This is a genomic window from Humidesulfovibrio idahonensis (assembly GCF_054657715.1).
This window is the reverse complement of sequence record NZ_BAAHYE010000002.1, coordinates 503,361-559,269: the sequence shown is the minus strand read 5'-3', so window position 1 is coordinate 559,269 and position 55,909 is coordinate 503,361. Positions and strand designations below refer to the sequence as shown.

Annotated in this window: 56 protein-coding genes (2 of these 56 only partly in view); 33 read left to right on the top strand and 23 right to left on the bottom strand. The window is 63.9% G+C overall.

Going from position 1 to position 55,909, the window contains the following annotated elements; all coding sequences use genetic code 11:
• Nucleotides 1-134 carry the final stretch of a dihydrolipoyl dehydrogenase family protein gene (locus tag ACYQ4W_RS02920; RefSeq protein WP_459852600.1) on the top strand. It extends 1,255 nt beyond the left edge of the window, so only the last 134 of its 1,389 coding nucleotides appear in the window; the start codon falls outside the window, past its left edge; it ends in the stop codon at nt 132-134.
• 21 nt (nt 135-155) lie between these two features.
• Complete coding sequence (locus ACYQ4W_RS02915) at nt 156-707, top strand: hypothetical protein (RefSeq protein WP_459852597.1); 552 nt, start codon at nt 156-158, stop codon at nt 705-707.
• Between the two features lie 120 nt (nt 708-827).
• Here ACYQ4W_RS02915 and ACYQ4W_RS02910 read toward each other — a convergent pair whose 3' ends face one another.
• A complete protein-coding gene (locus ACYQ4W_RS02910) occupies nt 828-1,295 on the bottom strand; it encodes a hypothetical protein (RefSeq protein ID WP_459852595.1) in 468 nt (155 codons plus the stop codon).
• A gap of 403 nt (nt 1,296-1,698) precedes the next feature.
• On the opposite strand from ACYQ4W_RS02910, the gene fusA reads away from it, so the two are divergent.
• The 4 genes from fusA to ACYQ4W_RS02890 all read left to right on the top strand — a co-directional run bounded on the left by fusA (nt 1,699) and on the right by ACYQ4W_RS02890 (nt 6,955).
• Nucleotides 1,699-3,771, top strand: coding sequence for an elongation factor G (gene fusA / locus ACYQ4W_RS02905; RefSeq protein WP_459852592.1), 2,073 nt, complete (start codon nt 1,699-1,701; stop codon nt 3,769-3,771).
• A gap of 95 nt (nt 3,772-3,866) precedes the next feature.
• The gene (locus ACYQ4W_RS02900) at nt 3,867-4,397 is read left to right on the top strand and encodes a DUF2059 domain-containing protein (protein WP_459852590.1); all 531 of its coding nucleotides are present in this window, start codon (nt 3,867-3,869) and stop codon (nt 4,395-4,397) included.
• Nucleotides 4,398-4,581: 184 nt separating this feature from the next.
• Nucleotides 4,582-5,301: a lysophospholipid acyltransferase family protein gene (locus tag ACYQ4W_RS02895; RefSeq protein ID WP_459852588.1), complete on the top strand. Its 720-nt coding sequence runs from the start codon at nt 4,582-4,584 to the stop codon at nt 5,299-5,301.
• Nucleotide 5,302: 1 nt separating this feature from the next.
• Nucleotides 5,303-6,955 carry a ribonuclease J gene (locus ACYQ4W_RS02890; RefSeq protein ID WP_459852586.1) on the top strand — a complete coding sequence of 551 codons (1,653 nt, stop codon included), beginning with the start codon at nt 5,303-5,305 and terminating at the stop codon, nt 6,953-6,955.
• Between the two features lie 85 nt (nt 6,956-7,040).
• On the opposite strand, the gene fliS is transcribed toward ACYQ4W_RS02890, so the two are convergent.
• From fliS to ACYQ4W_RS02870, 4 genes are all read right to left on the bottom strand, one after another.
• A complete protein-coding gene (fliS, locus tag ACYQ4W_RS02885; RefSeq protein ID WP_459852584.1) occupies nt 7,041-7,775 on the bottom strand; it encodes a flagellar export chaperone FliS in 735 nt (244 codons plus the stop codon).
• 19 nt (nt 7,776-7,794) lie between these two features.
• Nucleotides 7,795-9,522, bottom strand: coding sequence for a flagellar filament capping protein FliD (fliD, locus tag ACYQ4W_RS02880; protein WP_459852582.1), 1,728 nt, complete (start codon nt 9,520-9,522; stop codon nt 7,795-7,797).
• Between the two features lie 161 nt (nt 9,523-9,683).
• Nucleotides 9,684-10,574 (bottom strand): flagellin N-terminal helical domain-containing protein, encoded by an 891-nt coding sequence (locus tag ACYQ4W_RS02875; RefSeq protein ID WP_459852580.1) that lies wholly within the window; start codon nt 10,572-10,574, stop codon nt 9,684-9,686.
• Between the two features lie 223 nt (nt 10,575-10,797).
• Nucleotides 10,798-11,769 (bottom strand): zinc dependent phospholipase C family protein, encoded by a 972-nt coding sequence (locus ACYQ4W_RS02870; protein ID WP_459852578.1) that lies wholly within the window; start codon nt 11,767-11,769, stop codon nt 10,798-10,800.
• Nucleotides 11,770-11,892: 123 nt separating this feature from the next.
• Here ACYQ4W_RS02870 and ACYQ4W_RS02865 point away from each other — a divergent pair, with 123 nt between their 5' ends.
• From ACYQ4W_RS02865 to ACYQ4W_RS02850, 4 genes are all read left to right on the top strand, one after another.
• The gene (locus ACYQ4W_RS02865) at nt 11,893-12,411 is read left to right on the top strand and encodes a hypothetical protein (RefSeq protein ID WP_459852575.1); all 519 of its coding nucleotides are present in this window, start codon (nt 11,893-11,895) and stop codon (nt 12,409-12,411) included.
• A 31-nt stretch (nt 12,412-12,442) separates the two neighbouring features.
• Nucleotides 12,443-13,198: an FAD-dependent thymidylate synthase gene (thyX, locus tag ACYQ4W_RS02860; RefSeq protein WP_459852573.1), complete on the top strand. Its 756-nt coding sequence runs from the start codon at nt 12,443-12,445 to the stop codon at nt 13,196-13,198.
• A 153-nt stretch (nt 13,199-13,351) separates the two neighbouring features.
• A complete protein-coding gene (locus ACYQ4W_RS02855; protein WP_459852570.1) occupies nt 13,352-14,212 on the top strand; it encodes a zinc metalloprotease HtpX in 861 nt (286 codons plus the stop codon).
• A 12-nt stretch (nt 14,213-14,224) separates the two neighbouring features.
• Nucleotides 14,225-15,745: a trypsin-like peptidase domain-containing protein gene (locus ACYQ4W_RS02850; protein ID WP_459852568.1), complete on the top strand. Its 1,521-nt coding sequence runs from the start codon at nt 14,225-14,227 to the stop codon at nt 15,743-15,745.
• A 103-nt stretch (nt 15,746-15,848) separates the two neighbouring features.
• Here ACYQ4W_RS02850 and ACYQ4W_RS02845 read toward each other — a convergent pair whose 3' ends face one another.
• From ACYQ4W_RS02845 to ACYQ4W_RS02830, 4 genes are read right to left on the bottom strand one after another with little or no spacing between them, the layout of a single operon-like run.
• Nucleotides 15,849-16,787, bottom strand: coding sequence for an EF-hand domain-containing protein (locus ACYQ4W_RS02845; protein WP_459852565.1), 939 nt, complete (start codon nt 16,785-16,787; stop codon nt 15,849-15,851).
• 5 nt (nt 16,788-16,792) lie between these two features.
• Nucleotides 16,793-18,055, bottom strand: coding sequence for an EAL and HDOD domain-containing protein (locus ACYQ4W_RS02840; RefSeq protein ID WP_459852562.1), 1,263 nt, complete (start codon nt 18,053-18,055; stop codon nt 16,793-16,795).
• Nucleotides 18,056-18,104: 49 nt separating this feature from the next.
• Nucleotides 18,105-18,644: a hypothetical protein gene (locus ACYQ4W_RS02835; protein WP_459852560.1), complete on the bottom strand. Its 540-nt coding sequence runs from the start codon at nt 18,642-18,644 to the stop codon at nt 18,105-18,107.
• Complete coding sequence (locus ACYQ4W_RS02830; protein WP_459852557.1) at nt 18,637-18,855, bottom strand: DNA-binding protein; 219 nt, start codon at nt 18,853-18,855, stop codon at nt 18,637-18,639. The genes ACYQ4W_RS02835 and ACYQ4W_RS02830 overlap by 8 nt, the downstream gene beginning before the upstream one ends.
• Before the next feature lie 288 nt (nt 18,856-19,143).
• Here ACYQ4W_RS02830 and ACYQ4W_RS02825 point away from each other — a divergent pair, with 288 nt between their 5' ends.
• From ACYQ4W_RS02825 to ACYQ4W_RS02800, 6 genes are all read left to right on the top strand, one after another.
• A complete protein-coding gene (locus tag ACYQ4W_RS02825; RefSeq protein ID WP_459852554.1) occupies nt 19,144-19,782 on the top strand; it encodes a hypothetical protein in 639 nt (212 codons plus the stop codon).
• Nucleotides 19,783-20,640: a flagellar motor stator protein MotA gene (gene motA, locus ACYQ4W_RS02820; protein WP_459852552.1), complete on the top strand. Its 858-nt coding sequence runs from the start codon at nt 19,783-19,785 to the stop codon at nt 20,638-20,640.
• Nucleotides 20,641-20,648: 8 nt separating this feature from the next.
• Nucleotides 20,649-21,386, top strand: coding sequence for an OmpA/MotB family protein (locus tag ACYQ4W_RS02815; RefSeq protein WP_459852549.1), 738 nt, complete (start codon nt 20,649-20,651; stop codon nt 21,384-21,386).
• Between the two features lie 186 nt (nt 21,387-21,572).
• Nucleotides 21,573-23,138: a hypothetical protein gene (locus ACYQ4W_RS02810; protein ID WP_459852546.1), complete on the top strand. Its 1,566-nt coding sequence runs from the start codon at nt 21,573-21,575 to the stop codon at nt 23,136-23,138.
• Between the two features lie 746 nt (nt 23,139-23,884).
• Complete coding sequence (locus ACYQ4W_RS02805; RefSeq protein ID WP_459852544.1) at nt 23,885-24,364, top strand: NAD-dependent epimerase/dehydratase family protein; 480 nt, start codon at nt 23,885-23,887, stop codon at nt 24,362-24,364.
• Nucleotides 24,365-24,872: 508 nt separating this feature from the next.
• Nucleotides 24,873-25,622, top strand: coding sequence for a hypothetical protein (locus tag ACYQ4W_RS02800; protein ID WP_459852541.1), 750 nt, complete (start codon nt 24,873-24,875; stop codon nt 25,620-25,622).
• On the opposite strand, the gene ACYQ4W_RS02795 is transcribed toward ACYQ4W_RS02800, so the two are convergent.
• From ACYQ4W_RS02795 to ACYQ4W_RS02785, 3 genes are all read right to left on the bottom strand, one after another.
• Nucleotides 25,598-26,398, bottom strand: a complete 801-nt coding sequence (locus tag ACYQ4W_RS02795) for a sulfotransferase (RefSeq protein ID WP_459852538.1) — start codon at nt 26,396-26,398, stop codon at nt 25,598-25,600. The two genes, ACYQ4W_RS02800 and ACYQ4W_RS02795, sit on opposite strands and share 25 nt — an antisense overlap.
• A gap of 86 nt (nt 26,399-26,484) precedes the next feature.
• On the bottom strand, nt 26,485-27,441 hold the full coding sequence (locus ACYQ4W_RS02790) for a glycosyltransferase family protein (protein ID WP_459852535.1): 957 nt from the start codon (nt 27,439-27,441) through the stop codon (nt 26,485-26,487).
• On the bottom strand, nt 27,438-28,262 hold the full coding sequence (locus ACYQ4W_RS02785; protein WP_459852532.1) for a sulfotransferase: 825 nt from the start codon (nt 28,260-28,262) through the stop codon (nt 27,438-27,440). Before ACYQ4W_RS02785 ends, ACYQ4W_RS02790 begins: the two co-directional genes overlap by 4 nt.
• 342 nt (nt 28,263-28,604) lie before the next feature.
• Between ACYQ4W_RS02785 and ACYQ4W_RS02780 the strand changes: the two genes are divergently transcribed.
• Nucleotides 28,605-29,468, top strand: coding sequence for a sulfotransferase family protein (locus ACYQ4W_RS02780; protein ID WP_459852530.1), 864 nt, complete (start codon nt 28,605-28,607; stop codon nt 29,466-29,468).
• Between the two features lie 65 nt (nt 29,469-29,533).
• On the opposite strand, the gene ACYQ4W_RS02775 is transcribed toward ACYQ4W_RS02780, so the two are convergent.
• From ACYQ4W_RS02775 to ACYQ4W_RS02755, 5 genes are read right to left on the bottom strand one after another with little or no spacing between them, the layout of a single operon-like run.
• The gene (locus ACYQ4W_RS02775; RefSeq protein ID WP_459852528.1) at nt 29,534-30,397 is read right to left on the bottom strand and encodes a hypothetical protein; all 864 of its coding nucleotides are present in this window, start codon (nt 30,395-30,397) and stop codon (nt 29,534-29,536) included.
• On the bottom strand, nt 30,397-31,593 hold the full coding sequence (locus ACYQ4W_RS02770; protein ID WP_459852526.1) for a glycosyltransferase: 1,197 nt from the start codon (nt 31,591-31,593) through the stop codon (nt 30,397-30,399). Before ACYQ4W_RS02770 ends, ACYQ4W_RS02775 begins: the two co-directional genes overlap by 1 nt.
• Nucleotides 31,594-31,600: 7 nt before the next feature.
• Complete coding sequence (locus tag ACYQ4W_RS02765; protein WP_459852524.1) at nt 31,601-32,035, bottom strand: DUF2304 domain-containing protein; 435 nt, start codon at nt 32,033-32,035, stop codon at nt 31,601-31,603.
• Nucleotides 32,036-32,078: 43 nt separating this feature from the next.
• Nucleotides 32,079-32,750, bottom strand: coding sequence for a glycosyltransferase family 2 protein (locus tag ACYQ4W_RS02760; protein WP_459852522.1), 672 nt, complete (start codon nt 32,748-32,750; stop codon nt 32,079-32,081).
• Entirely contained in the window at nt 32,747-34,756 is a 2,010-nt protein-coding gene (locus ACYQ4W_RS02755; protein WP_459852520.1) for a hypothetical protein, read from the bottom strand. The genes ACYQ4W_RS02760 and ACYQ4W_RS02755 overlap by 4 nt, the downstream gene beginning before the upstream one ends.
• A gap of 78 nt (nt 34,757-34,834) precedes the next feature.
• On the opposite strand from ACYQ4W_RS02755, the gene ACYQ4W_RS02750 reads away from it, so the two are divergent.
• The 16 genes from ACYQ4W_RS02750 (at nt 34,835) to ACYQ4W_RS02675 (ending at nt 53,288) form a co-directional block, all read left to right on the top strand.
• A complete protein-coding gene (locus ACYQ4W_RS02750; protein WP_459852518.1) occupies nt 34,835-35,122 on the top strand; it encodes a hypothetical protein in 288 nt (95 codons plus the stop codon).
• Nucleotides 35,123-35,237: 115 nt separating this feature from the next.
• On the top strand, nt 35,238-36,296 hold the full coding sequence (locus tag ACYQ4W_RS02745; protein ID WP_459852516.1) for an autotransporter outer membrane beta-barrel domain-containing protein: 1,059 nt from the start codon (nt 35,238-35,240) through the stop codon (nt 36,294-36,296).
• A gap of 165 nt (nt 36,297-36,461) precedes the next feature.
• Nucleotides 36,462-37,316 carry a sulfotransferase gene (locus tag ACYQ4W_RS02740; protein WP_487247251.1) on the top strand — a complete coding sequence of 285 codons (855 nt, stop codon included), beginning with the start codon at nt 36,462-36,464 and terminating at the stop codon, nt 37,314-37,316.
• Nucleotides 37,313-38,464: a DegT/DnrJ/EryC1/StrS family aminotransferase gene (locus ACYQ4W_RS02735; protein ID WP_459852512.1), complete on the top strand. Its 1,152-nt coding sequence runs from the start codon at nt 37,313-37,315 to the stop codon at nt 38,462-38,464. The genes ACYQ4W_RS02740 and ACYQ4W_RS02735 overlap by 4 nt, the downstream gene beginning before the upstream one ends.
• A gap of 1 nt (nt 38,465) precedes the next feature.
• A complete protein-coding gene (locus tag ACYQ4W_RS02730) occupies nt 38,466-40,256 on the top strand; it encodes a hypothetical protein (protein WP_459852510.1) in 1,791 nt (596 codons plus the stop codon).
• A gap of 98 nt (nt 40,257-40,354) precedes the next feature.
• Nucleotides 40,355-41,143, top strand: a complete 789-nt coding sequence (locus ACYQ4W_RS02725; RefSeq protein ID WP_459852508.1) for a class I SAM-dependent methyltransferase — start codon at nt 40,355-40,357, stop codon at nt 41,141-41,143.
• A gap of 120 nt (nt 41,144-41,263) precedes the next feature.
• Nucleotides 41,264-42,223 (top strand): glycosyltransferase family 2 protein, encoded by a 960-nt coding sequence (locus ACYQ4W_RS02720; RefSeq protein ID WP_459852506.1) that lies wholly within the window; start codon nt 41,264-41,266, stop codon nt 42,221-42,223.
• On the top strand, nt 42,220-43,314 hold the full coding sequence (locus tag ACYQ4W_RS02715; RefSeq protein WP_459852504.1) for a glycosyltransferase: 1,095 nt from the start codon (nt 42,220-42,222) through the stop codon (nt 43,312-43,314). Before ACYQ4W_RS02720 ends, ACYQ4W_RS02715 begins: the two co-directional genes overlap by 4 nt.
• 27 nt (nt 43,315-43,341) lie before the next feature.
• A complete protein-coding gene (locus ACYQ4W_RS02710; protein WP_459852501.1) occupies nt 43,342-47,070 on the top strand; it encodes a glycosyltransferase in 3,729 nt (1,242 codons plus the stop codon).
• Nucleotides 47,071-47,245: 175 nt separating this feature from the next.
• On the top strand, nt 47,246-48,016 hold the full coding sequence (locus ACYQ4W_RS02705; protein WP_459852499.1) for an ABC transporter permease: 771 nt from the start codon (nt 47,246-47,248) through the stop codon (nt 48,014-48,016).
• Between the two features lie 6 nt (nt 48,017-48,022).
• On the top strand, nt 48,023-48,760 hold the full coding sequence (locus ACYQ4W_RS02700) for an ABC transporter ATP-binding protein (protein ID WP_459852496.1): 738 nt from the start codon (nt 48,023-48,025) through the stop codon (nt 48,758-48,760).
• Between the two features lie 76 nt (nt 48,761-48,836).
• The gene (locus tag ACYQ4W_RS02695; RefSeq protein WP_459852493.1) at nt 48,837-49,391 is read left to right on the top strand and encodes a DUF7024 domain-containing protein; all 555 of its coding nucleotides are present in this window, start codon (nt 48,837-48,839) and stop codon (nt 49,389-49,391) included.
• Nucleotides 49,392-49,506: 115 nt separating this feature from the next.
• Complete coding sequence (gene cysC, locus ACYQ4W_RS02690; protein WP_459852491.1) at nt 49,507-50,037, top strand: adenylyl-sulfate kinase; 531 nt, start codon at nt 49,507-49,509, stop codon at nt 50,035-50,037.
• 943 nt (nt 50,038-50,980) lie between these two features.
• Nucleotides 50,981-51,850: a hypothetical protein gene (locus ACYQ4W_RS02685; RefSeq protein WP_459852489.1), complete on the top strand. Its 870-nt coding sequence runs from the start codon at nt 50,981-50,983 to the stop codon at nt 51,848-51,850.
• A 318-nt stretch (nt 51,851-52,168) separates the two neighbouring features.
• Nucleotides 52,169-52,339 (top strand): hypothetical protein, encoded by a 171-nt coding sequence (locus ACYQ4W_RS02680; protein ID WP_459852487.1) that lies wholly within the window; start codon nt 52,169-52,171, stop codon nt 52,337-52,339.
• Between the two features lie 556 nt (nt 52,340-52,895).
• A complete protein-coding gene (locus tag ACYQ4W_RS02675) occupies nt 52,896-53,288 on the top strand; it encodes a hypothetical protein (RefSeq protein ID WP_459852485.1) in 393 nt (130 codons plus the stop codon).
• On the opposite strand, the gene ACYQ4W_RS02670 is transcribed toward ACYQ4W_RS02675, so the two are convergent.
• From ACYQ4W_RS02670 to ACYQ4W_RS02645, 6 genes are all read right to left on the bottom strand, one after another.
• Nucleotides 53,285-53,605: a DUF3861 family protein gene (locus ACYQ4W_RS02670; RefSeq protein ID WP_459852483.1), complete on the bottom strand. Its 321-nt coding sequence runs from the start codon at nt 53,603-53,605 to the stop codon at nt 53,285-53,287. The two genes, ACYQ4W_RS02675 and ACYQ4W_RS02670, sit on opposite strands and share 4 nt — an antisense overlap.
• Nucleotides 53,606-53,622: 17 nt before the next feature.
• Nucleotides 53,623-54,210, bottom strand: coding sequence for a MarR family transcriptional regulator (locus ACYQ4W_RS02665; protein ID WP_459852481.1), 588 nt, complete (start codon nt 54,208-54,210; stop codon nt 53,623-53,625).
• A 9-nt stretch (nt 54,211-54,219) separates the two neighbouring features.
• Complete coding sequence (locus ACYQ4W_RS02660; RefSeq protein WP_459852479.1) at nt 54,220-54,453, bottom strand: hypothetical protein; 234 nt, start codon at nt 54,451-54,453, stop codon at nt 54,220-54,222.
• A 165-nt stretch (nt 54,454-54,618) separates the two neighbouring features.
• The gene (gene purU, locus ACYQ4W_RS02655; RefSeq protein ID WP_459852477.1) at nt 54,619-55,548 is read right to left on the bottom strand and encodes a formyltetrahydrofolate deformylase; all 930 of its coding nucleotides are present in this window, start codon (nt 55,546-55,548) and stop codon (nt 54,619-54,621) included.
• Between the two features lie 4 nt (nt 55,549-55,552).
• On the bottom strand, nt 55,553-55,783 hold the full coding sequence (locus ACYQ4W_RS02650) for a hypothetical protein (RefSeq protein ID WP_459852475.1): 231 nt from the start codon (nt 55,781-55,783) through the stop codon (nt 55,553-55,555).
• 26 nt (nt 55,784-55,809) lie between these two features.
• Nucleotides 55,810-55,909, bottom strand: partial view of a hypothetical protein gene (locus ACYQ4W_RS02645; protein WP_459852473.1) — the 3' portion only. Its footprint extends 1,085 nt past the window's final position; the window shows 100 of its 1,185 coding nt (coding positions 1,086-1,185); the start codon falls outside the window, past its right edge — the gene reads right to left on this strand; its stop codon occupies nt 55,810-55,812.

The window sequence follows — 55,909 nt, the reverse complement described above, 5'->3', positions numbered from 1 at the left end:
GCCTGGCCGTCACCGCCGCGCTCATCATCCGCGCGGGCTGGACGCGCGAGGACGCGGCGAACTTCATGTTCCCGCACCCCACCCTGGACGAATCGCTCAAAGCGGCCCTCTTGGCCGACAAGGAAGCCGCCTAACCGCGGCCACAGGAAATGCCCGTGACCGAAAGCACCACCAAGTCTCCGAAAAAGGCCCCTGCGCTGATTGCCACGGCCATACCCGTGCAGCCCGCGTTCGACCTGTTCACCTATTGCGAGCTCTCCGGCGAAACGCGCATCGAGAACGATTTGCTGGAGGAAATCGAGCCGCGCTTCGACGGCTGGCAGCAGTATCTCAAGGCGTACCGGCTCTCCGCCGGCGGCGAAAAAGACCCCGGCTACGTCATCCTCTGGCTGGAGAAGCCCGTGGAGGACGAGATCGAGGGCATCTGGCAGGACTCGCCCAGCGCCGGCATGGCCTTCCACAATCTGGCCATCCACATGGTGATGAGCGCCGTGCAGAACCTGGTGCCAGAGCTGGCGGACAAGGGCTGCGCGCCCCTGCCCAAGCCCGGCAAGGACGTGCTCGCGGCCTTCAAAAAGCTGGGGCTGGAGTGGAACAAGGAAGGCACGGTGAACCGCCAGTTCGCGGTGTTCACCAACATGCCCGCCCTCACCAGCTGCGGCACCTGCATCCTGAAAGCCAAGTGCGGCAGCCCGAACAAGGACTAGCCGAATAAGCCCAACCGAAAAGAGCCTGGCCGGGACAGTCCGCCAGCGTACAAACGCCAAAGGGGCGGTCCATCGTTAACGCGATGGACCGCCCCTTTGGCGTTTTGCGGCGCAGCGGCGCTACAAAAAGGCCACGTCGCTCGGCGGGGTCTTGCTCCCGAAGAACGCCTCCACGGCCTTGCGCTCCGCATTGCGGATGCGCAGGGCAGAGACCGGCAGCGGGTCGGCCAGCCCGGCGTAGAGCTTCAGCGCGCGGTCGACGAAATCGGCGCGCAAAAAGGCCGCCTGCACCTCGAAGTCCTTGTCGTCCCAGGTGAGGGTGAGCGGGATGATGTGCGTGTTGAAGGGCTCGCAGAACACCAGGTTGCCGGTGTGCACCAGCGTCTCCTGCACGCCCTGCGGAAAGCTCACGGCCCAGCGCGCCAGAATCTCGGTGAAGATGGGCTCAAGGGCCAGATAGTAGTCCGGGTCCACCTTGCACACCAAGGACTGCCCGGGCACGTTGATGACCTGCGGCGACTGCTGATAGCCGCTGGCCAGGCCTTTCTGCAGGCGGGTCAGCGAATCCTGATAGTCCTTAAGCGGCATGGTGGCCTCCTTTTGCCGGACGGCGAAATGCAATCACGCGATGCGCAAGTGCATACATTGCCGCGCGCGCGCCCGCAAGCCCCGCGTGTCCGCTTGGCGGCCGTGCTCTTCCCCACCGCCGGCAACGACAGGCACGCGGACGCCCCCCTTGGCGCGCGGGAACAGGCCAAAGGTCGCAGACGAAGCAGCCCTCCTGCGCGGACGCCCTTCCGGCGACGCAAGCCGCCCTCGCCCGGATGCAAAATTGTCGACAAATTGCAGCTTGTTCAGTGCCCATCCTCCTTGCTCCCTTGACATTCTCGCGCGCTCCTCCCTATAGTTCTATACCTTAAAATTCCAGGTGGGCTCGTTATTTCCCCGCCGGACCCGGTTTCGGCGGTAAACACGATACACGGAGTAAGGGATGTCGGAAGCGCTGAAGTCTCAACGGACGTACGTTTTGGTCGGTCATGGCGGCAGTGGCAAAACCTCTGTCGCGGAAATGCTCCTATTCAACGCCGGCGCCATTCCCCGCCTGGGAAAAATCGAGGACGGGACCACCGTGCTTGATTACGAACCAGAGGAAATCAAGCGTCGAGGGTCCATCCAGCCTGCCTTCGCCAATTTCAAGTGGAACAAGAACCAGCACTTCCTCATCGACACCCCGGGCGACAACAACTTCAACGGCGACCTGCCGTACACCCTGACCGCGGCCGACGCCGTCGTCTTCGTCATCGACGCCGTTGACGGCGTGAAGCCCCTGACCCGCAAGGCCTGGGCCGAGGTCAAAAAGGCCGGGCTCCCGGCCATCGTCTTCATCAACAAAATGGACCGCGACCGCGCGGACTTCATGACCGCCTTCACCGGACTCAAGGACAACCTGGGCATAAAGCCCGTGCTTTTGCACTACCCCATCGGCGAACGCGAGAGCTTCAAGGGCGTGGTGGACATGCTGGAGAACACGGCGCTTCTGTTCGACGGCAAGGGCGGCGCGCAAAAGGGCGCCATCCCGCCCGAGGTGGAGGCCGAAAGCACCCCCCTGCGCGAGGCCATGATCGAGAACATCGCCGAGAGCGACGAAGCCCTCATGGAGAAGTACCTCGACGCGGGCGAGCTGACCCCGGACGAACTTAAAAGCGCGCTGGTGACCGGCGTGAAGTCCGGCGAGCTGGTGCCGGTGCTTGTCGGCAGCGCCCTGGCCAACATGGGCGGCCCGCAGCTGCTCGACGCCATCCAGGCCCTGCTGCCGAACCCGCTGGAGCACCCGTACTTCGAAGGCGAGGACGGCTCCGCGCGCGAAAGCCACGAGGCCTCCCCCGTGGCGGGCTTCGTGTTCAAGACCCTGGCCGACCCCTTTGCGGGCCAGCTCACGGTCATGCGCGTCATCTCCGGCATGCTCACCGGCGACATGAGCCTGGTGAACTCGCGCACGGGCCAGCAGGAGCGCATGGGCCAGCTGATGCTCTCCACCGGCAAGGAGAACGTGCCCTGCAAAACGCCGCTGGGTCCCGGCTCCATCGTCACCCTGGCCAAGCTGAAGGACACCAACACCGGCGACAGCCTCTCGTCCGACAAGGCGCCCTTTGTGCTGAAAAAGCCCAAGCTTGCGCCCACGCTCATCACCTATGCCCTGGCGCCCAAGGAAAAGGGCGACGAGGACAAGGTCTACCAGGCCATGGCCAAGCTGCTGGACGAAGACGTGACCCTGAAGCTGGGGCGCGACGAAGAGACGGCGGACACCCTGCTTTCGGGCATGGGGCAAAACCACATCGAAATCAGCGTGGAAAAGGCCAAGCGCCGCTACAAGGTCGACATCATCCTCAAGACGCCCAAGGTGCCCTACCGCGAGACCTTCAAGACAGCGGCCAAGGAAATCCAGGGCCGCCACAAGAAGCAGACCGGCGGGCGCGGCCAGTTCGGCGATTGCTGGATCCACCTGGAGCCGCAGCCCAAGGGCGCGGGCTACCAGTTCGTGGACGCCATCGTGGGCGGCTCCATCCCCCGGCAGTATATTCCGGCCGTGGACAAGGGCGTTGTCGAGTCCGCCGCGCGCGGCGTGCTGGCCGGCTTCCCGGTCATCGACTTCAAGGTGACCCTCTACGACGGCAGCTTCCACAACGTGGACTCGTCTGAAATGGCCTTCAAGATCGCGGGCTCCATCGCCTTCAAAAAGGCCTGCGAAAAGGCCAAGATGATCCTGCTCGAGCCCATCATGACCGTCACCGTGGCCGTGCCCGACACCTACATGGGCGATGTCATCGGCGACCTCTCCAGCCGCCGGGGCAAGGTGCTCGGCAGCGAGGGCCAGGGCGGCGTGACCGAGATCAAGGCCCACGTGCCCATGAGCGAAGTGCTGAAGTACGCGCCGGACCTGCGCTCCATGACCGCGGGCCAGGGCACCTTCACCATGGAGTTCGCCCACTATGAGGAATGCCCGCCGCCCATCGCGGCCAAGGTCATTGCGGAAAACAAGCGCGAAGCCGCTGAAGAGGAATAACGTTCCATGTCTGCAAGCGGGGGGAGTGGCGACGCTCCCTCCGCTTTTTTGTCGCCCGCATTCCCCCCACCCCGCAAACCATGAGGAGTCCCCCGATGCCGAAATTCGCCTTGGCGCTGCTGCTGGCGTGCCTGCTGCTGCCCACCGCCGCCTTTGCCGACAAGCTCACGCCGCAAAAGGCCGCGGACATCAAGAAGCTGTTCGTCATATCGAAAATGGACGCCCTTGCCGCGGACATCATCGATTTGCAGATATCCCAGGGCACGGCCATGGCCGAAAGCGAAGGGATCACCACAACGCCGGAATTGAAGCGCCTGGTGGAAACGGAGCTGCGCGCCCTGTTCAAGGAGAAGATCGTCGGTCCCGGCGGAGCCTTTGACCAGCTTGTGCCCATTTATGCCGAGATGTTCACGCACAAGGAGATCAAGCAGTACATCGCCTTCTACAACACGCCGCTGGGCAGAAAAATCGCCGCGACCGAGGCCAAGGCCTCAACACGGGTCAGCCTTGTGTTTCTCGGCGCGTTGTCCAAGGCGGGCGAAGAGATACCGGAGCGGTTGAAGGCGCTGATGCAGCGCGAGGGCCTTCAGCAGAAGATGGAGCAAAAGGCGCCTGCCCAGATCTAGGTCCGTTGCCGGAACGCGCGGGGAACGCTGGCTTCAAAGCGGACGGCCGCCAGCGGGCGCCAGGGTACAAGCGCCTGTGCCGCCCATTTTGTCGCCCGCCGCTTGAAACAACGGCCGGCAACGCTTGTGCGGCCGGGCCGAATCAAGTAGTGACAAGGAAATACACGCAACACAGGAATCGCTCATGCTTCGAGTTCTCCGTTTCTTCGCCACCCTTGTGCCCGCCACCATCTACTACAGCGTGCGGCAGCTCATGCTCGACCAGGAGCACGCCACGCTGGACGAGAAGGACCACTTCGGCAAGGTGTACGGCCGGGCCATGCTGCGCATGGCCGGCATCAAGGTCGATGTGGACCTCTCCGCCCTGGACCCCAAGGGCCACTATGTATTTTTCTGCAATCACCAGAGCCTGTTCGACATTCCCATCCTGTTCGACACGCTTTGGGACTACCACATGCGCTTCGTCGCCAAAGAGAGCCTGTTCCGCATCCCCATTTACGGCAAGGCCCTTGGGAACGCCGGGCACATCTCCATCAACCGGGAGAACCGCCGCGCGGCCATGAAAAGCGTGGACGAAGCCGTGGCCTCGGCCAAATCCGGCATTTCGCCGCTGATCTTTCCCGAGGGCACGCGCAACCCGGACCTCTCGAAGCTCATGGACTTCAAGGTCGGCGGCATGGTGCTGGCGCTCAAGTGCGGCCTGCCTGTCGCGCCGCTGGTCATGGAGGGCACGGGAAAGCTGCTGCCCAAGAAGTCCATCCTGTTCAACCCGGACCAGAGAATCCGCCTGCGGGCCCTGCCCCCTGTGGACCCCTCGGCATACACAATGAAGGACCGCGAGAAGTTCAAGGACGACATGTACGCCCTGATGAACGCGGCCTATCAGGAACTTTTGAGGAGCTGACATGACTACCGCCCCCGGCGAACTGACAATCCACCCCCTTGGTGGCCTGGGCGAGATCGGGCTCAACTGCATGGCCTTCCGCGCGCACGAGGCCACCGTGCTGGTGGACTGCGGACTGATGTTCCCCGAAGACTATCTCTTCGGCGTGGACGTGGTGATTCCGCGTTTCGAGCACATTTTGGAGGAGCGCGAAAAGATCAAGGCCATCGTGCTCACCCACGGGCACGAGGACCACATCGGCGCGCTGCCCTGGCTTTTGCCCCACGTCGACGTGCCCGTGTACGGCTCGGACTTCACCCTGGCCCTGGTGGCCGCCAAATTGGCCGAGCGCGCCATCGAGGCCGACCTGCGGCCCGTGAAGCCCGGCGAACGCGTCGAGATCGGCCCCTTCGCCTTCAACTTCTTCCCGGTGTGCCACTCCATCATCAAGGGCTACGCGCTGGGCATCGAGACCCCGGCGGGCCGCATCATCCACACGGGCGACTTCAAGATCGACCGCAACCCGCTGGACGGCCACGCCACGGACCTGGAGGCCATCCGCCGCTTTTCCGAGCCCGGCGTCAAGCTGCTCATGAGCGACTCCACCAACGTGGAGCGCGACGGCTTCGCCCTCACCGAGCGGGAGATCAAGGCCAGCCTGCGCGAGATCTTCGACAAGGCGCGCGGCCGCATCATCGTGACGCTCTTTTCCAGCCACATCCAGCGCCTGCAGGAGATTTTCGACCTGGCCGCGGCCTGCGGCCGCAAGGTGGCCATCTCCGGCAAGAGCCTGGTGCGCAACACCGACCTGGCGCGCGAGCTGGACTACCTGCGCATTCCCGGCGGCACCCTGGTCGAGGTGGAGGAGATCGGCGGGCTCAGGGACGAAGAGGTCGTGCTGCTCGTCACCGGCAGCCAGGGCGAGCCCCTGGCCTCGCTCTCGCGCATGTCCCTCGACGAGCACCGCCACGTGCACATCAAGAAGGGCGATCTGGTCATCCTCTCCTCGCGCTTCATTCCCGGCAACGTGCTGGCCATCACCAAGGTCATCAACCGGCTGTACAAGCTCGGGGCCGAGGTGCTCTACGAAAAGGTCCAGGCCATCCACGCCTCGGGGCACGCCCACCGCGAAGAACTGCGCATCATGCTCGAAACCGTACGGCCCAAGTATTTTGTGCCCGTGCACGGAGAATACCGCCACCTGGTGAAGCACTCGCGCCTGGCCGTCGAATGCGGGGTTGCTCCGGAGCGCGCCCTGGTGCTGGAGGACGGCCAGCCCCTGACCTTCCTTGAGCAGGGCATCCGCCTGGAAGAGGCTGTCCCGGCCGAACGCATTCTGGTGGACGGCAAGGGCGTGGGCGACGTGGGCCAGAGCGTGCTGAAGGAGCGCCAGCTGCTGGCGGGCGAAGGCATGGTCGTGGTGCTGCTCGTGGTCGATCAGGACACGGGCGAGATAACCCTCGGACCGGACATCGTCTCCAAGGGCTTTGTCTTTGAGCAGCAGTACGCCCACGTGCTGGAGGACGCCAAGTGCGTGGTGCTGGAGGAAGTGGAGCTGGTTGGCGTGACCAACCTGAAGCGCCTGAAGGAACGCGTGCGCGGCTCGCTTCGGCGGTTCTTCCGCAAGGTGCTGGAGCGCGACCCGGTGGTCGTGCCGCTCATCATCGCCGTGTAGCGGTTTTTCCGCCGCCACCCGGCAAGCATCAGGATGTCATTCGGCGGCCGCGCAAGCGGCCGCTTTGTTTTGCGCGGTCCGGCGTTTAGCGCGTGGTGGTGGCGTAGGCGTTGGCCGCGCGCAGGCGCATGCCCGGCACAGAGGCGGCCGGCACGGCGGTCGTGTCGGGCGCGGCCAGCGGTGCAGGAGGTGCCGGCGTCTTGGCGGCGGCGGCGATTTCCGCGGCAGCGGCAGGCGCCTCGGCAGTGGCGGCGGCAACGGCCCTGGCGGCCTGGACCTGGGCGGGAACGTACAGCGCCGCGGCGATTTCCGGCGTGCTGGCCACCTGCGGCGCGGCGGCGGCCTGCGGCTCCACTGCCGGTTGCGGCGCTTCGGCGGCCGGCTGCGTCTCTGCGGCGGCCGCATCGGCGGCGGGGGCTTCGGTCGCCACCTGCGTCAGGGAGGCCACGCCTTCCTGATTGGGCAGAATTTGGGCGAACGCGCCCCGCAGACCCGTGAGGATGGTGATGACCTCCTCGACGATCTCCGGCTTCAGCTTGAGGTTCGCCAGCAGCAGCCGCTGATTGCAGAACAGGTAGAGGTGGAACAGGTTCTTCGCGATGTCTCCGCCGCGCTCCTTGTTCAAGCTCTCCTGCAGCTCGCAAATGATGGTGATGGCCTTGGTGATGAGAATCCCCTTGCCCGCCATGTCGCCCGCGCGCATCTTCTCGATGGCTTGGCGCAAGTGCTTGATGGCCGTGTCGTAAAGCATGACAAGCAGGTCTCCCTTTGATGCGGTGGAGACCTGTGTGTTCAGATACGCCTTGGCAGCCTTCAGCATACGATCCTCTTTCCCCGGCTCAACTGCTGCTGCTCGAGGACAGCTTTGAAATGGTGCTTGTGAGCTGGGACTGGGTGTTGGTCAGCTTGTTCAGCAGCGAATCCAGACGGGCGTACTGCGCCTGAAGCCTTGTCTTCATTGTGGCCAGCCGCTTCTTTTCCCGGGTTATCTTGTCGTCGATGTCCGTCATGATGTCGCCGTAATTATCTTCCAAAATGCTCAAGGGGCCATCGGTGGTGCTGGTCAAATCCGCCAGGGTGTCCACCATCTCGCCGGCCTTGCCCTGCTTCAGGCTCACCGTGCCGGTGTAGGTCGAATTGGCGTTGTGGTTGTCGAGGGTGACGACCAAACCAGCTGCGTCGCCGGTCAAGCCGGTGACCTTCCAGCCGTCGATGCCCGCCTTGACGCCGTTGATGGTGGCGCTTGAGATGCCCGTGGCGCTGGTGATGATCTTTACATCATAGTTGCCGGGCTTTGTGGTGCCGTTGATGCGGCCGGTGTATGAGAAATCCTTGGAGTCCGTCTCTCCCGCGTAGTTGGCGGAAAACAACGAGGCGACCCCGTCCGGATCCTTTTCCAGCGCGGCATCCAGCGTCTCATCATCAATCAATAATCGCCCGTATGTGCTTGATGCCTCGTTGGCGTCCGTGCTGATGCCGAGCTGAGACAAGGCGGAAAAATAATCCCCGCTTTTGGTCGTGGAGTTGTAGGCCGTAAAGCCGAGCCCCATGTCGGTGAGGACGTCCTGAAGCTTGCTCTGGATGATCTGCACGCCATAGTTGCCGGTCAAAAGCGATCCGGTGGCCGTGCCGGAGCTGTTGCTCACCTTTGTCAGGGCCTGCAACGTGGCCGTCACCAGGTTCATGTTGGAGACGAAGGCCTTGATGTTCGCCTTGATGGTCGCGATGTCCGTGGTGATGCCGATGTCTATCGAGGCGTTCGAGTTGGCGGTCTTGGCGGTCAGGGTCACGCCGGGAATCACGTCGCTGATGGTGTTCGAGTCTCGGGAAATCCACTGCCCGCTGCCGCCTGGGTAGCCGTCGACCTTGATGAGCGCGCTCTGCGCGTTTTGTGTGTTGTCAAAGGTGCCCGCCCCAAAAACCAGCGACCCCGTATTGGAGATGACGACCTGGTTCCCCGCGCCCGGGTCCATGCCATACAGTTGCAGGTGGTACGACGTGCCGTCGTTGATGGTTGTGGCGCGGACCTTGGAGTTGGTTGTGGCATTGTTGTTGATGTAGTTCACCAGACCGGTCAACGTTGTTCCGGCGCTGATGTTGCTGATGTAATACGTCTGCCCGGCATAGCTGAAGGAAATGCTGGTGTTCGAGGCCGTGACGGCGCTTGTGAGCGAGCTGACGCCTGTCGAGGTGGTCAGAATATCGTTCTTGGCCAGCTGCCCAACGATGATGGAGTGCGAGGTCGTGAGGGCGTCGGCGTCGGCCGTGGCCGTCAGTGCGGAACTGTTCGAGGTGCTGACGGTCTTGGAAAGAAATTCATTGACCGTGTCCATCTTTTGCAGCGTGGTCTTGAGGGAAAGCAGCTTATTGTTCAGATACTGAAAGCCGGTGACCTTGGCCTGCCAGGTCGCCTTCCAGTTCTGCATGGTGGTCAGGTTCGTGCTTTCGGCCGTAATCAGGCCGCTGATGAGCGAATTGAAGTCCGTTCCGTTGCCAAGACCGCTGACGTTGATGCTGCCAGAGGTAAAGGATGTGGATGCGGATGTCGTGCTGGTGGATGTCGTCACGGGCTACCCCCCTCAACGGGAAAAACGTGCCGGATACAAATATTCCACCATGATTGTGCAAACCTAGTGCCAGAATGAAACGGGCCGCCTTGCGGCGGCCCGTGTGTTCCTTCGTTTCCCTTTCCGGCGGTGTTTTCCCGCCTTTCCTACCAGGCTGGCCGTTAGCCCTGGATCAGGTTCAGGGCGAGCTTGCCGAGGCTGTTGGCCTGGGAGAGCATGGCCACTGCGGCCTGGGTCTTCACCTGCTCACGGGTGAACTGGGTCATTTCCGTGGCCACGTCGACGTCGGAGATCTGGGACTCGGAGGCCGCCGTGTTCTCGGACTGGATGGACAGGTTGGTGATGGTGTTCTCCAGACGGTTCTGGAGAGCGCCAAGGGCGGCGCGGATCTTGTCCTTGGACACGATGGCCTTGTTCAGCGAATCAAGAGCCTTCTGCGCCAGCTCCTGGGTGGAGATGGACTTGCCGTTGGTGGTCTTGGCGCCCATGCCGACGCCCAGGGCGGAGGCGGTGGCGGTGTTGATCTGCACGTAGTAGTAGTCTTCCGCCGAGTCGTTGCCGGTGCCGAAGTGGACCTTCAGCTTGCCGGTGCTGTTCATGGCGGCGCCGTTGTGCGTGGCGGAGGAGAGGTTGCCGTTCAGCAGGTGGATGCCGTTGAAGTCCGTGCTGCTGGCGATACGGGTGATTTCCGAAGCCATGGCCTGGTATTCGGAGTCGATGATGAGGCGCTGGTCGGACGAGTAGGTGCCCGTGGACGCCTGCATGGCCAGTTCCTTCATGCGGATGAGCTTTTCGTCGATGACGCCCAGGGCTCCGTCGGCCGTCTGGATCATGGAGATGGCGTCATTGGCGTTGCGCACACCCTGGTTCAACGAGGAGACTTCCGCGCGCATGATTTCGCGGACGGCCAAGCCGGCAGCGTCGTCGGCCGCGGTGTTGATGCGCAGACCGGAAGACAGACGGTTGGTCGAGGTGGACAGCGCACTGTACGAAGCGGAAAGGTTGCGGGAAGCAGTGGCGGCCATCATGTTGTGGTTGATAGTGAGCGACATAACATTTTCCTCCGTGAAAGTTTTTTGGCGTCCTTGCCATTCGGTGGTCCTCATCCTGGCGACATCGCCTGCGGGGCCAATCCGATTGTTTTTACGCTCACCTCATCGGCCTGCTGTGGGATTTCTTTAGGAGGCTTTGCGGTTTTTTTTGCCCCAGCGCGAAAAAGCCCGCCAAACGCGGGAAAGCGCGTGGGCTCGAAGCTTCGAAGAGGAAGGGGGAAGGCTAGTCGGCGGGAAGAAGACGCGAGGCGAAATAGCGGGCCTGGGTCACGGGCACGCCGGGCAGGCCCATGTCGAGGGAGGGCCCCACGCCCTCGTCCTTGAGCGCGCCGGCGGCCGCCAGGGGCCTGGCCTGGGCAGCGCAAAACTTTGCCGTGCGCCGGGCGGCCAGCTCCATAAGCTCGGCCAGGGTGCCGTAATACTTGTCGCCAGAGACCGGGTTGCGATAACTCAGCCGCCCCTCCACCGCGCCCTTCTGCTCGTAAAGCTGCGGGGCATAGAACAGGGCCGCTATCTCGCGCAGGCTTCCCGGCATGAAGGGGGAAAAGTCGCGCAGAAGCCCGGCCAGCACAGGCATGCGGCAAAGGCCCTGCATGGTGCAGTAGGTCTCAAAGGCGTCGCCTGCCGCCTTCTGCGCGGTATCAACGCCGCACCCGGCCAGCCGGGCCAGGCTCTCCGGCGGGCAGGCCAGGGCGAGAGGGCCTTCCAGCCCGTTCAGCAACGCGCGCAGCGACATGTCGCGCACTTCCTCCGGTCCGCCCACGGCCAGCATGTCGAGCAGGCACTCCAGCGCCCGGTGGCGGCGCACGGCCCCGGTGCGGCGCTTCTCGTCCGTGTCGTAGTAGTTGCCGGTCAGGTGGTAGATGAGCGGATGCAGGGTGGCGTCGGCAAAGATGTGCGAGGCCAGGCCCACAAAGAACGCCGTGGGCAGGGGCTCGGTTCTGCGCGCGTGCAGGTGCGCGGCCTGCAGCCGCAAAAGGTCGAAGCTGTCCTCGCCGTGGGAGCCGTGCAGACGGTGCGGCAGGGCCTTCATGCCCTCGGCGTGGTCGCCCCGCAGATAGAAAAGGGCGTCGTGGTACACCGCGCCCAGACGCAGGCCGTTCGGACAGCGGGCCAGCGCCGGGCCGAAGGGGCCGTCGGACAAAAGATCCGCGGCGCGCGCCGCCACCATCCAGTGCACGATTTCCTTCGGCATGGCCCCCTCTCCTGCTCGCGGCCGCGCGCGGGGAAGCCCCCTTGCTCACAGCCTGCCCCTGCGCTATATCCTGCCTGTTCGCGGGCGGCAACAACGCTCATGCGGCGCGAACGCGGAGGACGTGTGACAGAATTCATCCGCCGGGAATTCCACGTGAACGACCCGGACAAGACCACCACGATCCAGCAGGACGTGCCGGCCCCGCGGCCCGGCGCCGCCGGCGACGTGCTGTACATCATCGGCCTTTCCGGCAGCGGCAAAAGCACTGTGGCCGGGCACCTGGCCAAGGAGCTGCAGCGCGCGGCCCATGAGCTGCCCCTGGACGGCGCGGACGCCGCCCTGGACGCGATCCTTTCCGGCGGTCCGGCGGTCGTTGCCGTGCCGCACAAGCTGCTTGCGGGAGAGGCCTTCCGCCAGCGCCTCCAGTCCACGGGCCGCGTGCTCTACCTCATGGCCGGCGTGGAGCGCATCGCCGCCAGACAGGCCAAGACGCCAGAGGAAGACGCGGCCCTGCGCGAGCGCCTTGGCCGCCAGCGCACGGCATTCGAGCCCTATTTCATGCAGACCCTGCACCTGCTCGCCCCGGCCGACGGCCCCCTGGCCGAAGTGCTGGCGGATGTTCTGGAACGCGTGCGCATGTAGCGCGCCAGACGAACCAACCCCCGGAGCCCCCATGCCCGTCGCCCCTCTCAAGGTGGAACTGCTGGCCGCAACGCCAGAGGCCCTCTCCCTCATCTACGCCGCCTTCCGCCAGTGCTACCACGCGGGATTCGTGGCCGACATGTGGCCCAAGCTGCTCAGCGGCGAGGTGGACCGCGAAACCCAGGCCGACTTCGTGCGCAAGGTGATGGAGAGCGGACACGACAGCCCCATCGAGCACGCCAGCTTCACATTCGCCGTTTCGGGCATTTCACGCGCCTGCTCGCACCAGATCGTGCGCCACCGCATCGCGTCGTATTCGCAGCAAAGCCAGCGCTACGTCGACGGCTCGGACATGGACTACATCCTGCCTCCGGCCATCGCCAAAATTCCGGAGGCGCGCGAGCGCTTCGAAGCCTTCATGAAAGAGGTGGGCGGCGCCTACCGCGACCTCAAGGCCATTCTGGACGCCCACGGCCGCAAGGACAAATCCAAAGAGGACGCGCGCTTCGTGCTGCCCCAGGCGGCGGAGACCAAGATCGTCATCACCATGAACTGCCGCGCCCTGCTCCACTTCTTCCACCTGCGCTGCTGCATGCGCGCCCAGTGGGAAATCCGCGCCATGGCCGACGCTATGCTGGCCCTGTGCAAGGCCGAGCTGCCGGCCATCTTCGCCACGGCCGGGGCCAAGTGCGAGTCCCTGGGCTTCTGCCCCGAGAGCGAGCGCTTCGCCTGCGGGCGCTACCCCACGCGCGGCCAGCTGGCCGAGAAGGCGGCGGCCAAGGCCTAAGCCCCGGCATTGACGGAACGGCACAGGGGCCTGACGGAGCAATCCGGCCCGGAGCAGACGGAGCGCGCCTGCCGGGAGGCATTGACGGGACGGCCTGCGGTCCTTACCTTTGCGCCGTTCGGGTGCCTTGGGGAATTGCCAAAGAGGACCGCCATGACGAGCCAACTCAAAACCGCCTTTTTGCTGGCCCTGCTCACAGGGCTCATGCTGCTCATCGGCCAGGCCGCGGGAGGCCGCGCCGGGCTTTTCATCGCCCTCGTCCTTGCCCTGGTCATGAACTTCGTCAGCTACTGGTACTCGGACAAGATCGTGCTCTCCATGTACCAGGCGCAAGAGCTGAAGCAGACCGACGCGCCCTGGCTGCACGCCATGGTGGAGGAGCTGGCGCAGAGCGCGGGCATCCCCAAGCCGCGCATCTGCCTCATTCCGCAGGAATCGCCCAACGCCTTCGCCACGGGCCGCAACCCGGAAAACGCCGTGGTCGCCGTCACCCAGGGCATCATGCGCGCGCTGAGCCCAGAGGAGCTACGCGGCGTGCTGGCCCACGAGATCGGGCACATCACCAACCGCGACATCCTCATCCAGAGCATCGCCGCCGTTCTTGGCGCGGCCATCATGAGCATCGCCCACATGCTCCAGTGGGGAGCCATCTTCGGCATGGGCAGGCGCAACGACGAAGAAGGCGGCGGCGGAATCCTGGGCGCCCTGGCCCTGGCCGTCATCGCGCCCGTCGCGGCCATGCTCATCCAGATGGCCATCTCGCGCTCCCGCGAATTTCTGGCCGACGAAACCGGCGCGCGCATCTCCGGCCGTCCTCTCGACCTGGCGAACGCCCTGGGCCGGCTCGACGCGGCCTCGCGCCAGATTCCCCTTGAGGGCAGCCCCGTGGCCGAGAATCTCTTCATCGTGAACCCCTTTGCCGGGGCCGGCGTGGCCAATCTGTTCAGCACCCACCCGCCCATTGCGGAGCGCATAGCCCGCCTGCGCGAGCTGGCGCAGCAGCGGGGCCTGTAGGTGCGCCCGGCCATGCGCAGCGCAACCCGCCTGACGGCTGCCGCCGCCGTGCTGGCGCTGGCCGGAGGCCTGGCCCTGCTCCCGGCGGCTCCCACCCAGGCGGCGCACCCTGCCGCGCGTGATGTCTCGCGCCCGGCCACGCGTCAAGTCCAGCCCGCGGGCGACCAGGACCCGCGCCGCACCCCGGTGGTGCGCGTGGTGCAGGAGGCCGGACCGGCCGTGGTCAGCATCATCAGCGCGCGCGAGGGCGCCCCGAATCCTTTCTCGCACCTGCTGGCGCCGCCCAGCCTGCCCCAGGCCACGAACAAGCTGACGGACACGCTCTCGGACAAGCCGACGAACAATCCGGCAGACAATCCGGCCCACACTCCGCCGGGCAAGCCCGACGCCCAGAACAACAAGAACGCGCCCAAGACCTTCAGCCGCAACCTCGGCTCCGGCGTCATCATCGACGGCGCCAAGGCTTACGTGCTCACCAATGCCCACGTCATCACCGGCGCCACGCAGATCATAGCCCGCCTGCAGGACGGCCGGGTGTACAAGGCCTCGCTCCTCGGCGCGGACCAGGACATGGACCTGGCCGTGCTGCGCCTGGACCTGCCCAAAGGCGCGGAGCCCCTGCCCCAGGCGCGCATGGGCGATTCCAGCGACCTCATGATCGGCGAGCCGGTCATCGCCATCGGCAATCCCTTCGGCCTCACGCACACGGTCACCACCGGCGTGGTTTCGGCCCTGGACCGCTCCGTGAACACAGGCCAGCACAACATCACCGGCCTCATCCAGACCGACGCGGCCATCAACCCCGGCAATTCCGGCGGGCCGCTATTGAACATCCTGGGCCAGGTGGTGGGCATCAACGCCGCGGTTTACGCGCGCGGCGGCGGCCTGGGCTTCGCCATTCCCATCAACAAGGCCAAACGCGTGCTCGACGAGCTCATCACCACGGGCCGCGTGGCGCACATTTGGCTGGGCCTGCTGGGCGAGAACATGACCCCGGACCAGATGGCGCAGTACGGGCTCACGCGGCCCGGCGGCATGGTCGTCTCCTCCGTGTTCCCCGGCACCCCGGCAGAGGCCGCGGGCATACGGCCCGGCGACGCGCTGCTGGCCATCGGCGGGCAGAAGGTGCAGGACAAGGCGCAGTTTTTGGGCATTCTGATGGGCTACACGCGGGGCGACAACATGGCCCTGCTCCTGAGCCGCGGCGCGGAGAACTACCAGGCCGTCATGCGTCCCCAGGTGCTGGACCGCGAGGCTGGCCTGGGGCTCATCAAATGGCGCTGGGGCTTCAGCCCGGCCGCCCACGGCGCGGACGCCAAAACTCCGGGCGTGGCCGTGGCAGAGGTGCGCGCCAGCGGCCCGGCGGCGTCGTTGGGCCTCAAGCCCGGCGACCGCATCATCCAGGTGGGCAGCATGCGCACCAACAGCGAGGCCGACCTGCTCACCGCCTTCTACCGCTACCAGCTGCACAACCTGCTCATCGTCAGCGTGCAGCGCGGCGGCCAGGCCTACACCGTGCGCATGAAGATCTGACCCGGTTCCGTCTCCTTCTTTTGCGCCAGCGCACAACAAAAAAGCCCGGCGGCTCCTTGTGAGGAACCGCCGGGCTTCCGCGTCGTGGGATATTGTTGCCGGGCTAGGTTTCCGGCGTGGCCTTGGCGGGCACTTCCGGGGCGATGGGCGTGAGCGGCAGGTCCGGCTGCTTTTTGGTCGTGGGCACGGCGGACGGCGCGGACCCGGCCGGAGAGGCGGGCGCGGCGGCCGGGGGCGGCGTGGCCGGGGCGGTCAGTTCCGGTCCGGACGAGCTGACGGTCCCCTCGGCCTCTCTGCGGGCCTTGGCTTCCTCGATCTTGCGCAGGCGGCGCTCCTTGGCTTCGGCCTTGCGCTCCTCGCGGCGCTCCAGCAGCTTCACCTTGGCGATGCGCGCTTCCTCGCGCGAGATGACGCCGTCGTGGTTCAGGTCCATATCGCGGAACTTGTTCTCGCGGCGTTCCAGATATTCCTTCTGGCTCACGCGTCCGTCCTGATTTTTATCAAAGGTGGAAAGATACGGCTTGGGCGGACGGTCGGTCTTCTTGCGGCGCTTCACCGGCTTGCCCTCGGCCAGGCGCTTGGCGTCGCGCTTGGCCTGCTTCTCCAGCATCTTGGCCTTGGCCGCCTTGGCCTCCTGCGGGGAGACGATTCCATCGTGGTTGGTGTCCGCCTTGGCGAAGCGCTTCTTGGAGCCGGCGAGGAACTCCTCGTGGCTGATGCGGCCGTCGTGGTTCTTGTCCAGGCTGCGCAGATAGGGCTTGCCGTCGTTCTTCACCGCCGGCCCGCGCGAGGCCTTGGGCGCGGTCTTCTTCGGGCCGGCGCTCTGCCCGGCGGCCGGGGCGGACTTTTTGGCGGGCGCGGCCTTGGCCGCCTGTGCCTGCTTCGTCGGCGCGGGCTGGACTTTCTTGGCTTTGTGGCGGGGGCCTTCGCTCTCGTGGGGCGGGGCGTCCTGGGCGGCGGCGGGCCGCGCGGGCAGCAGGCCCAGCGGCAGCACGAACAGGGTCAGCAGCAGGCAGGGGGCGAAACGTCGAAAAAGCATCATGGTCCTCACTTCATGCGCAGCAGGGTCTGTGTCCACGTGATGGCCTCGGCGTAACTCGTGGCCGAGGCCTCCTGGTCCAATTCGCGGTTGTTCAAAAAGTCGAAAACGTCCTCCCAGTTGCCGATCTCGATGTCCTCCACGAGGGAGAGCCAGGACCAGTACGGCGAGGGCTTGGACAAGAGCGCGTCCTCCACGTCCTTGTCCAGGGCGATGTTCTGCAGCAGCTTGTCCATGGGCTGGGAGAGCAGCACATCCAGCTTGGAGAAAAGGCCCAGCATGAACAGGGTTTCGCTGGGGAACGCGCGGTTCTTGTACAGCTTGCCCATGCTCTCCAGGTAGCGGGCGCGCTGCAGCGAGACGTACGCGGCCTCCTGCACCTTGGCGGTGGAGTCGAAGTCGGAGATGATGACCGCGAGGAACCACTGCTTGATCTGCTGCTTGCCAAGCAGGGTGAGCGCCTGCTGGATGGACTGGATTTTTGCCCGCAGCGAAAACGCGGCGGAATTGATGAAATTGAGCAGGCGGTAGCTCACGCTGGGGTCGGAGGAGATGATGGTGGTCAGAGCGCGCACGTCGAAATCGTCGCCGGAAAGGGCGCGCAAAAGGCGCATCTTGGCCAGCACGGGCGTGGGCACCTTGCTGCCGGTCATGGTCTCCGGCCGGGAAAAGAAAAAGCCCTGGAACAGCGTGAAGCCCAAAATCTTGGCGAGCTCGTACGTCTCGCGGTCCTCGACCTTTTCCGCCAGCAGGCGGCAGCCGTAGCGGCGCAGGTCGGTGCTCACCTCGCGCAGGCGCTCTTGCGACATGCCGAGCAGGTCCACCTTGACGATGTCCGCCAGGCGGATGACTTCCTCGTAGCCGGGCTGGCCCACGTAGTCGTCCAGAGCCAGGGTGTAGCCGCGTTTCTTGATGTTCGTCAGCGCGGTGATCATCTCCAGGGTGGGGGTGATCGTCTCCAGCACCTCCACCACGCAGATTTCGCGCGGCAGGGCGTAGACCGTGTCGTCCAAGAGCAGGCGCTGGGGGAAATTGATGAAGGCCTTTTTGCTTTTGTCCATGCCGGAAAAAGCCAGGGCGAAGCCGTCCGCGATGACGGATGCCGTGGCCAGATCGTCTTCGGCCACATCGGCGGTCTTGGCCTGGGCGCTGCTGCGGAAAAGCAATTCGTAGGCCCAAATCATCTCATGGGCGTCAAAAATGGGCTGCCTGGCCACGAAGATGGCTTTGCAGGCCTGACCGTCCTGATCTGGCTGCGCGGAATCGCTCATGGAATCAGTATCGCCGTTTTTTTTGCGCTATGCAACCGGTGGAGAAGAATTACTTCTCTCCCTCCGGCGCAGGGGCCGGAGCTGCCGTGGCGTTCTGCTGGTCGCGCCCGCTCATGACTTTGTACTCTTCTTCAAGAATCTTGGGGATGGGCCGACTCCAGAAGGTTTCCTGCTGCTGCTCCTTGGCGTCCTGGTGCGTCTTGGGCGGGCAGACCTTTATGGCCCGGCTGGTGGGGCAGTCCGGCGAGGAGAAGTGTGCGGTCATGCACTTGCCCGCGGAATCCATGGTGTAGGGCACAACGCGCCGCGTGGCGCGCCAGGTGCGGTCCTGAATGATGACCTGGCCGTCGGACATGACCGCGCAGAGCAGCTCGGAAGGCTTGGACGCGTAAAAAACGCTGATGACGTACACGTTCTCGTCGACCTTGCCCGAGTAGTTGAACTCGTTGAGCTTCTTGCACAGCATGCGGCTCATGATCTGCTTGCACAAGGAGAGGTTCATGCTGTCGTCAGCCTGGGCCGCGGCGGGCAGGGCCAAAAGCAGCGCAAGGACGAGGCAAATAACGGGAACGCGCAGGTGGTCAGACATTGCGTTTATCCGGGGTAAGAAAGGTTTGGAAGCCCTCGGGGCTGTCGGTTTCGCACTGGGCCTTGCATCCGGCGCACTGGAAGCTGCCCGGCTTGAAGTACCACTGGGCCCGGCCAGGGTTTTCGCATTGGAAATAGGCATAGACCGAAGCCGACACCGTTCCGGTGTAGCGCCGGTAGCCCTGCTGCCGAACAAACTCAAGAAAGCGCATCCGTTGCCCCCAATTTCTGTGCGCACTCTAGCCTCATTGCTGAAAATTGCAAAGCCTGCAAAATCGACTGCACCAAAGAAACCGGCGGAGCGGGACAGAAGGGGCAGGAGAAACAGGTGGGGCTCCAGGCGCCATTTCCCAGACCTCTGCGGGGCCCCTTTCCCAAACGCGCCAAGAACCGCAAGCCACCCTTCATGGGGCGACGCGCAGCCGCTGCTTCTTGATATTTCCGATGACTCGTGACATCTTTTATCACATTCGACGATAACGCTGGCGATGGAGGCCCAGGTGGAGCAGCAAGGAACAGTGGAAGACCGGAAATGCGTGCGCGTCGCCGTGCCGCAGGCCCTGTTTCTGGAAGGCGCCCTCTGGGTGCGGCCGGAACATGTGCCCACGCGCCTGCACCTGCTGGAGCTCGGCCAGGCGGACCTGCGCTTCGCGCGCGAGTCCTCGGCCCTGCGCATAGAGGACCTCTCGGCCAACGGCATGCGCATCACCCTGACCGAACCGGCGGCGAGCCTCGGCCCGGCGCTGCACCTGCTCACCTCCGGCCCTTGCCTTGTTTTCCTGTACCTCAAGCTCTCGCAGCCTCTTTCCGCCGTGGAGGACAGACCCCTGTCCCTGCTGCTCGGCATGGCGCCCATAGCCCTGCGCCAGCAGGAAGACGGCACCCTCGCGGCATCCTTGAATATTCTGTACCGTGGCCAACCCGACCGCGACGACAAGAGCCTGACCTTCTTCTACGTGGCCCGGTATCCCATCCGCGAACTGGCGGCCTGGTGCGACGAGGTGACGCTCATGGACCGGCTGCCGCAGCGGCCCGTGGCGCGCGGACTGCGCATGGACCGCTTTCTGCTCGAGCTCGACACCGCGCTGGCCCACGCCGAGCCGCAGGGCCCCCCCCAGAACAAAGACCAGGAAGGCTAGATGTTCACCATAATCGGCTTCATCATCGTCATCGGGGCGATCATCGGCGGCTTCGCCGTGGAGAACGGCCCCTTGCAGGTCCTCTTCCAGCCCGCGGAGTTCTTCATCATCTTCGGGTCGGTGCTGGGCGCGTTCTTCATCGGGTCCTCGCGCACCATGTTCGTCCGGGTCTTCAAAAGCGTGGGGCTCATTTTCTCCATGCGCCACAACAGCCGCCAGAGCTACCTGGAGCTGCTGGGGCTGTTGAACATCCTGTTCGGCAAAATGCGCCGCGAAGGCATGGCGAGCATTGAGCGCGACGTGGAGCACCCGGACGAGAGCAATGTTTTCTCGAACTATCCGCTGGTGACCAAGGACCGCGCCGTGGTGCTGTTCATCTGCGACACCCTGCGGGTGTTTTTGACCACCGGCGACCAGGGCGAGATCGAGAAGCTCATGAAGCTCGACATGGAAGCCATGCGCGACCAGGCCGAGGGCACCTCGAGCATGATCTCCAAAATGGCCGAGTCGCTGCCGGGCCTGGGCATCGTGGCCGCTGTCCTCGGCGTCATTCTGACCATGGGCCAGATAAGCCAGCCGCCGGAGATTCTGGGCCGCAGCATCGGCGCCGCCCTGGTGGGCACCTTCCTCGGCGTGCTGTCCTGCTACGGCTTCATAGGCCCCATGGCCATTAAGCTGGAGAACCTGGCCCAGGAGCGCGACATGTACTTCAACGTCATCCGCGCGGCCATAAGCGCCGCGGTCTCCGGCTCCAGCCCCATCATGGCGGCGGAATACGGCCGGCGCGCCATTCCGGAGGACGTGCGCCCCACGTTCTTTGAAATGGAGGAATGGCTCAAGAGCGGCGTGAGGCGCTAGGAGCGGGCATGGCGCGCAACAAGGGACACAGCGGCGGATCGTGGAAGGTGGCCTACGCCGACTTCGTCACGGCCATGATGGCCTTCTTTCTGCTCATGTGGATTTTGAACATGGTGCCGCCGGAGACCAAGCAGGTGCTCTCCACCTACTTTCAGCCCGTTGCCGATGTGAAGGGCTCCGGCGGGCCGCAGGTGCTGGACGCCGTGAGCAACGCCATGGTGCCCCAGGCACGCGGCATACCCAACCCCGACGCCGCCACGGAACAGTCCCAGCGCTTCGTCATCGCCTCGCGCCTCAAGCGCATCATCATGGACGACAAGAAGCTCATGGACGCCAGCGGCCTGTCTTCCGACGAGACCGGCGTGCTGTTGCGCGTCAACAGCGACGTCATGTTCCACCCAGGCTCCGCGCAGCTCACGCCGGAGGCCAAGCGCGTGCTGGCCGGCGTGCTCGATGTGCTCAAGGAGTACAACATGCATCTGCTGGTGCGCGGCCACGCGGCGGAAAAAGAGAACGCGGGCGGACCGTACGAGACCGCCTGGGAGCTCTCCGGCGCGCGCGCCGCAAACGCCGCCAGCCACGTGCTGGAAAGCGGCGAAATCATCCCCACCAGGGTGCGCGCCATTTCCTACGGCGCAACCCGTCCGCTCCGTCCCGACACCTCGAACGCCAACCGCCTGTCCAACGGCCGCGTGGAGTTCTACTTCCACCGTCCCGACGCGCTGAATTTCGGCTCCGGGCTCTAGCCAGACGGTACCCGCAGCGCGCAAACGCGGCCGCAAGACCGCCCTCTCCCGGTCCGGCACGTCATGCCGCTTGATTTTTTCAGCAAACAGGCCGAAGGGATAAAGAGTCTTGCAACGTAGGAACTACGCACAGCCAGTCCAAGACGCGCTTCCCCCAAAGCCGCGAGAGAAACGCCAGGAGCACACGTGGACGAAACCGCAGCAGCAACCGCAAGCCCTCCCCCTTCCGCCGGGAGCGCCGACAACCGGCCCCAGTGGCCCGCCAGGCTGGAGTCGTATCTTGGGGTGCTGCGCCCCCTGAAGGCGAAAAGTGCCCTGCGCGAGGTGCTGGAGCGCGAGCTGCTCCTCAGCTTTATCAGCGTCAACAGCGGGGGCATCAGCGAATATCCCCTGCTGGAAACCCAGCAGCAGAGCATCGTCAACCTGTTGTGCCGCCGCACCGACCATCCTGCGGACACGGTGCTGCGCAAGCTGGCAGGCAATTTCCCCGTGCTTTTGAACCGCCTGGACAAAGAGACCGGCAGCGGCGACGAAGCCGCGCGCGAGCAGACCACGATGCAGCTGCGCAACACCGAGTCGCTGCTGGTGAAAAGCGTGCAGGGCATGGTCTACGCCATGGGCCTCACCACGGACAATTTCGAGGAGCTCATCATGCGCCACTTCGGCGCGCCGGGACTGGCCCAGTTCGGCGAGCTCATCAAGACCCACGAGTTCGACCAGGGGTTCTGGAGCGAATTCGTGGAGCGCTTCATCGCCCAGCACGTGGCCGAGGGCTACGAACACCTCACCAGCGAGGGCAAGTTCCACCTCTCCAAAGACGGCCAGCAGGTGGTGGTGCGCTTTTTGTTCGACGATGTGCTGGCCACCCTGCACGACAGCCCCGGCCACATCGACCAGACCCGCGTGCAGACGGCCTTTGCCGAGGCCAGCGCCGACACGCCCGAGCGGCTGGCCGTGCGCAAGGTGGTGCAGGCCTGCCTGCTCAAGGGCCTGGGTTTCCTTCCCGGCGACCTGCTCCTGGAGCACTTGGAAAGCGCCGCGTTCATCGTGTGCATGGACCCGGTGGCCGCAAGCCTGTTCGCGGCCATGCAGGCCCGCGCAGCAGGCGGCCAGGCCCCGGATGAGCACGCCCTGCCCTTTCTCATGGAGCAGGCCGTGGCCCTGGCCCTGGGCGCGGTGCGCGTGCTCAGCCAATCGCGCGAGCATTTTCTCTCCGCCCTGGCAACCCTGCGCTCCGACGAGCTGGAGGCCGTGCGCGCCCTGGCCCAGGGGCTGTCCATAGAGTCCCTGGAGCACGTGCTGTTCTACCTGCTGGAAAGCGCCTTTGTGGGCCTGCTGCGCGACAAGGCCCGCGAGGAAGGCGGCAAGGTGCTGGTCAAGACGGCCGCCCTGCGCCGCTGCCCCGTGCCCGCCGTGGACGCCCTGGCCTCGCGGGGGCTCACGCGCATCCGCAAAAGCCAGCTCTTCGCGGCCGACCCCACCCGCCAGGACATGCTGCTCTTCAAGACCCGCACCCCGCAGCAGCTGGCCTCGCTCATGCAAGTGCTGCAACTGGAGGAGCCGCTGCAGGCCCTCATCCGCGCCCTGTGGGACAAGGCGCCCTTCCGGCGCGACTTCCTCGTGGTCATCGACCTGGCGCAGGTGGCGCGCACCACGCAGAACGTCAAGGCCAAGCTCACCGAACTGCTTTTGAAGTTCGGCGCGCTGCAAGCTCCGCCGCCATCTGTTCCGGGCGCGCCCGAACAGGAATAAGACAAGCAAGGGGCGCCGCCCCTTGGACCCGGTCAAGAGAAGAAATGAAACACCCGGACTAAATGCTCAGGTCTCTCAAAATGCCATAGGTGAAAGTCCCTTTCTCTTGGACGCGATTCAAGGTTGGAATGGAGCATTTAGACCGGCAACTGGCACAGGAACGCAGACTGGCAGTTCCCGAGAACGGCGTACTTGAGCGGTTCATGCGTCTTCATCGGCGGCACCTGCCAGGTAAGCTGTCCGCTACGCTCCGCGCACCTCACCTCCACTTGCCGTTTCCCCCGCCTCGCAACGCGCCTGCTGCCGCCGGGCAACAGCCCGGATCGCGCTGCCATCCCTGCGCCTTAGGGCCTCGCCCGCAGCCAGAACGCCGTCCCTCAACGACGCGTTTCCACATTCCATTGCGAAGTGACCGCGACCCCAAGCCTCTGCAAGTCATGGGTACGCGCCTATTAACAGGTTATACCGTCTCCTGAGTGCCTCCTCGGCTCAGGACAGGATAGGGAGTCCCGTTGTCCAGCACAAACGCATAATCGGATCTTGTGAGGGTACCCATCAATGCAGTAAGCATCGCGGGTGCTACTCGCATCTTTCCGCCTTTCCTGCCATGACGGGCGCCTGCCGATACGCGCTTGCTGCTATTCTTGTTGATGTGTACGGTACCTCTCAATACGTTGGGGCTATCTTCAGCCCCGGAGGGCACTTGCGTCTTGGCGCATTGCCCGGCTAGCAACGGAGCGCGGCTGATGCACGTTTTCATCACCGGGGCCGGGGGCTTCATAGGGTTGGCCTTGACTCGTCATTTCAAGTCACTGGGCTGGCGGGTCAGCGGATCAAGCCATCACGAGGCGGGGCTCGCACAGCTGACCGGGTTGGTGGACTGCGCGGTTCGGCTGGATCTTTCCAGTACGCCGCCAACGGCCTTGTTTTTGGGCTGCGACGCCGTGGTCCACTGCGCCTACAACCCTGCTCCGGGCTCAGAGGAGCAAAACGTGCGGGGAACGTGCGGGCATTTTTCCGCAGCGGCGGCAGCAGGCGTGCCCTATCAACTCTTCATGAGCTCTCACTCGGCGCGCCCAGACGCGCCGGGAGAATGCGGCCGGACCAAATACCGTTTGGAGCAGGTGTTCCTGGCCGCCGGACACGCCGTCGTCCGGCCAGGGCTGGTCGTTGGGGAGGGCGGGCTCTACGCCAAGCAGCGCCGGCCATTCTGCGGCTCCCCCTGAACCTGCTTCCCGCAGCGGACACAGCCCCGGTGTTTTACGTGGCTCTAAACGATCTTTTGGCCTGTCTTGAACGACTTGTGGCCGACAATCTTCGCGGCAGCTACAACCTGTTCGTGGAGCCTTGGGCGAGCCTAAGGGAATTCGTTGACGCCGTGGCCGAAGCCCAAGGTGAAAGGGCGCGGACCATCTCCTTTCCCCCCGGGCCGCTGTTCCTCGCGGCGCGGCTGTGGAGACTGCTTTCCCTTCCGCCAGCGGCAGGGATTGACCGCATAGAGAGTCTGCGCAAGAATCTCGAGGCGTGTCCGCATGCTTCGGATTTGTACACCTTACTTTCTGGCAGCACTTCCCTTGCCGACGCCATCGCAGTGTGCGGTGGCCCATCCGGGCTCAAATGATCCAGCGGGCAATTCGCCCCTGGTCAGCCAGCGTACCTGGCGGCCAGCGGCTGCAAGATTGACGCACGCCATTGCTCAGACTACCCGTTAGCTGGCAATAGCTGGAGAAATGAATGAAAACCGTGCAGCACATTGATGCGTTGAACATCATCCACCGGTCTGAAACGTTGACCATCGCTCGTCGTCCTGCGACGCAACCGGACGGTAAAGTCTATCTCAGCTTCACAGGGATGAGCCACATGTTTGGCCAGATGGGAGGCACTGAGTTCGCACGCAGCCTGGAGAAGTCCGGCGTGCACAGCGAGATCCTGTTCATCTCCGACCTTGCTCTTTCTTGGTACAACACACCGGCGGAAGAAATTTTGTCGTTCTTGGAGAAGCATTATCCGCGGCACAAGGTCGTCACGTTGGGCAATTCGATGGGGGGCTATGGCTCACTGCTGTTCAGCCGTCTGCTGCCGAACTGCGAACTTGCGGTAAACTTTTCGCCCCAGTATTCCGTCCTCCCCGAGCACGCCCCCGGTGAGAACCGCTGGCTCACGCGCGTGGATGCCGTCCAACAATGGAAATACTCGACCAGCCTCCCCGAGGAAGGGAACTGCCGGGCCAGGCAATATGTGCTTTTCGGTGCCACCAACGCGCACGACCTGAGTCAGGCGGGGCACTTCACCGGGAGGCTGAATCCCGGATCTGCGATCTTCATCCTCGATGGCTGCGGGCATGGCGTGGCTCCGTTCCTCAAGAACAAGGGATTACTGCCCGGCCTGCTGGGCTGCTGCTTCAACATGGACAAGGACGCTGATTGCGTCGGGCGATTTTTGAAGGAGGCAGGCGTGGGCTACAGGATTTTACCGTCTGGATAAAATCCGGTAATGAGGCTGTGCAGGGGCGACAGGGCCTCCGCCAGACGTTCCAGATCCACATCCGGGTAGCGCCGCCGGGGATCCACAGGGGTCAGGCGGCGGCGGAGCACTGCGCTCTTCGGGCTCAGGGACGCCAAGGCCTTTGCCGGGTCGGCGGCGATGTCCTCATAGCGCAGCACGCGCCCGGCTGGCAGGCGGCTGTAACGGCCCAGCAGGAAGCGCATGAGGATGATCTGGCGTTTCAAGCGATCCTCCTCCCCTTCCAACTCGTCTTTCAATTCCGGGCAGAAGCGTTCCATCATAGGCATGCGGCCGCGTTGGACGGGCATGTCCACTGTCTGCCAGGACGCCAGCACCGCGACGGGATGCCGCACGATCGCAAAAAGCGGGTATTCCGGCAGCAGCTCGTCCATCAGGGCCGTGAACTCCGCCGGATGCTTGAGGAACAGATCGAACGCGGGACTCAAAAGCTTGTCGAAGCGGATTTCCCCATGGACGGCGTCGATTCCTCTCAACGTCGCCCCCGGCAGGCTGATCACCGTATTGTCCGGCACAGCGCCACCCACATGCTTTGAAACGGCGGACCTCCGCTCCAGCAGGCTTTCCCGGGCTTGGTCAATAAACGCGGCCACTTCCTGCACAGCCGCCAGACGATTCCCCTGCAACCGGAGTTGCAGCGGTTCAGCCAGGGCAATCGTGTCTGGAAGCTCGTTCAGCAGCGAACAGATCAGCGTCGTGCCGGAGCGCGGCAAGCCGGTGAGCAATATGGTGGCCATCTGGGTGCCTTGTCGTCTGCGGCCCTGCTATCAGGCCTCGTTTGACGGGTCTTAAGCGCCCGTGCGGAATTCTGCCTCAAACCTGTTCACAGTCCAAAACGGTGGAACTCTTCTATCCAGGCGGTCACAAAGCGTTCGTACGTGTACTCCCGCGCGGTGGCCTGCCCGGCGTCGGCCAGCCGCATGGCCAGGGCGTCGTCGGTCAGGGCCTCCGCCATCTGGCGGGCCAGGTCGCCAAGCCTGGGATAGGCCGTGAAGCGGCCATTGTGCGCGCCCATGTAAGCGCGTCCGCCGAAGCCGTCCAGCCCCATGACGCAGGCTCCCATGCGCATGGTCTCCAGGGGCACGAGGCCGAATCCCTCGCACACGGACAGGGTCAGCGCGTACCTTTTGGTCCCAAGGAAGCGGAGCATCTCCTTGTGGCTGCGCCGGATGGTGGCGGCCGCCAGCGCGTCGTCCCATGGGATGCGCGCCTCAAGGTCAGCGTCGAGGCTCTTCAAATGCCCTCGCAGGCGATTCAGCAGAAGAGACTTTGCGTCAAAGTCGCCCTCCTTGAGCCAAAGCGCCAAAGACAGCGGTTCCCGCTCCAGCCAGGGCGGAGCCTCGGCTTCTGGCTGGCCGGGCAGGAAAGGAGCGATGAGCCCGGTCTCGATTCCGTAAACGTTGCGGACGAAGTCGCGCACGAAGGGGCTGACGGCGACATAACGGTCGAAAAAGCCGTCCAACTGCCGGAAGGTGCTGAAGCCCTGAACGTACATGAGCTTGCGTCCCTTGAGCCGCAGGCCGAAATTATGGTTCGAGAAAGAAGGGTTGCAGATGAAAATGTCGTCAGCTCCCACAAGCCGGTCCGCCTCGTCGATGGGCCGCGTCTCGAACGGCGTGTCGTAGACGAAGCTCTCATGTGCAGGCTCGGCCGAACTGCCCAGCACGACCACATCGAGGTTGAAATGCAGGTGCAGGATGCGTCCCAGGTGGTATGCCATGTATGTTCCACCGTGGGGCAGGAACGCCTCGACAATGTACACGGTGGGCTTGCCGCTCACTTGCATCCGCCTTCAGGTTGTTGTGGGGCCGGATTCCGACCGCCGGGGTCGCCGTTGCGGATCGTCAGCCAGTCATCGACGTCGAGGCCGGTCAGGTTTGCAAATTCCAGAACATCGGCGCGGTACAGCCCCGCGAGGTGCCGAATGTCCCGCTGCTCCAGCTCTGAAGGATAGACGATGTCTAGGCGGCTTCTCTCGCGTTTCGCCCCCGTGTTCGGGAAAGGGCTGATTCCAAGAAATGATGCGATGGAGGCGAGCACGTCCCGATGCCGATCGAGTAGATCCTGTGATCGGAGAAAGAGGATGTGCTTGCGGGGAAACAGGCCGAGCGCCCTTCTGGCCTGTCCTGCGTAGAACCCACGTTCGACGTAGCTGTGGACCCGCCACTGCGGGGTGTGCCTGTCGTCAGGATCGAGCCTGTCTCGTCCGGCCCTGATCGCCTCCGAGAAGGGGAGCGGTTCTTGCTGCCGCGCATACTCCATGCACCAGTGCGACCATGCCCTTTCAATGGGATCACGGAAGAGTAAAATCAGCCTGGCTTCGGGGTTATAGTCGCGGATGCGCTCAAGGGCGTTCGGCCAGAATGTGGAGATCGGCGTAGCCTCGAAGCGCAGACGGTTTTCCTGCGCGCGCTGGAACCTGGCGTGCAGCGCTTGATGGAATGGAACACTCCAGTCCCTTGATTCGTCATCGAAAAAATGCAGTTCCTTTCTGTCCGGCGCGGACAACTCCGGATGCTCGCAGAAGTAGGCGAACAGGCTTGTCGTGCCGCTCTTCTGAATGCCTGCGACGAAGACTGAGACATATTGCTCGTGTTGCATTTCAGCTCTTTTGACTGTGCTCGGCAGTGCTCGCCATGGCGGATTGCGTACGATCGGGTCTGGGCGTTCAGGAGTAACAAGCCGCCCCTCCATCCTAGCGGCCTGCCGGCACCTGCCGCGCTGTTTCAACGCCTCGAAGCCCATTGGATTGCCATCTGGATACTTCCGCTGCAAAGTACCGGATCCGGTCGCGAGGTCAAGAAGTCTCGCACCGCCAGGAGCCGCCAGCGAGCTTCTCATATGGGGTTGCCCGTGCGGGTCGCGGTACTCGGTGATGATTGCGTTGTCGTGATGCGGCAGGTAAGATCGCAGACAACCGATACACGCCAAAGGAGGGGCTAAGTGTTTCTTCTACTGGGTTTTCCCAGGTCCGGAACGACGCTGTTGAAGGAGATGCTGTGCCAGCACAGCGAAGTCTTCCTGCCCAACGAGACGAACCATATCATTCCCGCTGCCTTCATCATCAACACGGTTGCGGATGAGGCGGTCGGCCGTCGCCTCGTCGCGGAGACCATCGTCGCGTCCACGGGTTTTCCGGGCAGCCTGGGGCACGACCTGACGGCTGACGAGGTCCGCGCCGCCGTCCACACTGCGGAGGAGTACACTCTCGCCGCCGTGCTGCGGGCCATTTTCGCGGCGCTTGGAGCAAAGGTGGGCGCGCGCATTGTGGGCGACAAAAGCCAAAATGATTTTAGCCACTTTGGAATATTGTTCCAAACGCAGCTTCTCCCCAATGGCTGCAAGATCATCCATCTTGTGCGCGACGTGCGCGATGTCATGAGTTCCCTGTCACGCGGCACGTGGCATACGGGGCGGCGGGGGAACACCAAAGTCGCCAATTCCTGGGCGACGATGAACGCCAACCTGCACACGCTCTGCAAAGACGAGCCGTCCTATCATCTCCTGCGCTACGAGGACCTGCTGGAACAGCCGGAGAAAATGCTTGCGGCCGTATGCGCGTTCCTCGGCGTTGGCTTCGAGGAGCAGATGCTGCGCTACGAACTGCTGGGCTTGGGGCTCAACCACCTGCGGCACCACGCGAACCTCGGAAAGCCTCTGCTGGCGGACCGCCGCTTCGCCTGGCGAAACGATCCGGAGCGTGCCGAACTCGCGGTTGAGCTTTCACCGTCATACAGCATCGTGGATGAAGCTCTCACCCTGTTCGGCTATGAGCCAAGGTCGGCAACAGCCGAGGGGGCCGACTGAGAGGGGTCGACAGTGGGCGCTTTACCAACGGGACGCTGGCATCAACCTGGCCCTGGCCCGGCCGCTCAGTCGTCTTTCAGGCTTGGGGCGATCTTCCGCGATTGAATCAGCAGCCCGGGCCAAACCTCCACCCACGGTCCGCCATGCCAGGCACCGGGAACGACCACGCGCATTATCCGTGCATCCGGCAGGCGCTGGCACCAGGAGTCGAGGACGGCCCCTGGAACCACGTCGTCCCTGCCGCCCGTGACGTGCAGTTGGGGAATGTCCCGCGTGGCCTGCGCCGCGTCCACGGGGTTCAGGGAACCATGGAGCGGCGTATCTCCAAACAGCGTCGTCCATAATCCGGGGTCCAGGTTCCCCGCGACCGTGCCGAGAAAGCGGACGTCGGAACGCCGCTCCGCCAGAAGTGCAGCCAAGGCTCCGCCCCCTGAATATCCAAACAGGGCCACGGTCGCGCTTCCGGTGGCGGCCTTTGCCTGGTCGATGGCGGCGTTCAATGCCTCCACGGCCCGCGGGGAGAAGCGCGCCGAAGTCCAGTCCTCCGTCGAGCACCCGCGCCGGTCCGCCCCTTCCGTGTACTGGCAGGGGCGGCCCAGGTAGAGCACGGGATTCCCGGAGGGGTCCACGGCGGCCAGGCGCAGGCCGATGGGATCGGTCGGGGTCGGGTCGCTGGATGGCCGGTTCGGCCGGATCCAAGCAAGGCCGTCGCCCTCGATGTAAACGGCGAGTTCAGGGTGCTCCGAAAGACCTCTACGACTTTCACGCAGCCACCCCCGAAGCACGAACGGCGCGGTTTCGATGCGCATGGGCTGAAAGCCTGCCGCCTGTCCCAGGTTGGCGGCCTGCTCGCGCCCTGTGGCGCAGCCCAAGGCCGACACCAGCGCTCCGGCCAACAGTAGGGAGGTCAAACAACTCGTTCGGCTCATCAGGGGTTCCCTCCTGCGCCCACTGTCGGCACGGCCCGCCGTCCGCATCTCTTAGGCGCAAGCAGCGAGAGATACAGGGATCGTATCTTTTGGGCAACGCTTGGCATATCGTATCCCGCCGTGAGGATACGTTCACGCCCGGCCTCGCCCATGCGGCGGCGCAGTCCTGGATCAGCGACGAGCCGCGCCAGGGCTCCGGTCAGATCCTCGGCAGACTCCGGCCGCACAAGCAGCCCGGTTACCCCATCGCAGACCACCTCGGCCATGCCGCTGCCCATAACGGAAGTGGCGATGCACGGAAGCCCCCGGCACATGGCCTCCAACAGCACCAGCCCAAAGGCCTCGCTGCGGCTGGTCGAGGGCAGGGCCAGCACGTCGCTGCGGCGGTAGCAGGCATCCAACACGTCCGGCGGAATCTCTCCTGCCAGGAATATGCGGTTCCGCGCCTCCGACTGATTGGCCAGGGCTTCGAGCTTGGGCCGCGCCTCACCATCGCCGATGAGGCAGAGGGAGGCGTCGGCTGTCTGCAGCACTGCCTGGCAAAGGGTCTGAAAGCCCTTGTAGTGCGCAAGGCGTCCCACTGCCAACACCCGCAGACCAGAGGCCCCGGCCAGAAACGCCAGGGCCGAATGCTCTGCCGCGCCCGAGATCTGCGGGGCGGCGATGCCGAGTGGGATGACCCGGCACTTGCCATGATGCGGGGCCAGGGCCGAGCTTGCGGCAAGATAGGCTTGGGAGGTGGCGATGACCGCGTCTGCGCGGCGCAGGAGCAACGACTCCAGCGTCCTCCAGGCCGCCAGCAGGGGTGCATGCGGCCTGCGCTCTGGCGGAAAATCCACGTCGGCGTGCCAGTGCAGAACGAGCGGCGCTCGAGTGCGCAGCAGCGCGGGCCACAGGGCCGCAGTGTTGGGAGCATGCACGTGGACGACATCGGGCCGGAAGCGGACAAGGGCCCGCGCGTAGAGCGCAATCATGCCAGGGGCAACAGGCGCATAGTTGCCGAGGTTCAAGCGCACGGGCGCTCGCCAGATCCGCGGGCCAGAGCCTGAGCCGTCCGCAGGAGGCCCGGGATCTCCGTGAGCCAGCACGAGCACATCGTCGCCTGTTGCGGACTGCTCCTCTGCCAGCTCCGCCAGGAACGTCTCCATGCCTCCCCGGCGGGGCGGGTAGTACTTGCCACAATGCAGAATGCGCATCAGGCCCTCAACGGTCTGGAGGGGAAGCACCGCCGCCGGTCCCTTCCAAATCCTCGGTCATGTCGCCGCGCTCTGGCAGGGGCATGCCGTGTGCAGCGAGCGCCTGCGCCACCTCCCGCACGCGCAGCTCCAGGTGTGCGTGACGTTGGACAAGACGCCGCAGGCAGAGTTCGCGGCGCGTGCGGTCCATGTCGACAAAAAGCCCTCGCAAGGCGAGAAATGCGATGGCCAAAAACAGCGGCGCGGAGGGCAGGAGTTCTATGCCGAAGACCGCCGCCGCCGAGCGGAACAGCTCGGGAGCGGCGCCGGAGACCAGCAGCAGGAACGCCCCTCCAAGCCACCAGGCTGCGGCGGTGGACAGAAGGCGGTCGCGCCGGGCCAGACGAAGCACCAGTGCTCCAAACAACAGGGCGGCCAAGCCGAAGGTTATGCGGTGGATCATCGGCTGGGAACTCCGTTGTTTTTTTAGGGTGATAGGGGTCTGTTTAACGTCGCATGCAGGCGATGGCGAATGTGTACACCAAGTATTGCGTCACCTTCAACCACGAGGAGAATATGTGGGACTTGCCCGCGCCACGTTGCCGCATGTCCACCGGGATCTCCATGATGCGCAGGCCGTGACGGCGCGCAGCGAGCAGCACGCCAAGATCTTGATAATCGGCCAGGGTCGCCTCGTCGTTGAGCAGGCAACGCGCGGCTTTCCGGTTATAGGCTCGGTAACCCGAGGTGAAGTCTTTGGTTTTCAGACCCGTCAGCGTTCGGAAGAAGCGCCAGGCAATCCGCCGGGCCGCGCTGCCGCGCTCCGTACAGGAACCGATGATGATGTCCGCCTCGCCCGTGGAGAAGGGCGCAAGCAGTCTGGCGATGTCCTGCGGGTCGTGTTGTCCGTCGCCATCGATGGTGATGATGCGCCCGTAGCCCTCGCGCAGCCCCAGGCAGATTCCTGTCTGCGCCGCACCCCAGGCACCCATGCGCCAGGGCAGGTCAAGCACACGTGCCCCCGCCTCCCGCGCTATGGCCGCGCTGCGGTCGCCGCTGGTGTCGTTAACCACGACCACAGGTAGCCCCATGGCGAGGATGGCTCGAACGAGGGAAGCGATGGTCGGCTCCTCGTCGAGCACGGGGATGACGACAATCACCCGGTTTTGGCAGCTCACGGCAGCACTTCCCAAACGCCGCCGCGGGCGTGGTCCACCAGCACAGGGGCAAAACCTGGCAGGCCCGGGCCACCGGGGGCCAAAAGCCGGAAACCGACGGAGCCAATGGCGTCCTCATCGACAATATACAGCCAGGGAGAAACGTCGGACACCACGACATACGGCCCGGGGTTGCCGCCGCCCCAGGGCGGGGCGAGGGGAGCCCGACCGGTCTCGAACACGCCGCCGAACTTGCGGTAGCCCTTCTTCACTGCGGCATCCGGAAGCAACACCTGCGCATCCCCGGACGCGTAGCTGAAGCCAGTCCGGTCAAAGACGTCGATGTGCGGGCGCAGCGTCCGCGCGTCCGGAACGGGTGAGGCTCCCATGGCGAACCACCACTTGGAAAGGTTGAGGAAACGCTGCGGCAGATAGAGGAACACACGGCCCTGGGGAAACAGCCAGTCCGCCTTCGGGCCGGGCGGCTGCTCCGCCAGCGCAGCCAGCGGGTCCGGGGCGGAGAACACGGCTTCCAGCCGCCGCCAAACGACAGCTTCATCGCCCCATGCCGCGCGTAGTGGGTCGAGGCCCGCCTCGCCGCGTAGGGCAAAGAAGCGGATCCAGCGCCGCGCAAACTGCGGGTCCGTGGAAACCAGGGGATGCGCGGCGATGAAGCACATTCGGGGGGTCTGACTGCCGCCGTCGAACAACGGGGCATGCCCGCTGCGCGCGGCAAGAAAGTAGCCGTCATCCCACCAGTTCCACAGGCGTGCATCTGCCGTAGCGGCCTGTCTGAGGGCCAGGGCGAGGCGGTCCTGGGGGCGCTGAAAAATGAAATGCAGAGGCCGGACGTAAAGATTGTGGACACAACCTGCCAACACCAGAAGGCACACTCCCCAGCCGAGAATGTTTTTCACTCTGGTCCGGCCTTGCGCCTGCAAGAAGACTGGCTGCAAAAGCCCAAGGGAGGGGAGCGTTTCCGGGAGCAGCCCCACGCCGAGGGCTACGGGGAGACCCGCAAGGAACAGAAAGCGCTTCGCATAGAATGACAGCCCGATGCACAGCAGGGATGGGACGAAAAACAGGGCACATCTCGGCCTGCGCCAAAGCATCAGCGCAACGGCTACGAGCGCGGCGCCCCCTGTCCAGAGGCCACCCCCCAGGCCGTCAAGGACGTCCGCCGCGCCGAGTGGCTCCAGTTCATCAATGGAGCTGAAGACCAAAGCCCGCGATCCGCTGAGGGATATGTCCGCGTGTCTGAAAAAATAGCCGCGAAGGGTGGCGGCGGCCTGGGGCAGCATGGAGTCCGGCAACACCCAGCAAAGACCGCAGGCGACCACCACAGCGAAGCCCGTGACCAAGCGCCGCCGCTGCCAAGGCCGCGACTGCGCCAGCGCGAACGAGCCTCCCCACAAAAGCAGGCACAGGGGCAGCGCCAGCATTCCCGGCCGCCACCACCAGCCCAGCAAGGCGATGCAGGCCAGCAACCAGCCCACGTGTGCGGTCCTTGGCCTGCCAGGGGCAAAACTCACCCAGGCCGTCGCAAGCAGGGCACCGTGGAAAAGTAAAAAGACGCCGGGATCGGTGTCGTACCACCCTGGACCGCCCCGTTCCAAGACGGCGGGGATGAATGCCCCCAGGAAGGCAGCGGCGAGAACACCGGACTGCGGGAGCGCGAGCAATTTGCCCCACCCCCAAAACAACAGCCCGGAGAAGGTGGCGATGGCCACTGGAAGCCAAAACGCGACAATTTCAATCGGCTGGCGGGTGGCTAGGTGGACGCTTGCGCCAAGGACGCTGAGCAGCGGCGCTTGCGCCCAGGCTATCCGCCCGGAGAGCATCTGCTGCGACTGGGCCAGGTGGAAATAGCCGTCTGCTTCGCTCAGCATGGGCAGAAGGGTGTCGCTGTAGCGCAGGTCGAATTCTGTCGTCATGCGGTGCAGAAAAAGGGCGGACGCGCAGGCGCAACCAAGGGCGGAGGCGACGAGCGCCCAAGATGGTGATGTGTATTTGCTACCAGTTAACATGCCGTCTCCTGAAGGCAGAGTAATTGTTGCATTCGAGAAAGCAAAGGTATAATTCACCAAAAAAAAGAGAGGTGTTCAGTGCGCATCCCCAGTGTCCTGATAGCTCTGTCGCTATTCTGTGTTCCGGCGTTCGCCGCTGGTCCCGTCTCTGCGCCACACGCCGTGCCCATGGTCGTGGCGAACATCCAGTCGATGAAAATCAACGAAGTCATCCAAATGAAGGTGACGAACGCCAAGGACTTCGCTGCTACAGGCATCGAAGGTCTCGGCGTCGGAGAGGATGTCGAGGTGCGCAAAATCGCTGCGGACAAGCTGGAAGTGAAGCGTCTCTCCACTGGCCAAGTCGGAGTGATGCCGGCCCAATAGGTCCGAAAGAAGGGTCAGCCACGGTCGTTCTTCGAGCCGGAACCGATTTTGGGACCACTGCACGTTGCGCCGGAAGAGGTGGAGCGTGACACCATTAAGGAAGAAAGAAGCAATAATGAAACGCAATATGATGTTTGCCCTGGTGTGCCTTCTGGCGCTGATCGTTCCGGTCGGAGCCCACGCCGGAAACACGACCAGCGAAGAGAGCAAGTCTCTCGTTACATCGAACATCGCGCAGACTTCGTCTGCGGTCAACCTCGGCATGGTTGCCACGCGCATAACCTCGCTGACAACCCCTGGCACTTTCACAAGTGGAATAAGCGGTGGCGGGTTTGCCCCTAGCGGCGGAGGGTTCGGTGCCCCTGGCGGTGCCCCCGGCGGCGGTTCTGGTGGGGGGGCTGGTGGCACCAGTGGCGGACGGTCCTCCGGCAATGAGCCCGCAGGAATTGATGTCTGGGCGCTCGGGGGCAGCTTGTACCTCGACAACAGCAAGAGCGGCGGGAGCTATGACGGCACCCTCTCCACCGCCATGGTCGGTTTGGACAAGCGCCTGGGCGATTTGATCATCGGTTTGGGCTTTGGTTACGAACGCCTCAATCTCACCACCAAGTACAATTCCGGCAACATGGATTATGACGGGCTGTCCATCATGCCCTATCTGAGTTACTCCTTCACCAAGGACTTGGTGGCCGATGCCGCTCTCAGTTACACGTGGCTCAATTACACGATGAAAGACACGCAGAGTGATGTAAAGTACCAGGACAGCATGGTCGCCGCCCGCACATTTGCCTCCGTTGGCCTAACCAAGTACCTGGTTTGGGATAAATTTTTGCTCAGCGGCCGCGTTGGCTCCCTGTATCTGAATGAGAACCAGGGCAGCTACACGCTTAAAACCACAGGGTACGGCAAGTCAGACATCTATCTGTGGCAGGGCAACTTGGGTGTGCGCGGCACCTTCGACTTGGGGAACTTCAAACCCTTCGTCGGCGCGACCTACTCGCACGACCTCCTGAAGTCTGGCAACGAAAGCGTGGACCTGTGGGGAACCGATTTCGACCTCGGCTTCAACTACACCGTAACGGACAGGATGACCCTTGGGCTCACAGGAACTTACGGCATTCGCGAGAACCTGACCAAGGCCGGGGGGTTGATGAACTTCATGTACCAGTTCTAGTTTCGCGACGAGACGAACGGCAGGGGGGCTTACGGCCCCCTTGTTTCATTTTCAGCCCCGTTCGGACAAAATGCTTTGTGTCTGTGCCTCGACTTCAGGCGGTGGCACCACGGAATGGAGTGAGGCGCGGCATTGGCAACCATCTGCGGAGAAAGAGTGAGCGTGATGGAATCCGTTCAAGGGGCGGCAGCGACGGTGCTGCTTACCGGCCTACCGCGGTCGGGAACGACGCTTGTCTGTGCCCTGCTGAACGAATTGCCCGAGACTGTCGCCCTCATCGAGCCCATCCCCTTCCTGTCTGATGGCGATCACGGGCGCGCCCTGGCCCAGATCGACGACTTCGTCGGCACGACGCGAGACAGGGCCGTGCGTTCGGGAGAGGTTATTTCCCGGCACATCTGCGGTCTCATCCCCGGCGACCTTGTCTCCCCGCCAGCCTCCGGCGAAGGATTGCGCAGCTTCCATCAGGAACGAGGCGTCGTCAGGCTCGGCCAGCCGGTCACCCCGAACTTCCACCTGTTCATCAAGCACCTTGGCGAGTTCACAGCTATGGCCGACCCGCTGGCGAAGCGCTATCCGCTTGTGGCCATCGTGCGCAACCCTCTCCATGTGCTCGCTTCCTGGCAGACCATCGACCTGCCCATCAACCGCGGCCACTTGCGCTCAGCTGAGTGCTTCTCCCCCGCGCTCGCGGCGGACCTCTCACGCGAGTCTGAGCGGATCAGGCGGCAGGTGCTGCTGCTGGCTTGGCTGCTGGGCATATACCGCACCTTTCCGCCTGACAGGATCTTGCGCTACGAGGACATCGTTCAGGGGCCACGTGCCAGCATCGCCCGGCTATCGCCGCGGGCGATGGCGCCTACAAGGTCCATCGCTGTATTCAACGCTGCGCAACGCTATGCTAGTGTCGACTTCGTCCCGCTGGCGCGCGCGCTGCAGAGCATTGAACCTTTGGTCTCGCATTTTTATCCCGGCTTCGCGGCGCAGCTAGAAACATGTCTTGATGGACAAACGATATGACGCGAGGAGAAAAATCGGTTGCTCCGCTGATGAACCTGCATTCTCCGGATGTGGGGCCGGAAGAGTTGGCAGCGCTCCAGACCGTCCTCGCCTCGGGCTGGCTCGGCAAAGGAGTGGAGACCGCGTCCTTCGAAGACGAGTTCGCCCAGCACCTCTGCGTTCCCAGGGAAAGCATCTTCACCGTGCCTTCCTGCTCAGAGGCGTTGTTTCATGCCGTTCGGCTGCTGGACCTCCAGCCCGGCGACGAGGTGCTCCTTCCCACCATCAGCTTTCTTGCCGCAGGCCAGGCCATTCGGGCCGCAGGTGCCATTCCTGTGCTCTGCGACGTGGACCCGCGCACACTGAACGCCACAGCCCGGACCGTCGCCGAAGCCATCACCCCTCGGACCAAGGCGGCATTGCTGCTCCATTTTGGAGGCTTGGCCTGCCATCTGGACGAGATCATTCCCATCCTGCGGGAACGGGGGGTTGTGGTCATTGAGGATGCAGCTTGCAGTCCCGCCACACAAATTGGCGGCAGGGCGTGCGGGACGCTGGGCGACATTGGTGTCTGGTCCTTCGACTCCGCTAAGATCATGACCATGTCCGAAGGCGGCGCGCTCTACGTGGCCGACCCGGAAATGCGGAAGCGGCTGGCTCCGCGGCTGCGACTGGGGCAAACCGCCGCGCCGGGCATCAGTTCGGACCAAGCCGCCCGCTGGTGGGAATTCGACGTGGTGACGGAAGGGCGCAAGGCCCAGATTTCGGACGTGGCCGCAGCCATGGGACGGGTGCAGCTACGCCGACTGCCGGAGATGCTTGAGCGACGGCGGCGCGTCCAGACGAGGTACCGGGAACTGCTGGGCAATATGCCTTGGGTGGTTCTACCGCCGCAACCGAGGCAGGGAACGGAAGCCTCACCCTACCTGTTCTGGATTCAGGTCGACCCTGCCCGGCGCGATGCTCTGGCCCAGCACCTGCGGGAAAACGGAATTTACACCGCGTTCTACTACCATCCTCTGCACCGAACGACCCTGTTCGCCCAGCCTGGTCCTTTTCCGGGGGCCGAATGCGCTGCGGAGAACACGCTCTGCCTCCCCAGCCACTCCCGGCTGGATATGGCCTCCGTCGGGCGTGTTTGTGAACTCATTGCCGTTTTCTGGAAATAGCATGGCGCAGCAAGCCCCCCGGCCAGAGGCCACCATTTCCGAGATCTGCTCACAGGCGGAGAGACTCGCCCAGTCAGACCCCGTTGCGGCGGTGCAGTTTCTAAAATGTCACCGTGCTCGTGATGACTTTCATCCTTGGGGCGAAGTCTTCAGTCTGCGATGCGCCGTGCTGGCCCAGGAGGGGGAGTCCGATCCGGAATGTGCTGCAACGCTTTTGGAAGCGGTCCGTACCCAGGCCATTGCCTTGTTCAACACTGAGCCGGACCTCCAGGCGTGCTGGCCGCTTGTGCTGCGGCTAACCCGCCGCACAAACCGTTACGCAGAAGTCACTGTCCACCTGCTTGAGCGGATGCGGTGCGCGCAGTCCCTGGCTGAGTCCTGGCTCTGCGAAACTGTGATGGAGTGCCTGCTCAACCACAGCCCGGACGCAGGGGAGAGCGTAATGGACAAGGCCCTGGGCGTGGGGCTCTTCTCCTCGGAAGCTGGCGAAGGGCTAACGCGCCTTGCGCGTTTCCTGGAGTCGGTCCGCCAGGACTTGCGTGAGCATCCCCGGGTCGAGCGTTGGGGGTTCTGTTTCGGCCAAGGTCCAGCTGCCCGCGTGGCGGATGACGGGCGCGTCGGCATCAATCTCTCGGCCCTATGCCTTTCGCGCATCGAGGGCTGGGAGCTGCCGCTGTCTACGCCGTTTTTCACGGCGCTCTCCGCCCTGCTGCATTGGAGTGTCCCGGTCGTTGACGATCTGTTCCTTGAGAATTGGCAGACAATGCGGCGGGAGGACGCCCACGCCGGGTTGTTTGCGCAATTGATGCTGCCCCATTTGCCGAAGGATAAGAACACCCCCAACGCCGCGCCAAAGCCGAAACGGCTCACGCCCGCCCAGCCGGAAAAGGGGAGCCTGTGGGTACGCGTCGGAAATGGGCAGATGTGGGCGCTCCACAACTACCTTGCGGCGCCGGAAGAAACGTGCTGCGCGGCGCGGCGCATTGCCGAGATGGCGCAGGCTGGGGCGGGTGACGAAATCGCTGGGTTGGCAGCTTCAGACCCGTGGTGGCCGCACTGTTCTCCTCTGGCCAATGTGGCGCGGATAGCCGTCAATGCAGGATGGTACGCCACACCCGACACAGCGGAGCGAGCTTTCCAGGACTGGGCCGAGCGCTATAAGTCGGCGCTTGAGCGTGGGCATATCCTCGCTGGGCATGCCCATACGTTCCTCCCGCTTGTTCCGCTGCTGCCGACATTGCGAGAAAAACAGCTCCATGAGCTCAATATTGAGGCGTTCCTGCGGGATCTTGATGGCCTTTCCGTGGTGTTCGCCAGTGCCTTCGCTAACCAGGTTCAGGCTCATTTCGATCAGGGCGGGCTCCACGCGCTCTGGCTCGGCTGCGGGATCCCGGTACGGCTGAAAAACCTTACATGCGTCATGCCGCCCATGTCCGCCTGGCCTTACCGCCCGCACCGGGACTGGTCAGAAAGCTTCGCGGTGCTCGTCCACGAGAGCGAGGAGGCCATTCGCGCCAGCGGCGCGCAAGTATTCATCGGCGCCTGCGGTGGATATGGCATGCCGCTTGTGGAGGAAATCCACCGCCGCACGGGGATTACCTGCGTGTCCATGGGACACGTTACCAATACACTTTTCGGCATCTATACCGCCACCAACCTCAGCGTTCCATTCTATCAGCGCAACCGCCGACTCCCACACTGGGTCCGCGGGCGGCTGGACGAAATGTACCCGGAGGTCCGGCGCATCGATCGCGGCCGGTATGTTGCACCTGCCCCGGAGGACACACAATGACGTCCAGCAAGACCGAGCTTGGCCCAGGGGACGCCTTGCCCCCTGCCGGACAGCCCCTCCAGAATCCGTCTGTGGGTCTCTGCCCGACCGAGTTCCGCATGGCCTTCACCAGCATTGAACAATGGCTGCAATGGGCCGAGCAGAACCCGTGGGTCTTCCAGCAGGCGCACGTGGAGGAACTTGCGCAGGCGTTGCGCCGAGAGGGCTTCGCCTGCCCTATCCACAACTGTGCCGCCTCACCCCGAGAATTGGAGACACCTGACAGCAATTATCGTGAGGGCTTCCGCTTCCGAGGCCTCAATTGCCGCTTGCGAGCGGTTTGGCTTGAACTGTGCCACGCGCTCCTGAACATGCGGCCGGAGGACGCCCGCATTTACGCTCCGGAGGCCGTAACCGAGTTCGCCTGCCAGTTGGCACATCGCTACCCACAGTTCATTGGCTCGGAATATCATCCGCCAGGGAGACAGATCAGGCACGAGGATCTCGCCTGCTTGAGCTTTTCCGACGCAGTCTTCGATCTGGCCGTCGTCAACGAGGTTTTCGAGCATGTTCCCGATTTGGACCGTGTGCTGCGCGAACTGCTGCGTACGCTTCGCCCAGGGGGGAGGTTGGTCAGCACGTTCCCCTTCAATATCGGTGGACAGAACACGTTGATCAAGGCCCGCGAAACCTCGAACGGCACCGAGTTTCTCGCTCCGCCGGAGTATCATGGCGATCCAATCAATCCCAAGGGCTCCCTCGTCTACCAAATTCCGGGCTGGGACATTCTTGAAAAGATGCGCGACGCGGGCTGGTCGCGTGTGGAGATGGTTATGCGCATCTCCGCTGAGCACGGGATCATCGCCGCCAACATGCCTGGAGTTTTCGTGCTTGTTGCGACGCAATGACGCCCCCTTCGCGAAGGAAATAAGCGTTGGAGGCGACCTGCTTCTCTGGCCTGGCCCCTGCACGTTGCAGCACGAGATCATGTGATAGATATAATGCGCCGCAAGAACCAAAAGGGGGGAATGTCCCTGCACGATCTCGCCTGCATCATCGTCCACCATGGGGACATCGCGGTGACGCAGGACTGTGTGGCGTCCTTGCTTGCTGGCTGCGCTCCCCCACAGATCATCGTCATCTGCAACGCTGCGGACTCCGTCGCCGAGTCCCTTGAGCAGCTGCTTCTGCAAGGCGGAGCGCCCTGCCGGATCGTGTCGCCCGGAGACAAGGAACCCGGCCAGGCCGCAGTTCGGATCATTCCCGCCGGGGCGAACCTCGGGTTTGCCAGGGGCTGCAACCTCGGCATCGCCCTAGCGCTCCGCTCCTCCGGTGTGCGCTGGCTGTGGCTGTTGAACAACGACACATGGGTCAATGCCGACGCTCCGGCGCTGTTGCGCGAGTGCCTGGAGCATAACGCGCGCGCCATAGTCGGCACAGCGGTCGTCCGCGACGACGAACCCGCCCGGCTGGAGCTGACCCTCGGCTGCCGCTTCTCTCCGGCGACCTCCATCCTGCGCCCGCAGGGGCCTGGCGCATTACTGGATGAGGCCATCTTGAGACCGGCGCCGGGCGTGGACTACGTGTACGGGGCAAGCCTGGCCTTCCCGGCGGAGATGGCGCGGGAGGTGGGCCTGCTCAATGAGGCGTTCTTTCTCTACTACGAGGAGTTTGATCTCTGCGTCCGGGCCAGAGCCGCGGGCTATGCGTTCCGCTGGTGCCCGGCGGCCGTCGTCCGCCACGGCACGGGCCGGTCGGCGGGGGCGACGCGTGAAGGCCGCGCCATGCGTCATCATCACGAAACCCTGTCCACTTTTCTTTTCCTGCTCTGGCACCATCGCTGGGCCTTATGGACGGCGGTGCCGTTCCGGACCGTGGCCAAGCTTGTTCTGCTTCCTCTGCGCGGTGAAGTCTGGTTGTTGCCGAGCTATTTCTCCGGCTTAGTGATGTTCCTTCGGCGCGCCCTCACGCACGGGGACACGGAATGACGATCATCCTCCACGACTACATTGACGCCACGGACGGCGGGAGCAGACTGTGCCTGGAACTGGGGAGGGGACTTGGCGCGCCGCTTCTGTGCGGTTTTGTCCGCAAAGGGCACCCCTACCTCGAAGCGGGGTACCCGCCCGGCCTGCGCACACTGCTGCCCACGCTCCCCATCCCACTGCTGCGCCAGTATCTGCTGGCCCAGGCCTTTGCGGGGCGCGGGGCCGTCCTCGTGGCCGACCACAGGACGGCGATTTTCAGCGGCACCTATGCTCCTCTTGCCGTGTTGCAGCAGCCCAAGCAGGACGGCAACGTACTCTACTGCCACACGCCCCCGCGCTTTTTGTACGACGACGCCGAGATGTTCCTGCGCGGCGTCGCCGCACCCCTGCGCGGCCCCTTGCGGTATTTCTGCGACTGGCTGCGCCCCCGCTACGAGGCAGCCGTGGCGCAAATGGATGTCGTTGTCGCCAATTCGCAGACCGTGCGAGAGAGGATTGCGCGTTTGCTGCGCCGCGAGGCCGTGGTGGTGTCGCCGCCATGCGCCACCTCGACCTTCCAGTGGCGGCCAGCGGCGGGCTATTACCTCTCGCACGTGCGCCTGGACCGCCTCAAACGGGTGGACCGTGTCATCTCGGCGTTCCTGGCCATGCCGGACCGGAGCCTCGTGATCACCTCCAACGGGCCGGAAACGAGGCCCCTGTTGCGCTTGGCTCGGGGAGCCCCGAACATACGCTTCGTCGGCCCCCTTTCCGAAACGCGCTACAGGGAGGCGCTTGCCGGGTGCATCGCCACCATCAACGTGGCCTGGGCGGAAGATTTCGGCATGTCCGCGGTGGAGTCAATGGCTTCGGGCAAGCCGGTCATCGCCGCGCGCGGCGGCGGTCTTGCGGAAACCGTCGTGCATGGATGGACCGGCACCCTCCTCTCGCCGGATCCCGATCCGGACGAGGTTCGCGATGCCGTCCTCGCGCTGGGGCCGACCCGCGCGGCGGCCATGCGCGAAGAGTGCCAGCGCCGGGCGCGGTGCTACGATACCGCGCATTTTCTGACGGCGATGCGTTCCGTTATTGCCTCCGCAGGCCGCGACTGACATGATGTGTTCGAGAAGGGATGAGAAATGAAGGCATTCTGCATCGGCATGCACAGGTCCGGCACTTCGCTGCTGGCGCGGCTCATCAATCTGATGGGCGTGTCACTTGGCGCGCAAGACGCCCTGTTGCTCCCCAAGCCGGACAACCCCAAGGGTTTCTGGGAAAACCAGGAGGCCATGGAGCTCAATGACGCCCTGCTCTCCCTTGCTGGCGCAGCCTGGAATCGTCCGGAGCGCTTCCGACTGGACAGACTGCCCGCCGAGGGACTCACTCCTCTCCGGCAGCGGGCCGAACGGCTTCTGGATAATTTCAATAGCGAACCGGATTGGCTCCTGAAGGACCCCCGCCTTTGCCTGACGCTGCCCGTCTGGCTTCAGCTCGCGCCCCGGCCTGTGATTGTCCATGCCGTGCGCCATCCGCTTCGCGTGGCGCTCTCCCTGCACCGGCGCGACCGGCTTCCCCTGCACCATGGCCTTGCCCTCTGGGAGCACTACACAGCCGCCGCCCTGCGCAACTCTCAGGGCCTGCCATGCCTGTTTGTTGAATTCCAGGCCCTGGCCCAGAGCTATCCGAGCGAGATGGCGCGCATCCTTGGATATTTACGCAGCCACGGTGCGGCTGTCTCTGCGCCGGACGAAGCCGCAGTCTCAGCTTTTCTTGACTACGCCCCGCACAGAATCGCGCCTCCGCTGAGGAGTTCCCTCCTCAGCCCGGAGCAAGAGCAGCTTTGGCGCGATCTCACCGCCGCCGCCAGCGGCGGGCCGAATCCGGAACCCCGCCTTGTCTCCGCCGCCGCACAGGACATCCTGCGGGCAGGCTCACGCACGCTCCTCGCTGCCGCCCGGCTCCGCGATTTCGCAGGCCATGTTCCACCCGAGGAGGCCGAGGCCAGGCTGGAGATGCTGCAACAGGAACATACCACGGCGCTTGGAGAACAGGCCGCCACCCTTGGCAAGGAGCATGCGGAGGCGCTGGCGCTCCAGGCGGAGACTTTTCGGCAGGAACGGGACAAGGCGCTGGAATTTCAGGCCGATGCCCTGGCCAAAGAACACGCGCGGAACATTGAATCCAGGGAATACGCCCTGCGCACGACATTTCAGGCGAACTTCGCCGAGCAGGCGCGGGAACACGAGAGGTGCATGCACATTCTCGAGCAGAACATCGCACGGCAAGGAACAGCCTTCAGGGCTCTTCAAAGTCAGGCAATCGCCGCCGGGGAGCTGGCGCAAACGTTCGAGGCTGAGGTTAAGCGGAATGAGGGCGAGCTGGCGAGAGCGCTGGCCGGGCAGGATGCGCTACGAGGCATGCAGCGCGAGGCGGAAGAAGAGGCCCGCGAGGCGCAGGCGCGGAACGAACGGGACATTTGGGCGCTGCAAAACTGGCTGGAGCAAAGCGGCGAGGCCGCGCAGGCCCTTTCTCGCTCTTGGAGCTGGCGCCTGGGCAATCTGCCGGCGCGGCTCGGCGGTGCGCTGCTGGGCCGGTCAGTTGATTCCGCCCTCACCCATCTCTCCAATATCAATCGGGACTTTTTGGACTGGCGGCACCAGCACAATCCGGCCAATAGCTGGCATGCGGCCCCCTGCCAGCCAACCGGGCTTCCGGACCTGCTGCGCGGGGCTCTCGCCGCTCCTGGACTTGCTCTGCGACTGCTTTCCCTGGAGCGAGTGATCAACTTTTGGCGGACCCTGCGCTGCCATGACAAAGACCAGCGCGCCAGGATATTTCGGCACTATATCGAGCTGTTCAGCGGAGCCTCACGGAGCACAGCGGCCACCCTTCCCACGCCGGTCGGCATGCAGCCGGTGCCGCACGTCGAACACCCCGAGGTTTCGATCATCATCCCCGCCTACAACCAATGGGCATTCACCCGTTCCTGCATCCGCTCCATCCTATATAGCGGAACCCTGGTACCCTACGAAATTCTGCTGGCCGACGACGCCTCGACGGACGAGACGCGGCGGGCGGCAGAGCTGTTTCCCGGTCTCGTCGTGGTGCGAGGCGAGGAGAACCTGGGATTTCTGCGCAACGGCAACAGGTGCGCACGCAGAGCCCGCGCTCCCTTTCTGCTGTTCCTGAACAACGACACCGAGGTCCAAGGCGACTGGCTGGGGCCGCTCCACCAGCTTATGACTCAAGACCGGAGCATCGCCATCTGCGGTTCGAAGCTGGTTTACCCGGATGGCACCCTGCAAGAGGCCGGCGGCATCATCTGGAGCGACGGCTCCGGGTGGAACTACGGCCGCCACGGCGACCCGGAGGCCCCACAATACAACTATGTCAAGGATGCCGACTACATCTCCGGCGCAAGCATTCTTGTTCGGCGCGACTTCTGGGAGCGCGTTGGCGGCTTTGACGAGCGTTATGCCCCGGCCTACTTCGAGGACACCGACCTGGCGTTCAAGGCCAGAGAGCAAGACCTGCGCGTCGTTTACCACCCGCAATCCGTGGTGGTGCACCACGAGGGCAAGTCGCACGGCACGGATACGGCGGCAGGTGTCAAGCAGCATCAAGTGCGCAACAGAGAAACCTTCGTGCGCAGGTGGACCGACAAACTGGCAGCGGAGCACTTTCCGAACGGAGATAACGTGTTTCTGGCCCGCGACCGTTCACGCGGGAAACGAACCGTACTCGTCATTGACCACTATGTTCCGCACTTCGACCAGGACGCTGGTTCCAAAGCGACGTTCCAGTACATGCGCCTGCTGCTCAAGGCGGGTTATGCCGTGAAGTTCCTCGGCGATAATTTTTTCCGCCACGAGCCCTACACCTCGGTCCTGCAGCGGATAGGCGTGGAAGTTCTGTATGGCGACGAGATGGCCCGGAACTGGCGAACTTGGCTTGCCGAGAACGGCCATCACCTCGACGCTGTGCTGCTCAACCGCCCGCACATAACGGAAAAGTTCCTCGACGCCTGTCGGCAAAACACCTCTGCCCGCTTGCTTTACTGCGGCCACGATCTGCACCACCTGCGCAAGCAGCGCGAGTATGAGCTGAGCGGGCTGCGGCAGGATCTTGAGGAGGCCTTGCGTTGGGAACAATTGGAAAGCCGAATCTTCCACGCGGTCGATGTTGTGCTCACGTTTAGCAGCATGGAGCTGGACCTCCTCCGCAGGCGGTATCCGGAGGTGGCCAGCGCGCACATCCCGCTTTACGCTTATGAGGAGCTCCCTCACATTTCCGGCGGATACGACACACGGAGCGACCTGTTCTTCGTCGGCGGGTTCGGGCATCCGCCGAATTTGGACGGCGTTTCATGGTTTCTGGATGAGGTCTTTCCTCTGGTTCTGGAGCGGTGTCCGGGGGCTGTGTTCTGGTGCGCTGGTTCGAAAATGCCGGAGGCCCTGCTCCGGCGAAAATCTTCCAACGTACGCATTCTGGGCCGTCTTACCGAGGAGGAACTGTCCCGGCAGTTGGGGGTGCGGCGCGTCAATGTGGTGCCCTTGCGCTACGGCGCCGGAGTGAAGGGCAAGGTTGTGGAGGCCTTGGCCAGCGGCATGCTGCTGGCGGCCACGGGAATTGCGCTGGAAGGGTTGCCGGGAATCGCCGCTTGCTGCCCGGCCTGTGACAGCGCGGAAGCCCTCGCCGCAGAAATTTGCCGCCTCCTGTGGCTGGAGCCCAGCGAATGCGAGGTTCTCGCCATTCGAGGGCGGGAGTATGCATGGGGGAATTTTTCGGAGCGGGCCGCAGCGGAGGCTCTTCTGCCGGTTATCGGCTGCGGGGAGCCTTTGGCGCGCTTTCTAGACAGGCTCGAGTAGTCTTGGCTTTGTGTGCTGCGTTCTCTGGAACTGCGGGGCAGTGGGTTGTGATCCCTTTGCGTACCCGGTATATGTCCGCTCCGGCGGGACGAATAAAAACACTTGCTTCTCGGCGGATGCGGCGCTCCGGGGCACAGCCAAACTCACCGCAGACGAACGACAGGGACCACACGAAATGCGCTTAGCCTCCCTCCTCGATTTACTCTTTTATCAAGCCCGGGCTAACCTGCGCGCCGAGATATCGCGGCTGTACCTCAACTTCGTGTGGTGGGTTCTAGAACCCTGCATCACGATGGCTATCTATTACGTCGTTTTTGGTATCTTCATGAACCATACGACAAAGCACTTCAGCTTGTTTCTTCTCATCGGCACAACGCAGTGGCAATGGTTCTCCGCAACGCTAAGCCACTCGACCCCGAGCATTCAGGCAGCGAGCGAGCTCATGCAGCATGTGGACATCCCCAAGATTGTCTTTCCGCTGGAGATAGTCATTCGCGATTGCTACAAGCACGTCTTCGTCCTGCTCCTGATGGGGCTGCTGCTCGCGGTGTATCCGATTCCGCTGTCCACATCATGGCTGGCCCTGCCGCTCATAACCTTGGTGCAGGGCCTGTGCGTCATGGCTGCAGCAATAACCCTGGCCGCTTGCTGTCCATTCTTGCCAGATCTTCCGTATATCGTCTCGGCAGTGTTGAACGTCATGGTCTTCATCTCCGGTGTCTTCTTCGATGTGGACAGTTTTGTGCTGCCGCAGCACCGGTACATCCTGTATCTTAACCCCATGGCTGGCCTCATCCGCGAATATCGGAGAGTCATCCTTGACGGCCAGTGGCCGGATTGGACGTACTTGGCGACCGTCGCCCTTGGCGCGGGGGCGTGCTTGCTTGCGTCGGTGCAGGCCATCAAGCGTTTCGACCGTGTATACCCCCGCATCTGCCAGCAGTAGGACGCCATGCCCACCCCCCCCCTCGTTGAACTGACAGGTGTTGGCTGCACCTATTACATTCGCAGCAGCCGCCTGCGCATGCGCCGTTTTGAGGCGCTGCGCGGGATTGATCTCTCTATCCGCAACGGCGAGACGCTAGGGCTCATCGGACAGAATGGTGCCGGCAAGTCGACGTTGATGCGCATCCTCAGCCGGATTTTGACGCCCAACACGGGTCGCATCAGCTTCCGCCCCGGCCTGACCACCGCGCTACTGACCCTGCGCCTGGGGTTCTGCCCGGATCTCACGGGACGGGAGAACGCCATCCTCGGCGCCCTCTACATGGGCTACACGCGTAAGGAGGCGGAGGCACGCATGGACAGAATCCTCGCCTTTGCCGAACTAGGGGACTGGATCAGCGAGCCCATCCGCAGCTACTCCACGGGCATGCTTTCACGTCTGGGCTTTGCCGTGGCCATTGAGATGGAGCCGGACATCCTGCTGGTCGATGAGACGCTCGGCGTCGGCGATGCATATTTTCGTGAGAAGTCATCCGCCGCGTTGCGCAAGAAGATGTGCGGCGGCCAAACCACCGTGCTGGTCTCGCACGAGCCTGAAACCATCAGGCGGCTTTGCACCCGTGTCGTCTGGCTTGACGGTGGAATGGTCCGGGCGATCGGGGACATTGAAACGGTTCTTGCGCACTACCACGATAGTGTGCTCAAGGAGCGCGGAACAAGTCCGCCCGCCTGCGCAGGGAATTGACCGCGCGGACGCTCCCGCCACCTGGGCCGGAGACCACGTTGTTGCCGTTTTCGGGCATTGCCCGTAAGGAGGCTTTATGCATCGCGTTTTAGGTCTTTTGCTCGCAGCCAGCTTGCTGCTTGTCTTGCCTGCCTGCTCCCGCGACGACGCGCAGCAGAAAACGAGTTCGACTGGCGGGAGGGGCGCGACGGGTGCCTCCGAGCCTAGTTATGCCGCCACGCCCTCGGAAGGAATCAACTTCGCGAGCGAGGGCATGCCTGGGTTCCTCGCCTCCGTCACGGGCCTTTCGGCAAAAGAGCCTTGGGGGCGCTGGTCGGATGCTACCCTTGCGCCTACAGTGACCTTTACGTTCAAGGAGCCGTTGCCGCAGAAGTTCACCGTCGTGCTCTCTGCTTTGTGCACCAAGGAGAATGAGAACATCCCGGTCAAGGTCTATGCCGGGAGTGTGGAGAAGAGCGTGAAGCTGACGTACGCCGCCAGCGTGCACGAGGTTTCTTTCGCCCTTCAAGAGCCGACGACGACCCTGGTCTTTATCCCCGCCAAAACCTCATCACCAAAGGCATTGGGCGAAGGGGAGGATGTGCGGCATCTGGGCATCGGCTTCGTCAAGCTGAGCATCGAACCCCGATAGGGCCCGCGGATAGTCCCGAAGTGAGAAACACGACGGGGCAGTGAAAGATACGGGCCAAGGCCACATTGTAGAATACACCCAAACGTACATGCGAAACCACGATAGGGGTGCTCCAATGCCTGACGGCGAATCCGGAATCTATTGGCTCACAGGGCTTTCCAGCTCCGGCAAGACCACACTGGCACGGGCGGCGGGCGTTTTGCTCGCTACGCACGGCGTGAAGTATGTCATTCTGGATGGAGATCTCATGCGTGAAGGGCTGTGCGCCGACCTCGGCTTCAGCCCGGAGGACCGCAACGAAAACATCCGCCGCGCAGGTGAGGTTGCCCGGCTCATGTCACGGCAGGGTTTGGTCTGCCTGTGCGCCTTCATCACACCTTTCCGGGCCATGCGCGACCAACTCCAAGCGAGGCTGGGGGGGGCGTTCCATGAAATTTACGTGCAGTGCCCCCTTGAAATCTGCATGGCCCGCGATCCCAAGGGATTCTACCGCAGGGCAAATAGTGGAGAGGTGCAAGGCTACACAGGAGTCGGCGCCCCGTATGAGCCGCCGCTGAACCCGGAACTTCGTGTAGAAACCTCTGTCCTTACCATTGCTGAAGCCACCCAGCGGATTCTGGAGCACATTCTGCGCACTGAATCGTGACGGCGCATAAAATTCTACTGAACCAAGCCCATTGCCAAGTAGTGATTTCTGGTCAATACCGGGGCCGTAATTTTGCTTGCGCCAAACAATGCTCGCGAGTTCGAAAGTGTTGTGCTTGACACGGCCACCGAGGATGACCTGCATGCCCCTTGCTGTAGAGATAGTGAACGGCGAAAGTTCAATGCTCAAGAACCGGCTGCACCTTGGTTTCAAATATTCAATAGGGCGCGATAAACGTCGACACTTCCCGCACCTCTGTCCCCCGAACCCGAGCGAAACGCCGCTCCCCCTCGCCGTCGCACATACTGGTTCCACGACCGCGCACAGAAGCGCGCACTCTTCCCCTCTGCTCTAACGGGCGAAGCCACCGCTGTGTCCGGTTTTGTTGACGGCCACGCGTTGTCAACAAAACCGGACAGGATTTCATTCCCGCCAATTTCACAGCCTCCTTTCAAAAACCCATTCTCCGGCACTTGCATTTTTTTCAGCCCAGGGCGCAGACTACTCTGTGCCTTTGTTTTGTTTTTGGGCTTCGGAGCCTTGGGCTACGAGGACGCCGCCCGCTCGACGGAGTGGCTGAAATCGCCCACCAACAGTTTGCCGGGGTGACCAGGAAGTCGCCTCAAGGCCCAGAATCGCTCGCATACCGCGAGAGAACCACGGACGGTCCAGTCCGAACAACGCTGCAAGAGGAGACGCAGCGCAAATTGGATCGGCGGAGTTGCTACCGCTGGCGCAAGGACAATTCCTGGCGCACATGCCGACAAGCTCGGCGCGTGAGCCTGCTCGCAGAAAGAGCACACTACTCAACGAGAACGGCAGCGAAACGGAGCGGAACGGAAGGGCGGAGGACATGGGGACGAATAGATGGCCAAAGAATTTGCACGGGCAAGCGGAGGCGCTCCTCGGCGGCATCCGTGCGATTGGAAGGAAGAAGGGCACCGTGGACAAGCGCTTCATCCGAGGCACAGGCACTTGGGCCGTATACAGAAAGGACATCCATCGTTTCGTGGAGTTCCTGCAGCGCGCGGCCCTTCACGACCTTCGCCAGGCGCGGCGTGTCTCCGGCTTTGTCCGCATGTACATCACAGGTCGTGGCCAGACGCTGCGCGACGCTGGCGGCTCCTTCCAGACCCTTGAGCGCGAAATCTCGGCGCTCACGAAGCTCTCCCATGCGCTCGACGTCTACGCCGAACGCCACGGAGGGGAGTCCGCCGAGGGCATGCGCACAGTCCTGGCGGAAGGAAAAGCCCACTGGCGCGCCGAGCTTTCCGCGCGTTCCGACGGCTACACGACTCGCGCGTATCCCGACCCGGAGGGGCTCTACGCCGCCATTCCCGATCCTACTTTGCGCCTGCAGGCTCGCCTCATGGGTGAAACCGGCTGCCGCGCGGAAGGCGTCGGCGCTCCGGCACGCGGCAGCAACCCGTTCACAGCCACCAACCTGCTCGGCATGGGAACGGACCCTGTCTCCGGTGCGGCCGCCGGGCGTATTGTGGTCACGGAGAAAGGCGGCAAGCGGACCGAGCATTTCCTGACGCCGGAGACGTACCTCGAACTCGAAGCGCACATTGCGGAGCACGGCCAGCTCGCTTCACCGTACCGCACCTTCCTGCGGGCAGTGGAAGCAGCGGCGCGGGCAACGGGACAGTATGCGCCTGGCTGGGGAACGCACGGGCTCAAGCACAGTTTCGCCCAGGCGCGCATGCACGAAGCCATCGAAGAAGGCATGTCCCACGAAGAGGCGAAGCAGGCCGTGGCAAACGAGATCGCGCACAACCGCATGGACAGCGTGGACACGTACTTGAGGTAGGCCGTGCCGAAGCTCGCGACGCATCCTTCCGGCTTGAGCACAGCGAATGAGCGCGCCCGCGCTCTCCGTTGGCTCGTTGGCCTCGCCGAAGCTGACCGCGAACGCATCCTTGCCGACGCCTTCGCCGCGTGCGCCACGGCCTCGCCACCCACTCCGTAAGTCGCCCTGCTCATTGCCATCCGCCGCTTCGGCTTCGACACGGTCCGCCGACGTGGTTTTCGGGTCGCCGGGCCAGAGCAGTTTGCAGATTTTCAGCGCGTGCGCGAGTCCCGCGCCAGGAACTTGAGGGAGGAGCGACCGTCGCCCAAGCGGGACAAAATGCTTCAGCGCTGGGCGCTTGTACGTGAGCTCCACGGCCAGGGCCTGGGATTCCGGCTTGTCGCGCGCTACTTTTCGAAGCAGCTGCGCATCCAGGTTTCGCCGTCATACCTGCGCAAGCTGTGGGGCGAGTTGGAGCCCGGCGGCGAAAACCGCCAGCCGCAACCGTAACGTGCCCGGTCGCCAGCGATGCTGTCTGCCGCCATTCTTGTTCTTCTGCTCGCGTTTTTCGGCCTGCTGCTACTCTTCGTCGCCGCCGTCACTCCGCAGCGCGTGCCGACGGTTCATTTCCCGGCGGCTCACCCTCTTGAATGCGCCTTTGCCGACCATGCGCCCCATCACACGGCGAAATATCCCCGCTCCATTGCGCATTCTCCGCGCAAGCGCTGGCGCAGAACGCCAGGCATGCATTCGGGTTTGCCGCCGCCAACCCTCTGGGCAGGCTGAACAAGCCTCTCCGCATGTTCCAATGTCTGACGCGCCCCGGCGTCGTCGTAAGCATGGGAACGCAAGCTCCTGCTCGTTTGCTGTGGTTTGGAGTGACGGAGAGGTTTACGCTTCATCGCCTTGCGGCAACACGCTGAAATCGCATGAAATGAAATCGAGACGGCTCAAAATTGCCCGAAATGCCAGGCTTCGAGAGCCTCGAATATCAGGTCCTCTGGGTCGACTTCGGAGCGAAGTTCTGGGAGATCATGATCCCTTTCACCTCAACAGGAGATGCACCATGGTCAACCCGTCGCCGACCCGAAGGATTCTGCTCACCCTCTCCCACGGCGTGGTCGTTCCCGCCCTGTCCCGCCACACCGGCGCGCCTTGCCGCGCGGTGCAAACCCGCTGGCTCGTCGTCGAGATGAACAAAACACTGCGACTTATGGGCTGCCTCGACCGGAAGGGGCGAGTGTTCCGGACCTCCGTGCGCGACAGCGTGCCGCTGCAGGCCCTCATCCGCGCCCTGTGGGACAAGGCGCCCTTCCGGCGCGACTTCCTCGTGGTCATCGACCTGGCGCAGGTGGCGCGCACCACGCAGAACGTCAAGGCCAAGCTCACCGAACTGCTTTTGAAGTTCGGCGCGCTGCAAGCTCCGCCGCCATCTGTTCCGAGCGCGCCCGCCCCCTAGCCGCGCTTCAACCTTTGCATAAAGACCCCGAGCTGGGGCCGCAGCTCCTCGAACAAAACATTGTCGCGGTTGGCCAACACCACACCGCCCAGCAGCTTGAGGCCCAGCACAAGCGCTGGCGCTCCGCCCTCGGCCAGCCCGAGCTGCTGCGCCCTGCCCAAGAGGCGGAACCAGTCCTCGTGTCCCGCAGCCTGGAAGCACAGTGTCGTTCCGCCGTTCTCATTCCATTCGCCCATTGGCGAATCATCCGGCGTGCCATTCTGCATGCCCGGCACGCAGGCCTGCTCCACAGTAATCTGATATGCGTAGGTGTTCATGCTCCAGTCTCCTGTGCTCATTCTTGACCGCGGCGACCGCCGCCTCGCCTTCCCGGTCCACTTCCGGCGGTACCGCAGCGCCCGCCGGGACCGCCATGTCCAAGACCCCGCCCCCGACCGTGGCAGTGCCCGCCGTGCGCGTGATCCTCGTCCGCCCGGCAGAGCGGATCGATCTCCAGCGGAGCGGCCAGCTTGAGCAGCAGCGCGCGCAGCTCGATGCGCTCCGCCTCGTTCAGCCCGGCGAACAGGGCCTCGGAGGCCTCGCGGCGGGCGTCGTCCGCGCTTGCGTCAACGGCCCCGGCTCCGGGCATGGCCTCGATGATGAAGCTGCGGCGATCCTGTTCGTTGCGGCGGCGGCGCACGCGCCCGGCGCGCTCCAGCTTGGCGAGCACCTCGCTGAGAGATGAGGCGCGCACGTCGAGGATCTCCAGCATCTCTCCCTGGCCCATGGGGCCGCGTTGGGCCAGCAGTTCCAAAACATGGGCCTGGGCGTGGCCGGAGTGATCTCGCCGGTGGAAGGCCCGGGCCATGAGCCGTGTGACGCGGTGGAACAGGTCGGCCAGATCCTCGGCGTTCACGGGCGTCGGGAATGTCTGCGTCTGCATGCCCCCCTCCTAGCGTGCCGCGCGCGCGGCAAAGGCGCAGCCCTTGGGGCAGCCCGGCGCGTCGAGAGGGCAATGGTTGCGGCACAGGGGGCAGACGTTTTCGGTAGGTGCGGCCCATGCGCTTGCCAGTTCCACGCGCGGGTCGGTGGCTGCGCCGCAGAAGCGTTGGTCCTTGCCGAGGCCGAGGCCGCGTCGGCTGCCCTGCCCGTGGTGCATTCCGCTCTGGCGATGGTGTCCAAACATGTGTTGCTCCTTGGCTTGGTTAGTTAGGTGCCTTATAGACACAAGGAGACAATAATCCTCCGGGCGCGCCTGTCAAGATAAAAAGGTACCTAACTATCAAATTTGCGGCAACCCCTTGCGCAGACAGGGCAATCCGCAGGAATGATTGGCTGGACCCGCCTGGGCCTAAGCGAACACGATGGTCTTGTTGCCGTCCACCAGCACGCGGTCCTCCAGGTGCCAGCGCACCGCGCGGGAGAGCACCTGCCGCTCGATGTCGCGGCCGAGGATCTTGAGTTCCTCCAGCCGGTGCCGGTGCGACACGCGGATGACGTCCTGCTCGATGATGGGGCCTTTGTCGAGCTTGCCGGTGACGTAGTGCGCCGTGGCGCCGATGAGCTTGACCCCGCGCTCCGCGGCACGGCGGTAGGGGTCCGCGCCCTCGAAGGCGGGCAGGAAGGAATGGTGGATGTTGATGATGCGCTGGGGAAAGCGCTTCACGAAGGCGGGAGAGAGGATGCGCATGTAGCGCGCCAGCACCACGAGATCCACTGGGCCGCCGGGCGCGTTGTCCAGCAGTTCGAGCATGCGCTCCTCGGGCAGGGAGAGCCCCTTGCCGCGCGGGGCGTCGTGGGCCTCGGGCACGTGCACGTGGTGGAAGGCCACGCCGAAGGACTCCACGGCGGCCCGCAAATCCTGATGGTTGCTGATGACGAGCGGGATCTCGGCGGGCATTTCGCCCCGGCCCACGCGCCACAAAAGGTCCATCAGGGCATGGTCCAGGCGGGAGACGAGAATGGCCATGCGTTTTTTGCGCCGCGCGGGCACAAGCCGCCAGGTCATCTTGTACTGGCTGGCCACCTCGGCCTCGAAGTCGCGCAGCAGCTCGTCCAGGCAGTTCTCCAGGCCGGAGAGGTAGAACTCCTGGCGCATGAAGAAGCGGCCGCCCTCGGGGTCGGTGGAGTGCTGGTCGGAATGGGTGATGTTCACCCCGTGCTTGTGCAGAAAGCCGCTCACCGCGGCCACGATGCCCGAGCGGTCCGGGCAGGTGGCGAGCAGGCGCGCGGTTCCGGCCTGGCCGAAAACGCCAGGCTTGGCGACGCAGGAAACAGGCATGGGGCTAATAGTCCTCAATGGGTTTGGAGTCCGCCTCGGCGGCCGCGCCCATGGCGGCGGCGGCGGCGATGGGGCCGGCCGCGCCGCAGTAGCCGGCCTCGTCCGCGCCGGTCTTGGCCAAGTCGGCCCAGCGCCACAGCATGCACATGGAGCCCAGGCAGAACTTCAGCTTGTCGTCCTTGGTCTTGAGCAGCGGACAGTACTTGAACTTGGCGTCGGATTCGCTCAGCAGCATGGCGGTCTCCTTGGGGTTCGTGCGGGCTAGCCGGCCTTGTGCCGGGTCAACACGGCGGGCGAGGGAGCGGGGAAGTCCACCAGCGGGTGCTTGCCCAGGCGGCTCTTCAGGTACTCCACCAGAATG

Bases quoted from the DNA above. Each gene is read 5' to 3' on its own strand.
- ACYQ4W_RS02735 (WP_459852512.1), top strand. From the start codon at position 37,313: ATGACGCGAGGAGAAAAATCGGTTGCTCCGCTGATGAACCTGCATTCT.
- fusA (WP_459852592.1), top strand. From the start codon at position 1,699: ATGTCGGAAGCGCTGAAGTCTCAACGGACGTACGTTTTGGTCGGTCAT.
- ACYQ4W_RS02715 (WP_459852504.1), top strand. From the start codon at position 42,220: ATGACGATCATCCTCCACGACTACATTGACGCCACGGACGGCGGGAGC.
- cysC (WP_459852491.1), top strand. From the start codon at position 49,507: ATGCCTGACGGCGAATCCGGAATCTATTGGCTCACAGGGCTTTCCAGC.
- thyX (WP_459852573.1), top strand. From the start codon at position 12,443: ATGCCCGTCGCCCCTCTCAAGGTGGAACTGCTGGCCGCAACGCCAGAG.
- ACYQ4W_RS02700 (WP_459852496.1), top strand. From the start codon at position 48,023: ATGCCCACCCCCCCCCTCGTTGAACTGACAGGTGTTGGCTGCACCTAT.
- ACYQ4W_RS02740 (WP_487247251.1), top strand. From the start codon at position 36,462: ATGGAATCCGTTCAAGGGGCGGCAGCGACGGTGCTGCTTACCGGCCTA.
- ACYQ4W_RS02805 (WP_459852544.1), top strand. From the start codon at position 23,885: ATGCACGTTTTCATCACCGGGGCCGGGGGCTTCATAGGGTTGGCCTTG.
- ACYQ4W_RS02775 (WP_459852528.1), bottom strand. From the start codon at position 30,397: ATGAGCCGAACGAGTTGTTTGACCTCCCTACTGTTGGCCGGAGCGCTG.
- ACYQ4W_RS02675 (WP_459852485.1), top strand. From the start codon at position 52,896: ATGGTCAACCCGTCGCCGACCCGAAGGATTCTGCTCACCCTCTCCCAC.
- ACYQ4W_RS02765 (WP_459852524.1), bottom strand. From the start codon at position 32,035: ATGATCCACCGCATAACCTTCGGCTTGGCCGCCCTGTTGTTTGGAGCA.
- ACYQ4W_RS02695 (WP_459852493.1), top strand. From the start codon at position 48,837: ATGCATCGCGTTTTAGGTCTTTTGCTCGCAGCCAGCTTGCTGCTTGTC.
- ACYQ4W_RS02725 (WP_459852508.1), top strand. From the start codon at position 40,355: ATGGCCTTCACCAGCATTGAACAATGGCTGCAATGGGCCGAGCAGAAC.
- ACYQ4W_RS02680 (WP_459852487.1), top strand. From the start codon at position 52,169: ATGCTTCAGCGCTGGGCGCTTGTACGTGAGCTCCACGGCCAGGGCCTG.
- ACYQ4W_RS02850 (WP_459852568.1), top strand. From the start codon at position 14,225: ATGCGCAGCGCAACCCGCCTGACGGCTGCCGCCGCCGTGCTGGCGCTG.
- ACYQ4W_RS02670 (WP_459852483.1), bottom strand. From the start codon at position 53,605: ATGAACACCTACGCATATCAGATTACTGTGGAGCAGGCCTGCGTGCCG.
- ACYQ4W_RS02910 (WP_459852595.1), bottom strand. From the start codon at position 1,295: ATGCCGCTTAAGGACTATCAGGATTCGCTGACCCGCCTGCAGAAAGGC.
- ACYQ4W_RS02835 (WP_459852560.1), bottom strand. From the start codon at position 18,644: ATGTCTGACCACCTGCGCGTTCCCGTTATTTGCCTCGTCCTTGCGCTG.
- ACYQ4W_RS02730 (WP_459852510.1), top strand. From the start codon at position 38,466: ATGGCGCAGCAAGCCCCCCGGCCAGAGGCCACCATTTCCGAGATCTGC.
- motA (WP_459852552.1), top strand. From the start codon at position 19,783: ATGTTCACCATAATCGGCTTCATCATCGTCATCGGGGCGATCATCGGC.
- ACYQ4W_RS02815 (WP_459852549.1), top strand. From the start codon at position 20,649: ATGGCGCGCAACAAGGGACACAGCGGCGGATCGTGGAAGGTGGCCTAC.
- ACYQ4W_RS02745 (WP_459852516.1), top strand. From the start codon at position 35,238: ATGAAACGCAATATGATGTTTGCCCTGGTGTGCCTTCTGGCGCTGATC.
- ACYQ4W_RS02900 (WP_459852590.1), top strand. From the start codon at position 3,867: ATGCCGAAATTCGCCTTGGCGCTGCTGCTGGCGTGCCTGCTGCTGCCC.
- ACYQ4W_RS02770 (WP_459852526.1), bottom strand. From the start codon at position 31,593: ATGCGCATTCTGCATTGTGGCAAGTACTACCCGCCCCGCCGGGGAGGC.
- ACYQ4W_RS02795 (WP_459852538.1), bottom strand. From the start codon at position 26,398: ATGGCCACCATATTGCTCACCGGCTTGCCGCGCTCCGGCACGACGCTG.
- ACYQ4W_RS02705 (WP_459852499.1), top strand. From the start codon at position 47,246: ATGCGCTTAGCCTCCCTCCTCGATTTACTCTTTTATCAAGCCCGGGCT.
- ACYQ4W_RS02660 (WP_459852479.1), bottom strand. From the start codon at position 54,453: ATGTTTGGACACCATCGCCAGAGCGGAATGCACCACGGGCAGGGCAGC.
- ACYQ4W_RS02710 (WP_459852501.1), top strand. From the start codon at position 43,342: ATGAAGGCATTCTGCATCGGCATGCACAGGTCCGGCACTTCGCTGCTG.
- ACYQ4W_RS02800 (WP_459852541.1), top strand. From the start codon at position 24,873: ATGAAAACCGTGCAGCACATTGATGCGTTGAACATCATCCACCGGTCT.
- ACYQ4W_RS02665 (WP_459852481.1), bottom strand. From the start codon at position 54,210: ATGCAGACGCAGACATTCCCGACGCCCGTGAACGCCGAGGATCTGGCC.
- ACYQ4W_RS02785 (WP_459852532.1), bottom strand. From the start codon at position 28,262: ATGCAACACGAGCAATATGTCTCAGTCTTCGTCGCAGGCATTCAGAAG.
- ACYQ4W_RS02755 (WP_459852520.1), bottom strand. From the start codon at position 34,756: ATGTTAACTGGTAGCAAATACACATCACCATCTTGGGCGCTCGTCGCC.
- ACYQ4W_RS02890 (WP_459852586.1), top strand. From the start codon at position 5,303: ATGACTACCGCCCCCGGCGAACTGACAATCCACCCCCTTGGTGGCCTG.
- ACYQ4W_RS02650 (WP_459852475.1), bottom strand. From the start codon at position 55,783: ATGCTGCTGAGCGAATCCGACGCCAAGTTCAAGTACTGTCCGCTGCTC.
- ACYQ4W_RS02830 (WP_459852557.1), bottom strand. From the start codon at position 18,855: ATGCGCTTTCTTGAGTTTGTTCGGCAGCAGGGCTACCGGCGCTACACC.
- ACYQ4W_RS02875 (WP_459852580.1), bottom strand. From the start codon at position 10,574: ATGTCGCTCACTATCAACCACAACATGATGGCCGCCACTGCTTCCCGC.
- ACYQ4W_RS02720 (WP_459852506.1), top strand. From the start codon at position 41,264: ATGTCCCTGCACGATCTCGCCTGCATCATCGTCCACCATGGGGACATC.
- ACYQ4W_RS02845 (WP_459852565.1), bottom strand. From the start codon at position 16,787: ATGATGCTTTTTCGACGTTTCGCCCCCTGCCTGCTGCTGACCCTGTTC.
- purU (WP_459852477.1), bottom strand. From the start codon at position 55,548: ATGCCTGTTTCCTGCGTCGCCAAGCCTGGCGTTTTCGGCCAGGCCGGA.
- ACYQ4W_RS02840 (WP_459852562.1), bottom strand. From the start codon at position 18,055: ATGAGCGATTCCGCGCAGCCAGATCAGGACGGTCAGGCCTGCAAAGCC.
- ACYQ4W_RS02895 (WP_459852588.1), top strand. From the start codon at position 4,582: ATGCTTCGAGTTCTCCGTTTCTTCGCCACCCTTGTGCCCGCCACCATC.
- ACYQ4W_RS02870 (WP_459852578.1), bottom strand. From the start codon at position 11,769: ATGCCGAAGGAAATCGTGCACTGGATGGTGGCGGCGCGCGCCGCGGAT.
- fliS (WP_459852584.1), bottom strand. From the start codon at position 7,775: ATGCTGAAGGCTGCCAAGGCGTATCTGAACACACAGGTCTCCACCGCA.
- ACYQ4W_RS02855 (WP_459852570.1), top strand. From the start codon at position 13,352: ATGACGAGCCAACTCAAAACCGCCTTTTTGCTGGCCCTGCTCACAGGG.